The organism is Aeromicrobium changchenzhani, assembly GCF_057586615.1.
In genome coordinates, this window is the sequence record NZ_CM172480.1 from 339,110 (window position 1) to 396,780 (window position 57,671).

The following is a 57,671-nucleotide window of genomic DNA, read 5'->3' on the forward strand; positions in this document are numbered from 1 at the left end:
GAGGAACTCATCCCCCATGGGACCGGACGCCGTACGCGTCGGGGCAGTGAACGCTTGACCAACTGCCGGTGCACTGGCAACTGCGCCTGGCGTGCCCGTTTCTGCACCGACAACAATTGCAGCAGGAGCCTCATTGCCGGTCAGGACATCATTGATTGACTTGAAAAACGTTCCGGCCATTCGTTTACTGACCGAGGTCAGCATGCGCTGGCCAACTCCGCCGACCATTCCGCCAACGACTGCATCAGCCTCATAGGAGAGGTTGGTGGTGCCGTTGCCGTTGTCGACAAAGCGAACCGCGACATCGACGCCAATCGTTCCCGGCGCCCCCGAACCCTCGGCGCGCATCAGCAGCGACTCGTGCGGCTTGAGATCACTCAGGACGCACTCGCCCATGTAGGTGCCCTTGATCGAGGCAACTCCAGCGGTGACAGTCATCGCATAGGAGTTCTCGCCGGCTGCAACAAGCCGTTCGCAACCGGGAATCGTACGGACCAAAACCTGCGGATCGAGGATCGCGTTCCAGACCTGTTCGGCCGAGGCATCGAGCACAGTGTCGCCGGAAATTTTCATAGGTGTTTTCCTTTAGTGAGTTTCTTGCCGGCAGCAGATGCGTCTGCGGCGTGGCTGAGTCGGAGGTCATACAACTCGGACGGGGAGATCGGCATGCTGGTGATTGGGAAGCCTTCGGCGTCCTCGATCGCGGAGGCGAACACCGCCGCGGACGGGATCACACCGGCCTCACCAGCACCCTTGAGCCCGAGTGGATTGAGTGGTGAGGGAGTTTCTTGGTGATCAAGTTCGATCAGCTTGGGCACTTCGGTGACGTACGGCATGAGGAAATCCATGAACGAGGCGTTCAGCAACTGACCGTTCTCGTCGTACTCCATCTTTTCGTACAGCGCACCGCCGACACCTTGGGCGACGCCGCCATGAATCTGTCCATCGACGATCTGCGGATTGATCAGGGTGCCGCAGTCATGCACAACGGCATAGCGCAGGATTTTGATTTCTGCGGTCTCTGGATCGGTCTCGACGATGACGGCATGGATGCCACTGGCGAACGTGCATCGTGACGGCGAATAGAAATCCTTGCCTTCGAGTCCGGGTTCGTCATCCTCATCAACTGGCGGCTTGTTGGGGTCGCCGACAACGAACTGGGTCGCAGCCTTCGACGCCTCGTCGAAGGCATAACGCAGTGGATTCGATAGGACCGCAATTGTGCCGAGCGAGATCGAGCTGTCCGGCGCACCCTTAACGCTGATGATGCCGCCGGCGATCTCCAGATCCTCGACATTGGCCTCGAGCGCCTCGGCCGCGATGCGTAGTGCCTTGGCGCGCACATTGCGGGTGGCCAGCGCAATCGCTGAACCGCCCATGACCGCTGATCGCGAAGCAAAGGTGCCGACTGAATAAGGCATCCGCCGGGTGTCGCCGGTGACGACCTCGATATCGGACATCGGCACGCCGAGTTCATCGGCGACGATCTGCGCGAATGCGGTCTGATGGCCCTGGCCCTGAGTTGTTAGGCCGGTCGTGACCTTGACCTTGCCGCTGGTCTCGATGTGGACGTGGCCACCTTCATAGGGACCGACCCCGGTGCCCTCGACATAGCAGGCGATGCCGATGCCAACCGTGCGTCCTTCGGCGCGCGCCGAAGCACGGGTCTTCTCGAAATCGTCCCAGTCGATCAGCTTCTTGGCCTTCGCCATGAGCCCCTGGTAGTTGCCGGAGTCATAGGTCAGCGGACGCCCATCCTGAAACAGCAGTCCGCCTTGGTCATAGGGAAAGTCTTCGACCTGGATGAAGTTGTTCTCGCGGACCGCAGTGCGATCCTTGCCCAGATAGGCCGCGATTGCATCCATCGTGCGTTCCATCGCGAAGACACCTTGCGGCCGGCCAGCGCCGCGGTACGGCGTCACGATCACAGTGTTCGTGTAGAGGCTTTCGAAGATCACCGAATAGTTCGGTGGCTTATATGGCCCGAGCAACTGGGTCGACGTGATGATCGGGACGATCAGTCCGTATGGCGTGTAGGCACCGTTGTCATGCCAGAACTCGACCGCGAGGCCGGAGATCTTGCCGTCATCGTCGAAGCCGACCTCAATGTGGTGGGTCTGGGCGCGTTCGTGTGCGGAGGAAATGAAGTGTTCGCGACGGTCCTCGGTGAACTTGACCGGCCGACCCAAGATGCGGGCGGCCAGCGGCACAAGGAGTTCCTCCGGCCACGGGTGCATGATCTTCGCGCCGAAGCCACCGCCTACATCGGGGGTGATGACGTCGACTTGTTCCAGATCGAGTTCGAGTTTCGAGGCGACGGCGGCCCGAACGCCGGTCGAGGTCTGCGTCGAGGACCAAACCTGCATACGGGACGAATCCAGGTCCCAGCGCGCGACGGTGCCACGGCCTTCGAGCGGCGTCGAAGCGCTGCGTTCGACCTTCAGATCGAGCGTCAACGTGTGCGGCGCGGCCTTGATCGCCGCGGCGGCATTGCCAAATGACTGTTCCATGTGTCCGGCGATGTTGCCGGGGACATCCGCGTGGACGAGATTGTCGGCCTTGCGGGCGGCTTCGATGCCGACGACGGGCTTGAGCACTTCGTAGCGGACCCGGATGCGTTCGACTGCATCTTCGGCGATGTAACGATTCTCGGCCACAACGAAGGCGATTGCCTCGCCGACATGGTTGACCTCATCCTTGGCCAGGGCGTACTGGGTCCGGCCATGGGTAAGACTGGGATGGGGGATCAATAGCGGCAATGGATCGGCCATCGGACCGGCGAGATCGTCATAGGTGAAGACCGCATGGACACCCTCGATGTCAAGGACCGCTTCGACGTCGATGTCGAGGATGCGCGCGTGTGCGTGGGGACTGCGTAGCACTGCGGCCTCAAGCGCATCGGTCATTAGATCGTCGGAGTAACGGCCCTTGCCACGTAGGAAGCGGTCGTCTTCGACCCGGGCAACGCGCTCACCGAACATCCGAGTGGTCATGACTTGTCTCCGTCGATCGACGTGTCCTGCTTGACTGCCTTGACTGCGTCTTCCGAGGCTCCGACGGCATCGAGCACCGCATCGACGTCGGCTGAGCTGGCCTCGACCAAATCCAACGCGACCGTGGTGCCCGCTTCCGTGGAATCGCCACGCGTGATCTCGGCAGCGCGAATCACTGATTTTGTGATGTTCTGATAGCCGGTGCAGCGGCACAGGTTCCCCGCGATCATGTCGCGCGCCTGGTCCTCCGTTGGATCGGGATTTTCCTTGAGTCCAGCGGTGATCGTGGTGAGAAACCCGGGTGTGCAGAAGCCGCACTGCAGGCCGTGGCAGTCTTTGAAGGCCTGCTGGACCGGGCTGAGTGAGCCGTCAGAGTTGGTGAGTCCTTCGACGGTGGTCAGCTCATAATCGGCAGCCGACACAGCGAACATCAGACAGGCGCGCACAGGCTTGCCATCGACGAGAATCGTGCAGGCGCCACAGACTCCGTGCTCGCAACCGACGTGGGTGCCGGTCAGGCCGATGTCATGACGAAGCGCGTCGCTGAGTAGACGTCGTGGTGGAACATCAATGTCGTAGGCGACGGAGTTGATCCGCAGTCGTACATGTTGGGTTTCTTCGACGTGGGAGTTGCTGGTGGTCACGAATATGCTTCCTCATCTATCGGCGAGCGAGGGCGTCGATGTGCCCTTGGCGGACGACTCGTGCCGTCAGGGTTCGGGTGAGTTGAGCGCGATATTGCGCGCTGGCGTGAATGTCGGTTTCGGGGTCGAGCGCGGCCAATGCCAATTCGCCGGCATCCGCGAGCGCCTGGTCGGTGATTTCGCCGCCCGAAAATGCTGCGGTGAGGTCGACAACGGTCGGAACTTCACAGACCGACAGGTAGCTGGTCCGAACGCTGACTATTGCGCCCGATTCTTCGATTTTTACCTCGGTGGCAACTCCGCACAGGGCGTAGTCGCCGTGCCGGCGAGCTACCTCGTCATAGCCAATTCCGGTCAACGGTGTGAGCGCTGGGACAAATGCCTCAATGGCGATCTCGCCATGTTCGAGCGCCGATTGCATCGGGCCGACGAACAGTTCATCGGCGGGGATCGTCCGGCGGCCGGCGGCCGAGGCCGCAGTGACCGTCCCACCAAGCAGGACGAGCACTGCGGGCATCTCGGCTGACGCATCCGCGTGGACGATCGAGCCCACCGTCGTTCCGCGATTGCGGATCGTCGGATGGGCGACGTAGCCGAGTGCCTTGTGCAGCAGCGGTTGAATCCGCTGCGCTTCGGCATGTTCATGGAGTTCGGCATGGCGGACGGTGGCGCCGAAACGGACGCCCGCATCATCGGTAGTGATAAGTGACAACTCCTTGATCCCGTTGATATCGATCAACTCTGACACGGTCAGTAGCCGCATCGACAGCAACGGGATCAAACTCTGACCGCCGGCGAGAATCTTCGCCTCGGGCTCGGCCGCATACGCGGCCAGAGCCTCATCGAGGGAAGATGGTCGCCGGAAGGCAAATGGAGCAGGTTTCATGCAAGGTTCCTCGAGATCGTCGGTCCGCTTCCGAGGTCGTCTTCCTTGAACTTGACCAGGTGGTAGAGCACGACGAGCAAGATGGTGCCGAAGGCGATACCACTCAGCTCGAAGTCATTGGTGATCTTCAGCGTGACGTTGCCGATACCGGCGATGAGACCAGCTGCGAGCGGGATCATGTTGACCGGGTTGCCGAAGTCCACGTGGTTGTCGACCCAGATCTTGGCACCGATCAGACCGATCATGCCGTACAAGACGACGGTGATGCCGCCGAGGACGCCGCCGGGGATCGCCGCGATGATCACGCCGAACTTCGGACACAAACCGAGGATGATGGCGAATGCCGCGGCGAAGTAGTAGGCCGCCGTTGAGTAGATCCGCGTGGCCGACATGACACCGATGTTCTCGGCGTACGTTGTGGTCGGTGCAGCACCGAACAGGCTGGCGAACGCCGTGGCGACACCATCGGCACCGAGGGCGCGACCCATGTAAGGATCGAGGTCAGTGTTGGTCATGTCCGCGACTGCACGGACGTGGCCGGTGTTCTCAGCGATCAGCGCAATGACGCCGGGCAGAACCAGCAGGATGAAGGTCAGCGAGAAGCTCGGGCCGTGCACGGCGGAGACACCATCGGCAAGTTTGCCGCTCGGTAGGCCGAACCAGGACGCGTCGCCGAGACCGGCAAGATTGATGCGATCGTGCGGCAACGCCTTGCCACCACTGGTGGGTGTGACCGACGTGATCTGACCGAACACGGAATCGGCGAACCACGATGCGAGGTAACCGAAGACGAGCGCGAGTGCAACCGCGATACGGGACCAGAAGCCAGGCGCGAGGACGGCTACGAGTACGAGGAAGACCGTCGTGAGGATGGCAATCCACTGATCTTGTGGCCAGTAGATCGTCGCTACGACGGGCGCGAGGTTGAAGCCAATGAGCATGACCACGCCACCGGTGACGGCGGGCGGAAGCACCTTCTTGAGCATGCCTGCGCCAGCAAAATGCACGGCGACGCCGACTGCGGCTAGAACGAGGCCGGCGACGAGGATCGCGCCAGTGACCTGCGATGAGTCGCCGCCTTGGGCGCGGATCGCGCCGACGCTTGCAACGAAGGCGGCGCTGGTGCCGAGATAGCTGGGGACGTTGTTCTTGACGACCAGTAGGAAGAAGATCGTGCAGAGGCCCGAGAACAGGATCGCGAGGTTCGGATCTAGACCCATCACAATCGGGAAGACAAAAGTCGCACCGAACATCGCGACGACGTGCTGCGCGCCGATCCCTGCGGTACGGCCCCAACTCATACGTTCATGAGGTCCGACGGCCTCACCCGGGGGCGGCGTCTTTCCGTCATGTACAACTTTCCAACTGAACATTGTCGACATGCTGGTGTCTCCTCGGTGGTGAGAGTGCATCGGGCCGTCTTGTACCGATGGCCTGACTTTAGTGCGCTGGATCACATTCCCTCACTGGCGAGAATTGTCGAACTAATGCCAATAACACTGGCACTAGTTGGGCAGCGTTCAACGTGAGATGTGCTACGCGGCGCCGGACAAAATCCCAACCCCCCATTGCTGGGCGTCAGTTCTGCCGCCACGATCGCCGGGATCAGGGCTGCATTTGCCTGACTTGGAGTGCGACTGCGATGTTCAGCCGTAGGTGCGGATCGGCGGTGAATGGCCCCAGAATTCGTTCGAGCTTACTGATTCGATAGCGCATCGTGTTGTAGTGGAAGAACTGAATTCGGGACGCTTCGGCGACATTGAGATTGCAGTCGAGCAGCACCTGGAGGGTCGTACGCAGTTCGCTTGCTTCGCTCGTGTCGTCGGCGAGTTCGCCGAGCACGTCGCGGGCGAACGCCATCAATTCCGATTGATCTGGGATCAGTCCGATCAGTCGGTGGATACCCAGATCATCGAAATGGGTTGTGCTTCCACTGCCGTTGACCCGGCGACCGACCTCAGTTGCGCGGCGGGCTTGGGCGTATGCGCCGGGCAGATCATCCAATGATTCGACGAGTCTGCTCACCCCGACTGCGAAGGACCGGCGGCCGCCACCACGGTCGCCCGATACGCTCGTGATGAGCCGGCTCAAGGTCTTACGGATCACGGCTTGAGCATCCTCAAGCGATCCTTCGAAATTCTGCGGGACAGGTAGCAGCGTCACGACCTCAGCGGAGAAGTCGGCGGTCGGCACGGTTCGGTCGTGCGAATGGATGACTTGGCGCCACGCGGTGAAGAAGCGGCCCTGCCAATCGCGGCTGATCCGGCCGGGGACGGGACCCTCGTCGGCGGCGGGCGGATCGAGCTCGGCCGAGATCACAATCGCGGGGAGCCGCATGTCCCAACCCAAGCCGCCCGCGTGTTCGCGCACGAATTCGGCTTCGCCGGCGCGGCCGCTGAACACATCACGCAGGAAGTCGCCGCGATATTTGCTTTCGACGGCGCTGACTGCCTGTTGGCGGGTTATCAGTAGTGCTGCGACGGTGGCGGCGCGTTCAAGCGCATACATGTCATCGTCGGAGATTCGGCGGTCCGGATTGAAGCAGACCAGCCGGGCAAGATCGCTGCCGCCGGCAACGACGGGTTGCAATCGGACCTGACCGGCGCCGACGGAGAGTGGGAGCCGGCTCGCGCGTTCGACCCGGAAGCGGCCCTCGGGAGAGAACAATTCGGCGGCTTCGAGTCGTTCGCGCATGGCCTCGGTCAACGCTTCGGCCTGGATCCGTCCGTCGGTGGAAGTGAGGAGTACACCAACTGACATCACCCGGGCTACTTCTTCGGCGATGTGTTCTAGGTCGCCACCCTCCAAGACCAATCTGGCGAGGGCTTCGTGCAGTGCATCAATGCGTTCAAGCACATTCGCGTGTACTTCGTAGAGCCGGTCGTGCACCTGCTGTAGCAAGTCGTCGAAAGCAATTTCGGCAGGGAGTCCAAGGATCGGAAAATCCAGCCGGTTGGCCAGTTTGAGCACTTCGCTGGGGACCTCATCGAGATAACGACCGACCTTGATGCCGAGCGCGGTAGTCTCGCGCTCGTCGAGATCGCGGATCAGTTGGAGGAACTCAGCGCTATCGGTCGCCGAATCATCGTCGGCTGGTTTGAGTGGGTAGCCCGTCGTGACCAGCAACTCATGCGGTTTCACCCAGTCGACGACATCGGGGACTTCCATGACATTGAGTCGGGTGACGATTCGGTCGAGCCCGTTCTTTCCAGCCAAGATGGTCGTACCGGCTAGGCACTCGACTTGCAGGATCTCTCGCAGCGAAACGCGGTATACGCCGGGCATCAAACCTTGCACCTCTTTGGTCGGATCGTTGGCAACAGTTGCCCTCGCAGATCGTATCAGGGCGGGTTAGTGTCCAAGAACACAGTGATTTTCGAACACCGTTATTTCATTCCTGCGAGGACACGAAAGGCGTCATGACGACTCTCCGCACGTATGTCGCCGCCGCTGCGCCGGAATGGGTCCGCGATCGTCTCGCCGGCCCGGTGCAGGAATGTGTCGTCGTGCACACCGGTCGTCATGCCCTGTATGTCGCGGTGTCAGTTGGGGACGACATCAGATGTGTTGGTTTGCTGTCCGCGACCAGCTCGGTTGTTCCGTGCGGCCTTCGCACCACGGCAGCGGATCTTGACGCATTGACGGGTGGCCCAAGTCCGGTTCAGCCCGGTGACGTCCTGAACATCGGTGCTGGGTTGCTTCGACTTACGGCCGCCGATGTGGGTGTCGGCCGAATCGTAGATCTATCTGCACCGCAGCTTGATCCGGCGGCCGCCGACTCCATGTCGGCGCAGTTGCGTGCAGTCCTAGCTGATCGTTTGGTGGCCGTACGCAATGAACTTCCGACCGAGGCGCTCACGATGCTGGCCCACGCCGATCCGGCAGCCGTACCGCTGCTGCTCGGTCGTGGCAGCGGGCTCACGCCGGTTGGCGATGACGTCGTATGCGGCTGGCTTGCCACGATGTGGGCGGCTCGAGCCGATTCACGCGCGATCGCGACTGCTGCCGCCGAACTCTCCACCGCCGCGACGACGCTGTTGTCGGCCACGCTCCTTGACCGGGCAACCGACGGCGACGTTCTGCCCGAATTTCGCCATTTGCTCCTCACCCTGCGCAGCGGTGACACGAGCGATGAGGCTCTTGTCGTCGATGTGAATCGACTGCTCGCCATTGGACACACCTCGGGAGCGGGACTGCTGCTTGGCTGCCTGCTCGCCTTCGATCACCTCAACCCAAGGAGTCAAACACCATGACCAGCCCACCGACCCTGACCGGCGTGATTCACATCGAGATTCGCAAGGGCGCATATGCCGATTCGGTTGCGCTCCTGCAGGTGAGCAAGGACGTTGCTGCAAGCCCCGGTGTGCTCGCTGCGCAGGTTGCCATGGCCACACCGCTGAATCTTGGGTTGCTTGAGCAGATGGGATTTGTCATCCCCGAATCCTCGACCAATGACATGGTCGTCGCGCTGCGGGTTGAATCCGAGGAACAGATTCCAGCTGCATTGCAGGCGGTCGAAGCTGCCCTTGCGGCGACTTCGCGTCGCAGCGGCGGCGCGGAGGAAGTCATCGCGCCGCGGACCACCACCGCGGCTATGACCCGCATCGATACGTCGATGGCTTTGATCTCGGTGCCTGGTGAATATGCCGCGGCTGAAGCGATGGACGCGCTCGATCAGGGTCAGGACGTCATGATCTTCAGCGACAACGTTCCGCTCGATCAGGAGATCGCGCTCAAGCAGATCGCCGAAGAGCGCGGGCTGTTGGTCATGGGCCCCGACTGCGGGACCGCGATGGTTGGCGGCGTAGGTCTGGGCTTCGCCAATACCGGGCAACAGGGGTCGGTCGGCATCGTTGCCGCCTCTGGCACGGGTTGCCAACAACTCATGTGCCTACTCGACAATGCAGGGGTTGGCATCAGCGCCGCGCTCGGAGTCGGTGGCCGTGACCTCAGCGCCGAAGTCGGCGGTCGGTCAGCGAAGCAGGCCATGCGCCGGCTCGACGCGGATCCGTCCACCGAACTCATCGTCGTGGTGTCCAAGCCGCCGGCCGATGCCGTGGCTGCAGATCTTCGTGCCTTCGCCGAAAGTCTGTCGACCCCGGTGGAATTCGCGCTCCTGGGTGCCGGCCAGGCGGACCTGACCGCAGCAACTGAGGCGGTCCTCGTGACGCTCGGCACGACGGTCCCGACGTGGCCGACTTGGGGTACGCCGGTCAGCACGACGCCGCAGGGCTTCCTGCGCGGGCTATTCGTCGGCGGCACGCTGTGCGATGAGTCAATGCTGATCGCGTCGGAAACACTCGGCCCGATCCGCAGCAACATCCCGCTCGAGCCATCCCTAGCGCTGGATTCGACGATGACTGCTGCGGCCCACCTGATGATCGATTTCGGCGATGACTCACTCACCGTCGGACGCGCCCATCCGATGATCGATCCAACGATCCGACTCGAGCATCTGACCAGCGCTGCGGCGGACCCGGAAACTGCCGTCATACTCATGGACGTTGTCCTCGGGCATGGTTCGGAGTCCGATCCGGCCGCAGCACTCGCACCGGCGGTCGCCCAGGCGATCGCGACAGCAGGTGAAGCAGGCCGCGACCTCCCGGTCGTGATCGCCTGTGTCGGCACCGAAACCGACCCGCAAAATCTGACCCGTCAGGCCACCGCGCTCGCAGCGGCCGGCGCCGAGGTCTTCCTTTCCAACGCTCAGGCAGTACGCCGAGCAGTCAGCCTGATCGGAGGCGCACGATGACCAACAATCAACCGAGCGAAGCACCTGTGGGGATCGCCACCAGCGGCGCCGGCCTGTTTGCCGATGCGCTCGATGCTCAGGCCGTGCCGGTCAGTCGAGTCGACTGGCGCCCGCCGATGGAGGGCACTGGCAACGACATCGCCGCGGTCGCCCTCGACCCGCTACGGCATGCAGCGAATCAGCGGGCTGTGCAGGCCGTGCTCGACGTCCAGGCAATGCTTGTTGACGTTGCACCGGCAAGCGAACTTCTCGGGCTCCAAAAGGGTGAGTTCCTCCACGCCGGCCCGCCGCTGGAATGGGATCGTGCCTCGGGTCCGATGAAGGGCGCTTTGATGGGCGCCGCCGCACTCGAAGGGCTCGTGGACGACCCTGAGGACGCTGCCGCACTGTTCGCAACGGGTGACAACGTCAGCTTCAGCCCATGCCATCACCGCAGCACTGTTGGTCCGATGGCCGGCGTCGTTTCGTCTTCGATGTGGATGTATGTCCTCGAGGATCCCAATGACGGCCGGCGCGCATACTGCTCGCTCAACGAAGGCCTCGGCAAGGTTCTCCGCTACGGTGCCTACTCGCCGCCCGTGCTCGAAAAGTTGCGTTGGATGTCGGCGGTGCTTGGCCCGCTATTGGCCAAGACTGTGCGCGGTGCCGAACCGATTAATGCCACCGCGATCATCACGCAGATGTTGCAGATGGGCGATGAGGGGCACAACCGCAACCGTTCGGCCTCCCTGATGCTGTTGCGCGACTTCGCTCCAGCGATGGTTGAGACCGATGCCCCTTCAAGCGACGTTGCCGAGGTGCTGCGTTTCATCGGCGGCAACGAGCACTTCTTCCTCAATGTCGGTATGCCGGCCTGCAAGCTCGCGATGGATGCAGCCCGTGACATCGAGGGCTCCTCGATGGTTGTGGCGATGGCCCGCAATGGCACGGATTTTGGTATCCAGACCGCCGGCACCGGGGACGACTGGTTCACTGGACCAGCGCTGGTGCCTGATGGCCTCTTCCTTGGCGGTTACGGTCCCGAGGATGCCAACCCCGACATCGGCGACTCGGCGATCACCGAAACTGCCGGTATCGGCGGCTTCGCGATGGCGACCGCACCGGCAATCGTGCGGTTCGTCGGCGGCTCGGTGAAGGATGCCCTAGCGACCTCCCGGCGGATGCGCGAGATCACGCTGGCGCCGAATCCACGCTGGCCAATCCCGGTGCTGGACTTTGCCGGTGCCGCGACCGGAATCGATGTCAGTCAGGTGTGCCGGACCGGAATCCTGCCGCAGATCAACACCGGCATGGCCGGCAAGGTCGCCGGCACCGGTCAGGTCGGCGCCGGACTCGTGACGCCACCGGCGGAAATTTTCCCCGCCGCGCTGGCCGAACTCGCCAAGCGTCGTCGTGACCGCCAAACCACGTCCCGCTGACGAGTCACTCACGTGCGCTGACGAGTCACGTACGTGACTCCTCAGCGCACGTGAGTGACTCCTCGGCGTGGGGCTAGTGAGGGATCACATTGGAGAGCGGTTCTCCGGTGACGAGTCGTCGCGCCTGCGCCTGGATCAGCGCGTTGATTCGCGATCGCATCGCGGTGCTGCCGCCGCCGACATGGGGCGTGATGAGTACGCCCGGCGCCGACCAGAGCCGATGGCCGGTCGGCAATGGCTCCGGATCGGTGACGTCGAGTGCCGCCATGATCCGGCCGTTCTCAGCCAGCAACGCTTCGGTGTCGACCACGGGACCACGGGACAGGTTCACCAGCAGCGCATCATCATGCATACGGGCTAAAAAGTCACGGTCGACCAGATGCAGTGTGTCGTTTGTGAGTGGCATCAGCAACACGATGACATCGGCCTTGGGCACCAGCGTTGGCAACTCGGTGACGGCGTGGATGCCGTCACGGGCGGTGCGTGCGACCCGGATGATGTCGACTTCGAAACCGGCGAGGCGGCGTTCGAGTGCCTGGCCGATGTTGCCGTAGCCGATGATCATGACCGTTCGATCGGCCAGCGATGTGTGGTTCAGAACCTGATCCCACTTGCCGCGGTCCTGGCTGTGAATGAAACTGGGTAATCCGCGTAACGACGCGAGGATGAGCGCAACTCCGAGCTCGGAGGTTGCCGCATCGTGGACGCTGCGGGCATTGCACAACGTGACACCGGCTGGAACCAATGTGATGATGCCGTCGACCCCAGCGGACTGAGTCTGAATCGTCTGAAGCCCCGGCATATGGGCGATGGCTGTGGCGAAGTCCATTCGATCGCTGTACTGCGGAACCCACATGGCAGTCGCGGTTATGTGCTCCCATGGGTCGCCCTCGAGCCACTTCACATACGTGACGCCGTCGACCGGCTCGAATGCGGAAGGATCGAAGGGGATCGTCACTTGAATTGTCGCCGCGGCCGTCATACTGCCAACGTATCGCGGCGGCCGCGATAGGTTGGCTGTTGTGACCGGCATGCTCAAGGAACTAGGGTTCCTCGTCGTTCTCGGACTGCTTATCGTGTCGTTGATTGCCTTGTGGGTCACCGAGCAGCGGCTCCGCCGGGTGCGCCGTGAGGCTGAGAAGTTGCGCGCGGAGCTCGCCAACCACCGGCGCATTCCGGCATCGTCAAGATGGCTGCGCCGACGGCACGGTCACAATCTTCTTCTCCGACATTGAGAGCTCGACCGCGACGAATGAGCGGATCGGCGACAAAGCTTGAGTGGGGCTGCTCGCCAAGCACGACAGCATCGTCCGTGCTGAAGTGGAGAAGGCCGCCGGACACATCGTGAAGTACCAAGGCGACGGCTTTATGATCGTCTTCCGCGACGCCGACTTGGCGGTGGCAGCGGCACTCGGCAGCCAACGAATTATCGGCGCTGGGCGTGGCCGCCGGTTGCAGCGCAACCCGATCCGGGTGCGCATCGGTATGCATACCGGCACCGTGATCGCGAAGGATGGCGACTACTTCGGGCGCAATGTCGCGATGGCGGCGCGGGTTGCGGCAGTGGCTGATGGTGGCGAGATACTCGTGTCCAACGACGTACGCGAACGGCTCGACGAAGGCATCGAATTGGCCGAGGCGGGGGTGTTCGAACTCAAAGGACTCGACGGTGAACACCGACTGTGGCGGGTTGAGTCCGACTAGGCCTGAGGTCAGTAATGACGGGTGGAGCGGACGGCTGGATTTGAACCAACGTCTTCGACCTGGAAGGTCGCTATTCTGCAATTGAACTACGTCCGCATGAGACGCGGACGCCTCAAGGGTCCACACTATTGCATCATGCGTTAGTTTTTGACACGTGCTTCTATCTGATCGTGACATCCTCGCCGAGATCGACGCCGCCCGCGTGCAGCTCGACCCCTTCGCCCGGGACATGATCCAGCCGTCGAGCATTGACGTGCGGCTGGACAAGTTCTTCCGGGTCTTCGACAACCACAAATATCCGCACATCGATCCGGCCGCAGATCAGCCGGACCTGACGCGTCCGGTCGAGGTCAGCGGTGACGAGACGTTCATCCTGCATCCGGGTGAATTCGTGCTCGGTTCCACCTATGAACAGGTGACGCTGCCCGATGATGTCGCGGCGCGGCTGGAAGGCAAATCTTCGCTCGGCCGGCTTGGCTTGCTGACTCACTCGACGGCGGGCTTCATCGATCCGGGCTTCTCCGGCCATGTCACGCTGGAACTCGCCAACGTTGCAACCCTGCCGATTAAGCTTTATCCGGGTATGAAGATCGGCCAGCTCTGCTTCTTCCGGCTCTCGTCACCAGCTGAGAATCCTTATGGCTCGGCCAAATACGGTTCGCGCTATCAAGGTCAGCGCGGTCCGACGGCTTCGCGTTCATTCGCCAATTTTCATCGCACCGAGATCTGAGCACAACCCAGCTTGGGCGGTGGATCAGCAACGTAATGCCGTGTTGGGCGGTGGCTGAGCAACCCAACGCGGCCGCAATTACGTTGCTCAGGCACCGCCCTCAGTTAATGTGGAAGATGCCGTGGGCGCCGCGCTCAGCATCAACCATCACATGTGACACGAAGGGGTAGTTGCCCTTCTGCGGGAATGTCATTTCGACGAACCCGCCTTGGGCTGGGGCGAGCGCCAAGGCTTGTGACGCGCCGCTGCCGGGCTTCAACACATACCTGCCCTCGGCATATACCGTGTCGAACTGGCTGCCGATGACGTGGAATGACGTGGCGCGGTTCGGGCCAGCGTCCAATACCCACACGCGGACTCGTTCGCCAACCTTCGCCGTTAATGGACGGAAATTATATTGATTGACATAGCCGTTGAACACGACTGCATCGGGCTTTTCCGCCTTGATTTTGTCGACATCGACTGTGCCGCCCTCTGACCCCAGATAGAACTCCGACTGGATCAGCACGTAGCTGTGATCAACTTTCGGAAGATCGGGCGGTTCGATGATGACGGCGCCAAACATGCCGTTGGCGATATGGGCCGACATCGGCATGCTCGCGCAGTGATACATCCAAATTCCGGCTTTGGTCGCGGTGAATCGATAGACGAGTGACTTCCCGGGCGCGATCGTGCGCATCGGCTTGTCTGGTGCCAGCGAACCAGCGTGGAAGTCGATCGAATGGCCGATCGTGCCGTCATTGACGAGGGTGATCTCGAAGACGTCGCCAATGCGGCCGTGCAAGATCGGACCGGGCGCCGAGCCGCCGAACATCCACAACCGCTGTGTCACCCCCGGCGCGACAGCACGCTTGGTCTCGCTGACGCGGAACGTATGGCGATGGATGCGCGCGGGCGGTACTGGACGCAACACCGGGCTGTGGGCGGTGAAACTCTTTGGCGGTTTGGCCATGAAGTCGAGGTTGGCCGCGGCGCTGCCCGCACCGTCTGCCGAATGCTTCGTGCCCGGCATATCGCTCATGTTGTGGCTGTTGGCGCGGGCGCTGGCACCGGTCACCACGATCTTGAACACCATGCCCATTTGCCGGTGACCAACGACCGAGCACCAGCCATCGATGCTGCCACCGACAACGCCGACGTCGAGCGTCGTGGACTGGCCGGGTGACAATCGGCCGCTGTTTGCACCGCTCGCCAACACGAGGTCATGGACGGTCTTGTTGTCAGTGTTTTTCACCGCGATTACGAGCCGGTTGCCGGCGGGCACGCTGACCTTGGCGGGATGAAAACGCATATTTTTGGCAGTTACCGCGACACGGGTCACCTTTCCAGTGGGAGTGACCGCGGCCGCGGCGTCCTTCGCAGTCTGGAGATTCGGTGCCGCCGGGTTCGGCGCGGCGCTCGGCCGTACCGCAATGCCAGCAGAAACGGCAACGAGGACGAGTGCAAGGCCCGTGGCGACCATGCCAGCCCGTTGGCCCTTCGGCGGCACGACCGCAGCTATTCGCGGCTGCCGGATGCCCGCACTGATCATCTTCTTTGAGCTGATTTTGGCCTGCCGCGATGCCAGCATCGCGCGGGTCATGAGCGGGAGGTATGCGGCTAGAGTCGCAACGACCACGCTGGCGGCCAGCAGACGCACAATGTGAGGGGCAGGAAATGCGCACACGAGCAGGCCAGCATTGACTGCGGTGACCCGAAAGGCTGCGGCGCGTTCGAGCTCTTTGCTGGCCGCCCGCACTGCCGACGGTCCGCCACCGAGTGCCATGGGAATCAGATAGGTCATCGCACCGAGTAGCACCTGTGCGCCTACGGCGACTGCGATGAGCGGCGTGAACCAGGCCAGTCGTTGGCCAGCAGCGAGCCAGGTCGAGGCAGTGGCCAAGGCAACCGCGATGGCGATGAGGCAGCCAAAGAACCAGACCAACCCAGCCATGACCGACCAGGTTGAGTAAGACGCAGGCGTCTTGTTGCGTGCGGTCGACAGGAACGGTCGGGCCACCAGCGTGAGCCCGGCAAGGTAGCCGATGATTCCGGCCACCGCGACGAGTCGTGAGCCGATCAGCGCGCCACCGGTGATCAGTGCGATCGAGGCTAGGAAGATCGGTAGGGCGCGGCGGGTTGCCAATTCGGCATTGTCCACGATCTTGGTCCGCAGCATGGTCGGCCAGAAGGTGACTTGAGTGCCGATAATCGTCAGGCCCATCCAGCCCAACAAGTTGATCGAGGTGTGGGCGAGCAGGAATTGGTCGTGCAGCGGATCGCCCAGGCCATAAGCGAGCGCGGCGCCGAAGCCTGCGCCGATCGGGAGCAGAGCGGCTGCGGCAATGTAATAACGCACAGTTGCGGCAAATCGGTCCGGTAATGCGCGATGCATCAGCAGCGCGAATGCGGCACCGTGCCACAGTGCAGCAATCCCGACGGCCGTTGCGCCGGCGACCGTGAGTGGCCACAGATCGGTGAGAACGCCGGTGACGACCGCAATCACACCAGCATTGAGCACCATGAGACGAATTGATTGATTGCGCAAATTCGCAGCGCTCGGTGCGGTTTTGAGCAGCGCATCGGCGAAATAGCGGCTCCAGACGAAGATCGAATGGCTGAGTGCACCGAGCAGAAACAGGTGAATCATGAGCCAACGCGGGGTATCTAACCACGGCTCGGTCATGATCGCTATGGCCAGCGCACCGAGCCACAGGATTGCCGGCAGATCACGGAGTGGCTGGAAGCCGCGGGTCACAGTCTGGTCTCGGGGGTGCTAATGCCAAGTCCACTGGAACTGGGCGGAACGGGTGATGAATTCGTGGGCGTCCGCGCGGACGCTATTGGCTTTGCGAACACCGCTGACCAGATTGCAGTGACAATGAACAGCAGGAGCGCGGTGGCGTTGAGGATTCCACCAAGTTGCCAAGCAGTATGACTGCCATGGGCGTCACCCAGCCACAGCCGAATCAATAGCGAGATATGCAGTAAGCCGACCGGAATGATCAACGCCGGGTGGTAGGGGAGCGGCACGCGCAGCACTGCGGGCAGGATCACCGGCGCGTGCGCCATGATCATCGAGATGGTGAAGCCGAGGAACACTGCGTGAATGACAGCGTCATACCGGACACCTGTCGTTGCCGGCCCGCCCACGATCCAGATAACTGCCGCCACGACAAGCCAGAAATACCCCGTCAACAGACAACCGGCTATATAACGTGGCAGCCCGGTCGACGTGAGGGTGTGGCGGGCGACGTCATGGATGATGAGCCACGCGACCATGGCGAGCAAGGCCAGCCCGAGGAGCGGGTAGCCCACTTCGGGCCAGAGCAAACTGGCGCAAACGCCGAGCACGAAGAATGCGCTGAGCGACAACAAATCTCGACCGGCGCGGGCCCCCATGGCCAGCCGGGCCAGTTCGAGCCGTTCGCCGCAGATGGTGAATATGACGAAGCCAGCTAGCCACGGGATGAGTAGCTCAATGGGGGTGCCACCAACCCACATGATGCAGGCGCACGCACCGAATACGGCGCCGAATGCCTGGATGAGCACGGCATCATCGCGCTGCCGGCGCCACAGTGGAATGTAGAGCGCAACGAAGCCCAGCATGCCAGCCAGTTGCACGGTCTTGCCAACCGCTAGAGGTGCTGGCGACATCAGCAGCAATCCGCTTGCGCCCAGCAATGCGGGTGCGGCGAAACCCAATGACTTGCGGAGGGCAACTGCGCGTTCTAAGCAGATCAGGGTGCCCACGAAACCGAACACCATCAGCATGCCGTGCACGTCCGGCAGGCGCTCGGTTACGATCGGTGCGCCGACACCGAGCAGGATCAGGGCCGCGTCGAGGCCCGCAAGCAACGCGATAATCCCGGGGACAAGAAAGACCGCACGCCGTAGTACTGGCGGGGCGGTACCGGTCAACTTAATTATCACGGTTATCAGTGTATTAATTAGTCTGGCCTTGTTTAATCCACTGGCCACCGGAGCGCTGAAACTCGGGCCGCGCAGTGAATGGAACGACGCATGAGGGAGCTATTCGTCGCCGATGCCGCGCGCCGCCAACGCCTCTCCCATCGCGTGCGCATGCGCAACGGTGCGGATTGCCATCGGCGCGAGTTGGGCACGCGGGCTGCGCTCAAGACCCCGGGCTTTAGCCGCTTCTCTAGTTTCGCCGAGGATCTCGAAGATGCGCGGGATCGCGCCGATCATCAAAGCAAACGACAGCGCCACTTTGTCGGGATTCACACCGAGTCGGCGGAATGGGCCGAGCCCCCGGGCGATCGCGTCGAGCATTGAATCGGTCGGAGTTGTGGCCGTGACGACGGTCGCGGCGATGACGAGGGCGACGGTTGTGGCGGCAATTTCGACCGCCATCGGCCAGCCGCGTTGCCACCATTGGAACGCGGCGAGGATCGCGATGAGGATTAGCACCGGCCGCAAGCTGCGGAGCAGCGTGCCGGGCTTGATCCGGGCGTATGTGGCCAAGGCAAGTGCAACGGCGACGGCGCCGAGTGGCAGCCAAGGCCCGCTGAGCGCGACGACCACGATTCCGAACGCGAACATCAATGCCAGTTTGATACCGGCCGGCGTGCGGTGGATCAGGGTATGACCCGGTTGATGGATACCTAGCGGGAGAGATTTTTTCACCGGATTGACTTCACGATAGGGCGACCAGTTCACGGTAGGCGGCGACGGCTTCGGTGGGGGCGCCGTCGAAAGCGATCGCACCGTTGTCGATGACGAGGGCGCGATCGCACCGTGTGGCGAGTTCTAAGTCGTGGGTCACCAGCAATAGTTGCTGGGGCAGGCCAAAGAGCCGTTCGGCGATCGTGTTGGCGTTGCGCAGATCCAGGAGTGTGGTCGGTTCATCCGCGATAATGATTGCCGGCTCGGTGGCCAGGACACCGGCGAGTGCAAGCAACTGTTGCTGCCCACCGGACAATGCATGGACGCTGGCCGAGGCGCGGTGGCCGAGATTGAAGGTGTCAAGGACTTCATGAGCGCGCCGCTCACGAGCAGCTTTGTCCGGCACCGAGCGCCGCAGGGAGAGGCACACGTCCTCAAGCACGGTCGGCATGACGAGTTGCGCAGCCGGCTGGGTGAACACGAAGCCAACGCGGCGGCGTACGGCCGCGCCCTTGTCGGCCACATCGAGACCATCGACGATAACTCGCCCAGATGCTGGCGTGACCAGCCCATTGACGAGCCGTGCGAGTGTGGACTTGCCCGAGCCGTTGGGCCCAATCAGCGCGATCCGATGCTCGGTCAGCGTGGCACTGATGTTGTGCAGGATCGTGACGTCACCGTCAGCGGCCGGAGCCGTAACGGTGACCGCGTCGATCTCGATGTGAGCCACAAAAGCAGACTAGCGATGCTTGGCGATCAGTGCGGGGAAGGCCCGGTGGACCGCCGCCGCGATGATTGCCGCAACCGCGAGCTTGACCAAGTCGGCGGGTATGTAGACCGCCGCCGCCTTCAAGGTCGAGCCATAGGGTGTGTCGGCATACAGGGCGATGCCGAACGCTCCGACGACCCAGTCGAACAGCTCTGCAACGACGCCGCCAGCGAACACAATGCCGACCGTAATCGCAGCATTTCCGCGGTGCAGCAGGGAGACGATCAGGCCGATGATCGCCGCCGCAAATGGAAACGCGATCAGATAGCCGGCGGTTGGCCCGCTGAATGGGGCGAGACCGCCGGTGCCACCGGCGAACACGGGTAACCCAGCGGCACCAACTGCGAGATAGAGCAGCGCTGCCAAGAAGCCGCGCCGGGCGCCGAGGACAGCCCCGGCCAAGAAGATGGCGAACATCTGCAGGGTGATCGGGACGCCATTGGCGCCGAACGGTAGTGCGGCCGCAACCGAGCAAACTGCGATGAATGCGGCGAAGGTCGCGATCAGGGCGAGGTCGACTGTCGTGCTGCTGGCCGACCGGGGGGTTTTGTTCAGAGTCGTGTTCATGGTGATCGCTTCCGCGGTCGAGGCCAGCCGACGGCCGAAGCCGTAACTGAACGATGGTCAGGTGAACGGTGTTCAGGTTAGCCGATAGGATGGAAACTAGGATCAGGGCGGTCGCCCAAAAAGTCTGGAGAGTGCAATGCGCAATCGTCGCAGCGACGTCGTCGAACGGGCAATCAAGGTCTTGGACGACTATGGCCTCGGCGACCTATCGATGCGCCGGATCGCCGGCGATCTTGGCGTTCAGCCCAGCGCGCTCTATCACCATTTCGTCAGCAAGCAGGAGCTGCTGGCGGCGGTCGCCGATGAAATTCTGTCGCGCGCAATATGGCCCGGAGACGAGACTCTCGACTGGGATGTGCGGCTTGCCACCAACGCCCGTGTGCTCCGTGATGCGATGCTGGCCTATCGCGATGGGGCTGAACTGATCGCGACCGTTCATGCCTTCGGCATCGGCGGGCAGGTCCCGTACGCTCGGCTGCTCACGACGCTTGAGCGGGCTGGCTTCGACGCGGTCTTCGCTCCGGTCGCGGCGGCGACGCTGCTGCACTTCGTATTTGGCCACGTGCTCGACGAACAAACGCATCTTCAAGCCGGCAGCGTCGGCGTGATTGATGACGATCCGCGCACGGATCAGGATGCCTCGTTCGCATTGGGACTCAGCATCATTCTCGACGGCATACGGGCAAAAACACTCAGCACCCGCTGATCACCAGCTCGTGCTGAGCGGTCGCCCTTCCTCATAACCGGCACTGCTCTGGACGCCGACTGTCGCCCGGGCAGCGAATTCGCCGATCGTTCGGGCGCCGGCGTAGGTTGCACTGGAGCGGACACCGGCAGTGATGGCATCGACCAGGTCCTCAACGCCGGGACGCTCCGGGTCAAGGTACATTCGCGATGAGCTGATGCCCTCCTCGAACAGGCCCATGCGTGCACGTTCGAAACCGGCCGCATCGCGGGTCCGATTGGACACCGCGCGGGAGGATGCCATCCCAAAAGATTCCTTGTAGGCGCGTCCATCGGAGCCGAACTTGAGATCGCCGGGGCTCTCATACGTGCCGGCAAACCACGAGCCGATCATGACGCTGGCGGCACCGGCTGCCAAGGCGAGCGCGACGTCACGGGGATAACGCACACCGCCATCGGCCCACACGGTGGCACCGAGTCGAGTTGCCTCGGCAGCGCACTCGAGCACGGCAGAGAACTGTGGCCGGCCAACGCCAGTCATCATGCGAGTAGTGCACATGGCGCCTGGGCCGACGCCGACCTTGATGATGTCAGCGCCCGCGGCGACAAGATCGGTGACCCCACCAGCCGAAACGACGTTGCCCGCGGCAATCGGGATATGGCGACCGGTGGCGGCGTGCGCATCACGTACGGCGGCCACGATCGGCAACGCGTCGAGCATCTTGCCCTGATGACCATGCGCGGTATCGACGACCAGAACGTCGACACCGAGGTCGACCAGGAACTCGGCCTTGCCCTTGACGTCACCGTTGATACCGATCGCGGCGCCAACAACGAGGTGTCCTTCGGCGTCGACTGCGGGCTGGTAGATCGTCGAACGGAGGGCGCCCTTGCGGGTGATGACGCCGAGAAGTGTGCCGTCGCGCATGACCGGCGCGAAGTCGAGATGTTTGGCGGCAAGCTGTTGAAACAATCGCTTCGCGAGCGTTGCTCGATCAATATCGTCAGAACCAGCATCGAGGGTCTGAACCTCGGTGCTCATAACTTCGTGGACCTGAGCGAACCGGTCGACCTCGGTGCCATCATGCTCGGTGATGATGCCGACTGGCAGGTCATTATCGACGACCAACAAGGCGCGATGGGCACGCTTGGACAGCAGGCTCATCGCCTCACCGATCGTGCTGTTCGGCTCGACGGTGACCGGGGTGTCATACACAGTGTGTGCGCGCTTGACTCGGACAAATGTGCTCGCGACGACGTCGAGCGGGATGTCCTGAGGGATGATCGCGATGCCGCCGCGGCGCGCGATTGTCTCCGCCATACGGCGGCCGGAGATGGCCGTCATGTTCGAGACGACAAGCGGGATCGTGGTGCCGACCCCATCGGGAGTCGTCAAGTCGACATCGAACCGTGACGTGACATCAGAACGGCTCGGCACCATGAAGACATCGTTGTAGGTCAGGTCGTATGGCGGCTGCAGATCATTCAGAAACTTCACCCGCCCAGCCTAGCCCGAGGATCAGACGATCGAGACGTCCATCGAATCGGTGAACGTGACGGCCCGGTCGATGAGCGTGACCTGGCCACGCGGCCGGTTCTAGCGAAAGTCGAGCAGCATCGTGTCGGGTGGTTCGGGTTCGACCGGAAGGCCTTCCTTGTCGACCTGAGCGCGCAGGCAATGAGTTTGGTGTCGCAACCGAAGGCTTCCTGATCGGGCGCCGTAATCAACAAAGAGCTCACGGACCCGGCCGAGGTCGGTTTCGGTCGTGGCCGGCGCCATCGTGGCCCGCGCGAACTTCATCAGCCCATCGAGATCCAGCTGCTCCCAACTACCGAACTCATTTCGTTCGGGCTCGCCGAATAATCCCGATGCGCTCAGGGTGTCGACTCGTTCAGTTGTGTCGGTGCGTTCGCCGATGATTTCGCGCATCTTGCGAAGCCATGGGATCGAGTCGTCATAGGTCTGTGCGACCGTCGACAACAGCCCACCGGTGCGCAGCACCCGTGCGAAGTCGGCGAGCGCGGACGTTGGGCGCCGAATGTCGGGGGCGACGATCACATCGAAGGAATCGGAGGTGAAGGGCAACCGCGGCCCCTCGGCTTGGACATAGGAAATGTCCGAGTGTCGAACGCCGCTCAGTTGTTCAGCGACGACAACAACCTCGTGACCTTGATCGGCGAGTTGGAACGCCAACGGATTGTCACCGAGGTGAAGAACGCAGGCAAGTTGACCGCCGACAAGCCACTTGGCGGTGCGATCTGCATACGGAAGGTTCATTGCCTCAAGGCTACCGGCAGCACCGTGATTGCGACCGATACGCTGCAGGCGTGTCAAGTGATCCGTTCATCGCCGCCGCCGAACTCGAAGGCGTTCCATCTGCATACGCCGCCACCCGCGACGGTTTCGACTCAATCTTGCGTGACCGTGGATTGCGTAAAAGTACGCCCGACGACACCGCTGAGTCGCTGCTGCGCGGCGCGGTGGCCACGGCCGCGATCGAGGGCAGTGAGTACGACGCCGAGCAACTCCGCTCCGGCGAGGGCGATCCGACCGCACGGGCCGCGGTCCTGTTGTCGACCGAACTGCTTGGGCTCGTGCCGGTGTGGAATCGCACGCCATTGCAAGCGATCGCGCGTATCCATGCCCTGGCGGCCGCCGGCTCGGTGCCCGATGCTGATCTTGGTCGGCCGGCCAATCCCGACGGCGTCGAGCGACTCGCGTTGCTCAGCCAACTGGTCGGCGAACCCACCAAGGCCCCCGGACTCGTTGTGGCAGCCCTCGTACACGCTGAAATCGCTTCTGCAGGAGTGTTCGTTTCTCACAACGGCGTCGTTGCCCGAGCCGTCGAGCGTCTCGTACTGGTCGCCAAGGGCGTCGACCCCGCGTCGCTCACCGTCCCCGAGGCTGGCCATGCCGTTGAAGCCGAGGGTTATGCGCATGCGCTGGCCGCATATGGACGCGGCGACGCCAATGGTCTGCACCAATGGCTGATGTACGCGTCACAGGCCTTCGCGCGTGGCGCGGAAGCCTCACCGCTGGCGCGCTGAGAGCGCTTCAACCCTCATCAGGATCGGGTGGCACCGGCAGCCGATCCGTGGCGACGAGGCCGAAATCGGAACGCAATCCAGACTTAGCCAACAGCCGTTGCAGCAGTGGGCTTTGGGTTGACCAATAGGTGAAAACCTCGACCAGCCCGAACTGGTTCGTCAACTCCGCCTCGAGCGCGCGCTCGTCGACGCCGTTGCGTACGACGTGGTATTCGACAAGGTCAGACGGTTCGCTCTCAGAGTAGGTACCTTTCGCGCGCCGAACTCGGGTCGCAAGACCACGGCGGAAGTTGCCTTGGCCGATCCGCCAGGTGAAATAGGCGCCCCGACTCGCGATGTGGGTCGTCGTCGTGCGCCGAGAGTAATACATCGGATCCTGGACCGAGTAGAACCAGCCGCCGGGACGGACCAAAACGCTCAAGCGGCGAACGAAATTCACGTAGTCGGGGATGTGGTGCAGCAGAGAGGCGCACACCACGGCGTCATAACGATCCGTGTTCGTGAAGACGTCCTCGCCGCTATGGTCGAAAAATATCTCGACGTCGTCACGGTCGGCGTATTTGGCGGTCAGCATCGTCGCGCTGGCTTCGCTGGCTTCGGTGACGGTAACCCGCGCACCCGCGGCGAGTAGAAAATCGGTGAATGTTCCGTGTCCGGCACCGATCTCGAGGACGTGGCATATCCCTTGACGTTCCACTGTCGCCTTGACCAGTGAGTGCAGACGCGATTCAATCATCGAACGCAATTGCGGGTGCCGTAGGTGCGGTGATCCCTTGACGTAGTCGTGACCCACGCCATGGGCAGTGTTCTGCGAATCGATCACTTTGTGGGGCTGCTCAGCCATGCTCGACTCCTCTCGATGTTCAGACCTTACCGGCTGGCGTGCTGACTGAAGTAGGCTGAGGTCGTGCATAGGCGAAGAATTTGATGATCGGCGAGGAGCATCGGGGGTCCCGACCCGTTGGCGCCCCGGCAACGATCGTCATCGACGCGATGAGTGCAGATTTCGGCGGCATCCGTACGTATGTCGAGCAGTTGCTTGGCCGATGGGCGGAAGTATTTCCTGATGACCGATTGCACGTCCTCGTTCCGGTTGGGTCGACGGTGTCCATCGGACCGCACATCCGCCACGAAGTGCGGGTGTTGCCGCCCACGATGGTGGGTCGACCATTTGCACAGACGTTGCTGATCCGTCGGCTGGTGAAGCGGATCAACGCGGATGCTGTCCTCGCTACGATGCCGGCCACGACATTGTGGCATCCGCGTTGCCCGCTGATCGTCGTCGTCCACGACCTCAGACACGAGTTGCGGCCCGACCAGTTCGATCGGCTACGGCGGGTGTTGCGTTACGTGTCCTACCGGCGCAGTTATCGGTTGGCCGATCGGTTTATCGCGGTTTCGGCTAGAACTCTCGACGATCTTCATGCCTGCCATCCGGAGTTGCGGAATAAACCGGCCGCAGTGGTCCACCATGGTGCCGATCACGTGCTTGTTTGGGGCACACCATCACGGCAGGGACCGGCGGTGACATTCGCCCATCACAGCAACAAGAACCCAAATCTGGTGATCGATGGTTGGGCGGAGTTAGCGCAGCGCGACGGCGCGGCCCCGCCACTCGTCATCGTGGGATTGTCGGCCGCGTTACGGGAGACGCTTCGGCAGATTGTGGTCGGCCGCGGTCTTGACGATGTAGTGGAACTCGCACCATTCGTGTCCGAAGATCGCTTCCGGTCGATCTTCGCGGCGGCAAACATGATTGTGTTCCCGTCCGACTTCGAAGGTTTCGGGCTCCCAATTGTCGAAGGAATGATTCTCGGTAAGCCCGTCGTCATCGGACCTGACAAGGCTGCAGTTGAAGTTTCGGGTGGCCACAGCGAGGTAATGGCGGACTGGACTCCGGCGGCGCTCGCCAACGCCGTGGAGCGTGCTGCTGCGATGTCGTCAGAACAATTAGCGCTGGCCGAGGCACGGGGACTGGAATTTTCTTGGACTAACTCAGTGCGACAGACACGAGATGCGCTGCTCGCCGATGAGGGTCCGGCACGGCCGTTCAGGCGGTCAGGCCGCCGTCAGCCACGATGACCTGTCCGGTGATGTAGTTATTCTCGGGGGCAGTCAAAAACTGCACTATCCGCGCGATGTCGGCTGGTTCGCCGAGACGTCCTGCTGGTGTGCGACGAATAATCTGCTGAAGTTGTGCCTCATCAAGACCGTGTGACATCTCAGTCCGAAGGTAGCCTGGCGCTACCGAATTGACGGTGATACCGCGCGAACCCAGCTCGCGTGCCAGGGCGCGTGTCATCCCGTCCATTGCCGCCTTGGTGGCGCTGTATACCGCGAGTCCGCGATAGCCGGACAGACCGACGATTGACGAGATATTTACGATGCTTCCACTGCCGCGAGCTAGCATGCGTCGCGACACCAATCGACTCATCTGCAAGGTGCCCTTGAGATTCAGGTCGATGACAATGTCGATGTCGTCATCGGTTGCGAGGCTCAGAATGCCATCGCGAGCGACACCAGCATTGTTGACGAGTACGTCGATGGTCTGCCAGCGCTCGACCACATCCTTGACGAAGCCCGAAGTCTGATCGCGGTTGCTCAAGTCCACTTCATGGAAGAGGAATCGACCAGCTAATGCCGGATCATTCTCCCAGCGTTCAATTGCAGGGGTACGTGAACGGGCGCAGGTAGCCACGCGGTCGCCTGAGTCGAGATATGCCTGGACAATGCCGGCACCGAGACCTCGGCTACCACCGGTCACGATTACATTGCGGACCAGCTGCTCGGTCATGCCTTCGCACCTCTCAAGAGTTTGTTGCCGATCGTATTCATACTGTCGACGAAACGAATATTGCGTGGTCGCGATGCCGGTGGAAAATCGGCGCACGCCTTGCGGATCTCAGTTTCGATGGCATCGGTGTCGTGGCCCGCTGCGGCGACGATCTCAACCGCGACGATACTGCCAACCATGGCATTTGGTCGTCCGAACACGCGGACTAGGTCGACCCCAGCCACGCTACCGATGCGATCTTCAATCGGCAATGGATGCACTTTGACTCCACCGACATTGATCACCTCGGAGCTGCGCCCGCGGAACTCGATACGGTCCTCCACGATCTCGACGAGATCGCCCGTTGCGCGCCATGCGCTGGCGTCGATTGGCTGCTTGCCATAGTAGCCAAGCATGGAAGCTTTCGACTTGACCCATAACTCGCCGTCGACGACTTTGAAAACGACGTCGCCGCCTTCGTCCATCAGACTGACGGGCAGACCTGCCACGCCATCGCGTACGGTCACGGTTTGCCCTAATTCTGTGGCACCATAAATTTGCGACACCCGTGTGTCAGGAAACCGGTCGGAAATTCTTTGTAGCAGTGCGGATGGCACTGCCTCGCCACTCAGGGTTATTTGTTTAAGGGGCGGCACCGGGCCGCCATCACTTTGTAATTCGGCCAGCAGAAAGCGCCAGAAGGTTGGTGTGCCGCTGGCGTGGGTGACATCCCAGCGTCGCATGGCGGCGAGGCCGTCGCGTGGCTGAAATGTGTCCGCCGCGATGAGCGTTGCTTGGGCGGCCAAGATATGGATCATGATCTGCAATCCACCAAATTGATTCAGGCCATAAGCGAGAAGCCATCTCTGATCGCGCGCTGGCATGATCCGGTCGGTGACCGAAAGCACGCGGTCCCACCGGTGCCGCGCGGCCTGCGGGCTGCCACTTGTCCCGGTTGTCAACACCATGAGCTGCGCATCAGGTCGAGCAATTTTTGGAACCTGTGCACCGTTATCCTGCGTCAGCTCGGTGGGATTGATTATCCCAGCCCCTAGGAGGCTCGAGCGGGTCGTGACAAGGTGCTCATGCTGGAATTCGGATCGGAAGGCGTCGATTGCCTCGTCGGTAGCCGCGATCGGATAAATGCATGATTCTGACCCTGCGAGTGATGCTCCCGCCAAAAGCGTGACGACCGATGCCGGCTCGTTGTCGAGAATAGCGAAACGGTCGATGCCGCGTGCGGTTAAGTTTGCCGCAACCACCTCGGCATTCTTCAGGAGTTCCGCAAATGTTGTGGTGCCGCGGGAGGTGATGACTGCTTCTTGCTCAGCGCACTGTGCGGCCGCGATCCGCAGTAGTTCGATCACGCTGCGGGCGATGTATCGGCGCCGTAGAAGTCGAGTATTTGACCAACCGTTTGGGCCATGATGCCGGCACTGAATGGATCACTGCCAAGATCATCTTCGAGCATTGATGAGAGTTCCGCGGTCTCGAGTGAATCCAAGCCGAGGCCCTTGGCGTAAAGCGATGTTTGGGGATTCACGTCGGTTTCTTTGTTAGCCCTGACCAAGAATCGGTTAATCGTTTCTGTGGCCAAACCCCGAGAGCTTTCGGTGCTCATATGTGCTCCAATTAGTAGGAATAATGCGACACTCAACCCAACGATGCGCGCGTCGAAAGGTTATCGGGGTCGTTGTGGCTAGGCGGGCTTGTATGCAGACAGTATTCCGTACCCGAGAGTTCCATCCCGCCAAAAACCTTCGAGGATATCGAGCGACGCTTCGAACGTGGCGAGACCGTCGGGTCCTAGAATTTCAACGACACCTGTGTGTCGTTCGACAGCAGTGGCTCGCCACCGATCGAACGTTGGCAGGGTCTCGGCCGTGATATCGGTGACCTTGTCGACAACAAGCCCAACGTCCTTGGCATTCGCCACGTAGGTGTCGAGTTGATCCATCCGGGCCGCGCCGAACGCGCCGCGGAGCACAGCGAAATCTGCGCGACGGTCACGTAGTTCCGCGAAAGGAATCTCACGCCGCCGGATAATGTCACACAAAACCATCCGCCCGCCTGGCTTCAGAACTCGCGCGCACTCGGACAGCAAGGCGTGCCGATCTGGCATCAGGTGGGATGACTCAAGGACCCACACTCGCTCAAAACTCGCATCAGGGAGACCGTTTGCGGTCCCGTCACGCTGTTCAAAGGTCGCCGCTTTGACGCCGGCCTGAGCTGCCCGTTCCGTCGCAGCAACGACACCGATCCCACTTGTCGTGATGCCAAGTACCTCGACACCAAATTCGGTTGCCAGCCGAACCGCTGGCGCGCCCGATCCGCAGCCGACATCGAGGACTCGTTGTCCTGGCTCAAATCGCGCGGCACGGATCATGAGCGAGGTGAGTTCACTGGTCGCCTGCTCGAGCGGCTCGTCGCCGGAGTTGAACACGCCATAGTGGAGCTCGTCGCCCAGCAGCAATCCCCAGGCTTCCGTTACCCGGTCATAATGAGCGGCCGGATCGTATTCCTCGTGAGTCATAGTTTTCCTGCCGTCAGTGTCAATTCGATGCCGGATGTGGCCTTCCATCGTGTCGGCAAGCCAGCCAAACGGGTCACAGCCTAGCACCGGAATTCGCGTGGTTGGGGTGTTTATTTGCCGATTGTGGCGAGCTTGCGCTCGAGGACCGGGCGAACGGCCCGAGCGACCGCTTCGACGCCCTTCACCCGCGGATGGAAATAGGTGCCGTCGCCATTGGTCACGTTCATCGCGTTGACCCAGGCGTCGTCGGGACTCGCACACGCATCGTGGCCTTTCGACCGTGAGCGCATGAACACGACCATGCTGTTGGTGGCTTTCGCCGCCGAACTCATCGTGTCGGCGAGTTTGCCTTCAACCATTGCGGCGGCATGCAGGTCCGACGGTGCAATGGCCACCGTGCTGCAGGCGCCTGAGTCCGGCATAAGCCGAAGATAGGTGACCAATACAACCAGCGCGTCAGGCGCTCGCGAATGGACCTGGTCGAGCACTTCGACGATGTTGTTGTGGATAGTCCCAAGCGACAAGGGGAGTTGACGCAATGTCGATCGGCATGCCGCGGCGGTGTTCGCCGGAGGGATGTAGCAGGACGAAAATAATAATGGGATGAACTGTTCATCGTTGCCGCCGATGCTGATGGTCACGATGTCAGCTTTCTTGGTGACAGATTCGATCTGGGCGGGAACTTCCTGATTATCCAGTGTTCTAGAACTACTCAGGACTCCTGCGGTCGTGGCGCCGATACAACTTCGATCGACAAAATGGCCGATGCGGAGCTCCTTGGCGAGCAACGAAGGCCAGTTGCGATCTGATCGTTGACATGGCCCGCTTGAGCGACCGATGCCAGCACCGGCGACCGCCGAATCACCGAGTGCGACATACCGAGCCGTGCTTGCGGTTTCCGTCACATCGGTGCTGCCGCAGGAAGCCACGAAGCTGGTACACAGCGCCGCCGCAACTAGAATCATCGCGCCACGAAGTCTTGCCATTTTCATGGCCCAAGGATAGCGATTCCATTAGGTCACGAAAGACACACGGCAAGCGTTGGACGTGCCAGCTTCGTTTGGCCCTGCGACGTCGGCCATGTGGGTATCATGAAAACCGTTCGCGCGGGGTAGCTGCAGAGGTCGATTTGGACAGAGGTTTGGCATGAGACGTGTACCGCCGACCGTGATGGTTGAGCCGCTCCGGTGACGGTCAATCGCACTGCGCTGATCACGGGCGTCGCTGGACAAGACGGTATGTATCTGGCGCGCTTGCTGCGGTCGAAGGGCTGGCATGTGGTTGGGACGGTGCGCCCAGGCATTTCGTCGATTGCGCGGATGGCCCCATATTTGAGTGATGTCGAGATCGTCGATCACGAGTTGACCGATGCACTGCGGTTCGACGACTTGCTGAGTCGATTCGCGCCTGAAGCGGTCTATAACCTTGCCGCGTTCAGTTCGGTCGGTCGAAGCTGGGACGATCCGGGACTCGTCACCCGGACAAATGCTCTCGCTGTGGAAGACATGTTGCAGAGTCTGCTGCGCTATCGGGACAAGACCGCGCGTGAGATCCGCTTCTTTCAGGCGTCAACGGCCGAGGTGTTCGGCGGGGAGGTCGACGGTGCACTTGATGAAAACACACCACATCGGCCACGTACGCCGTACGCAATTGCGAAAAGCGCCGCCCACCACTTTGTGGTCGCCTATCGGGAGAAGTACGACCTGTTTGCGTGCAACGGAATTCTTTTCAATCATGAAAGCCCATTCCGGGGACAACAGTTCATCGCCGGCAAGATCACTCGTGCCGCGGCCGAGATCGCCCAAGGTGGTCACGCTGAGATCGCTTTGGGCAACATTGACATCGAACGCGACTGGGGGGCTGCTGCCGACTACGTCGACGCGATGGCGCGGGCGCTCGACCACGGTCGGGCCGATGATTACGTAATAGCCACCGGTACGAGTCACACTCTCCGGCAGATGCTGGTCGCCGCATTCGATGCGGTCGGAATGGCGGATCCCATGCAATATGTTGCGCTTGACTCGCACCTGTGGAGCTCAACGCAGGCGTCGGCGCTCCGCGGTGATGCCGCCAAGGCCCGTCGACAGCTCGGCTGGGCGGCGACAACATCATTTGAGGCCCTGATTGCCACCATGGTTGGGATCGACCGTCGAAGGATCGTTTCGGGACTCGATGAATCCGCTGACTATCTGGGCTGAACCTGAACCGGTTCGGACACCATGGAATACGCACACTTGCTACGAAACTGCCAATCGATCGCAACAATGAAGACTTTCGACACGCGTTGGCAGGGCAACACAGCAGCACGGTTATTGCAACATATACTCTCGTGAAGTCCCGAACATGCCAGAGCCGAAACCCGAACGAGGATTCTGAGTGGAACTACGTCAACTACTTCGTACGTTGGGGCGCCGGTGGAAGTTTGTCGTAATCGTGTTCCTTCTAGGGCTGCTGACTGCAGGCGTCTTGACCTCGTTCATTGCGCCGACTTACAAATCTACTGCGCGGATCTATGTGACGACGACGAGTTCTTCCACGCTGGACCCTTATTCCATGGGTATTTATTCGGCCCAACGGGTCTCATCGTATGCGGACCTCGCTACGGATCCAGCTGTTCTGCAGCGCGTGATCAAGAAGGTCGGTCTCGACGTCACTACAGCCGATTTGGCGTCGCGGATCACGACCGAGGCCGTGCCGAATACAGTCATCCTTCAGGTGACTGTGTCCGATGAAGATCCCCAAGTTGCCCGCAGTATTGCGCATGCCGAATCCGCAGCAATCGTAGATCTTGTCGCCACTCTCGAAACACCGAAAAACACGGTCCGAGGTGAGACCCCCAAGGCTCCGATCGCCGCACAATTGGCGGGCGACCCATCCTTCGACGCCAATCCAGTCGCCCCTAACTTGGCGCTGAATCTCATTGTTGGTGCAATCCTTGGCATGTTGATCGGATTTGCTGGCGCTGTGCTGCGTGACATGTTGGACACATCGGTGAAATCTGCGGAGGACCTAGTTGAGGTGACGAACGCGGCGTTAATGGCGATCATCCCATTTGATTCTTCGGTACCAAAGCATCCGTTGATTAGCGACGATGAAGGCTCGCGGGAACGGGTTGAAGCGTTTGGTGTGCTGCGGACCAATTTGCAGTTCGTCGATCTGGACTCAGACCGCCAGATGCTAGTGATCTCCAGCGCCGTGCCCGATGAAGGGAAAACCGTAACCGCCACCAATTTGGCGATAGCGCTCGCACAAACTGGCCGTCGTGTGCTGATTCTCGATTGTGATTTCCGCAAACCGCGGGTCGCCCGCATTCTCGGACTCGAGAACGCAGTGGGTCTGCTCACGGTTCTGGTTGGTCGGGCCTCGCTGAAGGATTGCATTCAGCAGCATGAAAGCGGTGTTGATTTCCTCGCCACCGGCCCGTTGCCGCCCAATCCTGCCGAAGTGCTCGAGACGCAGTCAATGCGGGACGTTCTTGCCACTGTTCGCGAGGACTACGACATCGTCATCATCGACGCCCCGCCGTTGCTTCCGGTCGCCGATCCATCGATCATCGCGCCAATGACGGACGGGGTGCTCATGGTGACTCGCTACGGCAAGACCAGCAAGGAACTCGTTCAGCAGGCGGCCGATCGCCTTGAGGGCGTAGGAGCGCGAATAGTTGGCGTCGTCCTCAACATGTCGCCCCGCCGTACAGTTTTCGGTTACGGCTACGGTTACGGCTATGGCTACGGTGAATCGGCTGGGGATGGCCGCGCCGATCGTTTATCACCGGCATCGCGACGCGCAGTTCGGCCCGAAGGCAATCGCCGTGGGCCATCAGGGCGAAAGCGGTGAGCTTTCCAATCGCGCGAGTGGACGGACGCGACACAGTTCGGGCAGCCTGACCGGCCGTGTGTGGATGAGAATGGTCATGAACCGGAGCAGAGTAAGCGCGGCATGCGCTGGAATTGCTTCAGTAGGCGTGCTTGTGCCGCTCGTAATGCTGGGTACCCAGTCGGTGATATTCGCAGGCGCAGCCGTGGGTATAGCGATCGTCATTGCATGCTTGGTATGTCTCGATTTAACCCGAACCGGCACGTTACTCGTGCTGCTGGCAATGTTTCTTGCGCCGCTCAATGATCTTCGATTGGGTTCGTCGTATGTAACTTTATCCGATGTGGTCTTTGTCGTTGGGTTCGCGATTCTGACGCCTACGATCCTCGCCAACAAAATCGAGATGCCCTGGTTGTTCCTGCTCGGCTTGGGGTTGTTGTTCACGATGGGTGTTATCGCTAGCGTGGGGAGTCCCATACCGGTTGTCAGTGGCAATCAGGTGGCTCGACTTCTGGTGGGTGCTTTCGCACTACCGGTGTTCTTCATGGTTTGGCAGCCCAGTTCAGAGTGGGTGACACGATTCGCGGCCGCATACATTATCGGGACCGTGTTCAGCGTGGGCTACGGCCTTGTACAAGGTCCAGTTGCCGGCGACGCCCGATATATCGGGTTCACCTATCACCCAAATTATCTCGGCCTTTCCTGTCTCCTAGCGGCGAGCCTCGTGCCCTACGTTGTCGCCAAGGTCGCGACTCGGTGGGTGTGGCTGTTCTGGGGCGCGGGTCTTGTGTGTGCCTACGGAGTGTGGATCAGCGGCAGTCGTGCCGCGTTGGTGGTGCTGATTATGTTGGCTCTCATCTACCCATTCGTTGAAAATTCGGTCAAAGCTGGCGGTGCGGTTCTGTTCGGATTGGCAGGGGTCCTGATGTTCTCCGGCCAACTGCTGAACGACGACGGCAACAGCGCACTGGGGCGGCTACTCGGCAACGGAACCGCCACCGGATCGGACACGGAACGTTCACAGATATTTACCACCGCGATCAAGCAGTTCCAACACCATCCATTGCTCGGTAACGGCTTCGATGGTGGCATTGGGTCGCATAATATTTACCTCCAGGTGGCAGTCGCGGTCGGTGTCTTCGGGCTGCTCGGCTACCTGCTGATTCTCTGGAGCGCGCTTCGGCCGCTCTTCTGGCCCGGAATAGGGCACCGGTTGGCCTATCCAGTGCTCGCATATGTGGCAATCGGCCCGCTAACCAATACTTTGTGGGATCGTCTCATCTGGGCAGTCCTCGCGTTGTCCATTGCAGTCAACGTGAACAGACCTCAAAATATGGTGACGGCGCAGAGAAATTTTGAGTGTGAGCCTAGTGCCGCCCTCTCCGAGATAAGGAACCCAGCATGATTCGCAGCATCCCCTTGGCCGCACGACGGGTCCGACAAACTGTGTCGGGATTCGACAATGGCGCCGCACTTCTGCTGGCAATGGCGCGACAGAGTGTGACCGGCCGGCCCGAAGAGTTGGTGTTCGAAATCGGTTCAGGTGGTCAGATCACCGTGCCGAACAAGCCAGGAGCTAGAGTTCCGGTTTATGAAATTTTCGTCGAGGACGAGTACCGCCTCGCCTGGTTCGCTGCCGACCTCGGCGAGTCGCCAGTAGCGCTGGACATCGGTGCGCATGTGGGCTGCTTTTCGGTGGCCTTCGCGCGCCAACATCCGGGTGGGCGCGTGGATGCCTACGAAGCATCACCGTCGACTGCCGCGTACCTTCAGCGCAATATCGTTGACAACGGACTTGAATCCCGGATACATGGCAACAATCTCGCGGTCCAAGCCGTCGCGGGGGTTCTCGAACTCGCGGACAACGGAGCTGCCAGTGGGCATAACGGCGTACTTCATCTGACGACGGACTCGACGAAGGTGTCGGTCCGAAGCGTCTCGATGGCCGACGCATTGCAGGTCAGCGGGCGGTCCGCCGACATTGTGAAAATCGACACTGAGGGTGGCGAATACGACATGGTGCTCGGGTCCGATCCCGAGGACTGGCGCGAGGTCCGTCGGGTCGTGCTGGAGTATCACGATCTGCCAGGCCATTCCTGGGAGGAACTCGAGGAATTTTTCACCAGCGCTGGCTTAACTCTCGTTCATCGCGAGAAGTTCTTGCCGCGCCTGGGTATGGCTTGGTTGTCGAGAGACCCAATTGCCGGATGACTCGCCTTCCGAATCGACTTCAACCGGCATGGCCGCTGGTCAAACGTCTGCACCGATTGGCGGCATTGCTGACCGGTCTGGTTACCCGACGGACCTCTCGTCTTGTTGGCGCGCAGGCGCTGCCTCGACGGGCGACGTACTCGTCGGCGCAGACCGCCGCGCTCGAACCCGATGTTGTGGTTGTTCACGAGCGGGGCGAGACCGAGCACATTCGTCGAGAACTCGCAGTGGGGGAGCCCGCGCGCCATTGGATCTTTGAAGCGGCGCAGACATTTGACGTCTTGCCGAGGTATTCGATTGAGATTGCACATGGTGTCGTGGTTGGCGATTATGGTGCAAACCTCACACCTAATGGCACTCTCGATTATGAGACCAGCAACTATTTCGGCATTTCGAATTGGCGTGAACACCCGATCTATTTGCGCCGCAAACTCCCGCCGATTGAATCCATTGACGGCACTCTTGTGGCGTTGGCAACTCGGGGTGGAAGCGACAATTATTACCACTTCTTACTCGATGTCCTGCCTCGGTTCGGCGTCTTCGAGGACACAATGCCCGGACGACACATCGATGCGTTGTATGTGCCGTCGGGCGCGACGTGGCAGCGCGATCTGCTGGATTTAGTGGGCCTGGGCGGGCATCGGATAATCGAGACCCGAAAACATCGGGCTGTGAGCGCCGATCATCTTGTTGTGCCTTGCCTGCCGAATCCGAAGGAAGTCGCGCCGCGCGCGACGGTTGACTGGCTGCGTTCGCGGCTGCCGGCTCACGATATTGGGGGGCTGCCCCAACGCATCTATGTGACTAGAGGGACTGCCCCCAACACTCGACGGCTCGTCCAAGAGGAAGCGACTTGGGCGATGTTGGAACGGCGTGGCTTCGTGCGGATCGACCCCGGGGGGATGTCGGTACGTGACCAAATCGATCATTTTGCCGCTGCCGACCTAATCGTCGCTCCGCACGGGGCGGCCCTGACCAACCTCGTGTTCGCACGACCAGGCGTGCGTGTTCTGGAGTTGTTTCCGGCCAGCTTCGTCAAGGCTTGCTTCTGGGCGATCACCGACAGCATCCCGGACGCACGCTACGCCTATGTGGTGGCCGGCGATGTTAGCAAGCATGGACCGGAGCGGACGATGAATCGGATTCAGGCCGACATCGATCTCAGCCCGGCGGTGGTATCCGATGCGATTGATCGGCTACTTGAACGATGAGTTTGATCATACGAAATTGCGCACGTTCGGTGCATCGGACGTGCAATGATGCTGTCGGCGGCCGAGGGCGAAATTTCTCCTGCCGCCGCTCGAATGCCTAGGAGATATGCGTGACATCTGACGATTTTGTCCCTAATACAACGCTCAAGCGATTGTACCCGGAGGCCGCCGCAGGTGGTTTTTCGCGCAAGGACGGGCAGATTGAGTTCTACACGCGGATCAACGCGCTCGTGTCCGATGAAAGCCGGGTCCTTGATCTGGGGGCAGGGCGCGGGCACTGGGCGGTCGATCCGATGCCACGTATGTCGAAACAACTGCGTTGGCTGAGGGGCCGTGTCGCTGAAGTCGTCGGCACCGACGTCGATCCAGTCGTGCTCACTAACCCCTCTCTGGATACGGCCCACGTCGTCGAGGTCGGTGCGCCGCTCCCATTCGAGGAGGCCTCGTTTGATGTCGTGATCGCCGATTACGTGCTGGAACATGTCAATCGTGAGGACGCGCCTAAATTGGCAGCGGACATCATGCGAGTGCTTAAACCAGGCGGTTGGCTCGCTGCGCGCACACCGAACAAATGGGGCATGATCGCGATCGGTGCGAGGACCATCCCCGAACGGCTTCATGTGCGGATTCTCAATCGGTTGCAGCCCGGCCGCAAGGAAGAAGACATGTTCCCGACACGCTACGAGATGAACACAAAAGCGGATCTGCGCCGATTGTTCGCACCGCATTCGGTGTTCCTTTATGGGCATACAAGCGAACCGCAGTATTTCGGACGCTCCGCAGCCGCATGGCGGATCGGTACGGTCATCGACTACCTCACACCGCCGCGGCTGGCCGCTACGTTGATGATCTTCGTCCAGAAGGATGCGTAGCAATGGCGCCATCGGTCGGTTATTGCACAATTCTGTCGAGCAACTATTTGCCGAAAGCGCTCGCGCTTGCGGAGAGTTTGCGGCACCACGAGAACGGTGCGTCGCTGACGATCCTCTTTACCGATTGCGCGAGCGATTACGACCTTCCCGAATTATCGGGGGTGACCTGCCGCAGTACAGCTTCGTTGGGTTTGACCGAACGTGAGGTTTTGGACTTCGCGATGGGCTATGACCTAGTTGAGTTCGCGACGGCGGTAAAGCCGCTTTTGTTGAAAGCGCTCCTGGACGACACCGAACAAGTCTTCTATCTGGACCCGGACACCTATCTGACGTCGCCGATGGTCGAACTGGCAGGCGCGCTCGCCGCATCAGAAGGCGGCATCCTACTGACACCGCACTTCCTGCTGCCGACGCCGACTGAACGCGGCATCAATGAAGGTCACATGTTGACGGTGGGGGTGTATAACCTCGGTTTCTGTGGTGTCGATCGACGCGCTCGCGAGTTCTTGGACTGGTGGTGGGACCACCTGAAAGTCGAGTGCCTTTATGATCCGCTGGCAGGCTTGTTCGTCGATCAGAAATGGATGGACATCGGCAGTACCCTGTTTCGGTCCGCCGCGCTTCGGCACTCGGGTTACAACATTGGGGTGGCCAATCTGCCCGAGCGTCCGCTTGCACGGGACGACGATGGCTATCTCAACTCGGCGAACGGTGAACGGATCAGGCTATTCCATTTCCATGCCTTTGATTCGAGTACTCCGGAACGGCTGTCGGTCCGATTCGAGCACGGCGACGACCGCGTGCTCGGTGATCCTGAGGCAATTCGGGCACTCTGCCGTGAGTATGCCGATCGAGTGGTTGCGTTCGAACAGAAACTTCCGCCGGCTCGTCCCTACCCCTACGCGACTGATACGACCGGGCGTCGCATTTCTCGACAACTGCGCCGCGCGTATCGAGTCGAACTGACGTCGCATCGAGTGCCGTCGCCGTTTGTGGCAGCCGAGGCCGACGACTACCGACGTTGGCGCCGGCGGGCATGGCGCACGGTTTCGCGCAGTATTCTCGGCGACTCGGCGAAAGGCGTACGGGTCATTCTGCCCGAGGAATACGATCGCATGCGTAAGAAATTTCCCAACGCCATTGAACGCGTTAAATCACGCGTTTCTGGTGGCGTAGGTATGTGGCGATAAACCACCACACTGACTGGATAAGGAGGACGTGAATGAAACAAGCACTCAGGTATATCAAGCACATTCTGCGACGGATCCGATACTTTTCGCCGCTTGGTGCTGACGAGGGGAACTTTCGACGCCTACAACGGTCCGGTCGTGTGTCCTACGGACAAGGTGCATATGGAATTCCGCGTATTTTGACCTATATGCTCGATTCGACCGGGCTACGAGTGGGCAATTATTCCTCGGTCGGCGGGACGATCATGCTCGGTGGACGGCACCCGTCCCGGATGGTGACGACGTACCCACATCGCATCAATATGGGCATGGCGGGTGCGGGCGAGGATGGCATTCCGCTGCATAGCGAGGACACCATCATCGGGTCGGACTGTTGGGTCTGCGCCGAGTCGCTCGTGCTCACCGGACTCACGATCGGCGATGGCGCAATAGTCGCTGCTGGTGCAGTGGTCACCAAGAACGTACCGCCCTACGCCATTGTCGGCGGCAATCCGGCCAAGCTGATCAGGTATCGACACACCGAGGAACAACGCGCGGCATTGCTCGAGATCGCCTGGTGGAACTGGCCCGAGGATGAAGTTCGTGAGGCCGTTCCCTATCTTGCCAGTGAGGATATCGATGCCTTCATCGCATTCGCTCGAGCGAAGCAGAAGCGTCATATTGATTCCGCGAAGCTGTAGCGACTGGTGACCGTCAAGGAGCATTCAAGTCGGCGCCGGCTCGGCGTCACCACAATTGATCAGGCGATCTCGGGTGCATCGAATGTCTTAATTGCGGTGCTTGCCGCCCGACTGCTCGATATTGGTTCCTTCGGACTGTTCGGGATCGCCTTCTTAGTCTATGTTCTGATTCAGGGCAGCGCCCGCGCCTTGGTTGGTGAACCGTTGCTCCTGGATCCAGTTGAGGCCGAACAGCATCCCGGTGACGCGATCGGCAGTGCCTGTCTGCTCGGGCTTGGGCTGGGGCTCCTCGTCCTGGTGGGCGGCATCGTGGCAGGGTTGTGGGACCGGCGCTTAAGCGAGGCATTGTTCGCGCTTGCGTTGTTCGTTCCGCTCCTTGTGTTGCAAGATCTAGGCCGCTATTTAGCTTTCGCAACCCGTCGGCCCAGCTACGCGTTGACCCTTGACGTCAGTTGGCTCACCCTTCAGCTGGCTGCCGTTGCCGTGCTCATCGTGACCGACTCCCACCAGCTTTGGCAGTTCATCGTCGCGTGGGCCGGATCGGGCGCTCTGTCGGGACTATTGATCTTTTGGCAGCACCGGGGTTCTCAACCACGCCCGTCACTCTCGTGGTTGGTCAAGAACTGGTCCTATTCATGGCGCTATCTGGTTTCCTACACATCGACGCAAGGCAGCGGTTTGGCCGCCGCAATTGCGTTGCGCGCAATTGCAGGTGGAAAGGCGCTGGGTGCGGTTCAGGGCGCATTGTTGCTGCAGCGGCCATTCATGACATTCCAGGTCGCGGTGATTGCTAGCGGGGTTGGTGAAGTTGCTCGGAATGCCACTGATCGGCTGTTCGTGCGCTCGATGGTAGCTCGACTGACCACGCTGACAACCGCTGTTGCGCTACTCAACGGGGCCGTGTTGTTGCTGCTGCCCGATCAAGTCGGGCGTGCGATATTGGGCGCGACCTGGTCCGAGGCAGAGAAGTTGCTGTGGCCAGCGGCTGCGCAAATCCTTCTGATCGGCTTGATGACCGGATTTCGTACCGGGCTGCTTGGTATGCGGGCAATTCACAAGGCGGTCGTGATTGATGTGGTGACCACGTTCATTGCATTGGTGTTGTCGGTGGCAGGTGCTTTCGTGGGCGGTGCAGAGCCAGCGATGTGGGGAGTCGCGATCAGCCAAGCAATTGGCGTGCTGATGTGGGCGACGGTGTTCTGGAACCACTCCGACAAGGTCACGGTCGTGTCGGCCGATATCGGTCCCGATGGTGCGAACTGCGCAAGTTAGTGTTGATCCCGTGGTTGAGCAGTCGACCCCGCGCCGAGCGGGCCTGAGCGTTTGAAGAAGCCCAAAGTGGGCGGGAGAGAGCGGACAGGTTCGGCCGGATTTCCTCGGTAGAACGTAAGCTCCTCAGTCAATTTGGTATTGACGACGGAGCCGGCCGAGACGATCGAACGAGGCGGCACGGCAGTTCCGCTCAACAAGGTGCAGCCCGACATCACCGCTGAACGCTCACCAACGACCACGGGCGTCGTCTCGAATCGATCTCTGACGAGGTTCAGGTTGTGGGTCAGGATTGTGGATCGGAAACCCGCAAAGGAGGCATAATCGTCGATCGTGACGCGGTCGGAACAGTCGATGTCGTGCGCCACGGTTACGACGGCGTATCTCCCCATGATCAACGCGGGATAACGATGTGGCGAGTGTTTAAAAATATCAGTGGACAGTAGCCATCCAGTGATCCAGTTCCGCGAGCCTATGCTGGCACCTTCGTCTAGCCGCAATTCTTCGAGATCCTTGATGATGTTGAGCGGACCGATCACTGCGCCCGGCCCCATTGATACCTTGCGAACGAGGATGATGCTGCGGCCCAGATGAGCAGTCGGATGGATGTCCCAACCGAAGAACAGTTTGCCCAGACGTCGCTTGAACGATGACGGCAATACCATCTGTAGAAATGCCCAAGCTAGTCGCATGTGCGCCTCCGTTTGTCGAACGCGGAGAACCGCGCCATCCTAGTGCCGGCTCATTTGCCCGATTTGCGCCAGTATGCACCGAAGTCGTCGATTGCGATGATCTCGTCGGTGATGTTGTGTTTGCGGCGGTAATCGTGGATTGCCTGACCGGCTTGCGACGCATGGCTGCCGAAGTCGTCGATGATGCAGAAGCCGCCGTCTGAAAGTTTCGGGTACAGAACCTCAATAGCTTGGATCGTCGATTCGTACATGTCGCCATCGAGCCGGATCAGCGCCAACTCGCCAAGCGGAGCGACCGGCAACGTGTCCTTGAACCAGCCAACGAGGAACTCGACCTGACCGTCGAGCACGTCGTAGCGACGGAAGTTGTTCTTTACCGTCTCCAAACCGACCGCGAGTCCCGTCTGCGTATGTAGTTCATCGCCAGTGTCAGCCGGGTAGCGTGCCGCATCGGGCGCGGGCAGGCCCTCGAAGGAATCGGCGACCCAGACCTTGCGGCTCGTGTCACCCCAAGCGTTGAGGTTGGCCTTCATGAAGATTGTGGCACCACCGCGCCATACCCCGGTTTCGATGAGGTCGCCGGGTATCTCGTCGGTCATGATCGAGGCGATGCAGTCCTGAATGTTGGTCATGCGCTTGAGTCCGATCATCGACTCGGCGCGCGAAGGCCAATCCAGACCTGATTCACGGGCGACCGCGTCATAGGGCTTCTTGTAGGTGATCTCCAGATCGAGCTTTCCAGCAGCGGTGGCGACAAGGTTGGCCGCGCGCTTCTTGACCGACTTGGCGCCCTGCATTCGGATGCCACCGAGGATTGAGTCGTTGTCTTCGGCAAGCGCGCCAGTCAGGCTTCGTTTCATGAGATCGAGATACATCGTACGGAGGTCAGAGGCTATCGGCTCATTCACAGACACTCGAGGAGGTTATCAGTTCGGACGACGGTGCATATCCAATTCGTGCGCTTTCAGGGCAGCTTTCGAATGCGAATGAGCCCACGCAGAGTGGCGGCGCCGCTCAATGAAGAGGGGCGCCGCCGGGCCCAACAGTCGCACAGTTACCAAGCGTGCCTTCGTCGATGTCGATCGGGGCCACTGTGATCCATTACGGAGTGGTTGTCCCGAGAACGACTGCCCTTTGAGACGGGAGATCGCCGCGTGGGTACTGGAATGTTGGGCTGCTGTGAAGTTATTAACTCCTTTGTACCCCGGCCCGCCGAGAAGCAACAGGTGTACTGAGCCGTAACTTCTTGCGCCCGGATTCACATGCTGCGGTGACGGGCTTTCTTGCGTACCAGAAGGCCGACCGTGATCGCTGCGATGCTGCCAGCGATGACCGATACGGCCGCAATCTGGCCGGCTCGTGAACTGAGGCCGAGGCGCGGGCGTAGCGCGACCGGTCGAGCGAAGACCAGGACCGGCCATTCCTTCTCAGCGGCGGCCTTGCGAAGTGCCTTGTCGGGATTGACCGCGAACGGATGTCCGACCACTTCGAGCATCGGCAGATCGGTCTCGGAGTCTGAATAGGCATACGAATCGAGCAAGTCGTAGCCGCGTTCCTTGGCGAGCGCGACGATCGCTCTGGCCTTGTTTCCCGCGTATGCATAGAACTCGACGTCGCCGGTATAGCGGCCATTCTCTTCGGCAAGCTTTGTCGCGATGACGTGGTCGACGCCGAGCATCGCGCCGATCGGCTCGGCTACTTCGGTGCCTGAGGCCGACACGATGATGATTGCCCGCCCGGCCGCTCGGTGCTGCTCGAATAGGTTGATCGCCTCGTCGTATACGAGTGGATCGATGATGGCGTGCAGAGTTTCGGCGACCGCCTGGCGTACGATCTCGACATCCCAGCCTTTGACCATCTGGGTGAGGTATGAGCGCATCTTTTCGAGTTGGTCATGATCGGCGCCACTCACCGCGAAGACGAACTGTGCGTAGGCGCTGCGAAGCACGGCGCGGCGGCTCAGGAGGCCGCCCTCGAAGAATGGTTTGCTGAATGCCAATGTGCTCGACTTCGCGATGATGGTCTTGTCGAGATCGAAGAAGGCCGCGGATCGGTGGGTGCTGCTCACGGGCCCAGCGTAGCGGGATATCCACAGGTGGCGGTACCGGCGCACATGTCCACAGGTTCAAAGTTCGGCATTGTGTGGGACATCCGTCGCTTGTGACGATCACGCTATGGATGAACAGATAATGCCGCTCGTAGTGACTGGCGACGACCACCTGCTCGAGGAATCGCTGAGGCTTTGCGCGGCAGTTGGTGTGACCCCGGTGGTCGCCGCCGACGTTGCTGCCGCACGGCGCTCGTGGACGGTGGCACCGGCGATTGTGGTCTGTGCCGACCTGGCCGAATCATTGGCTGAATCGGAGCCATCGCGCCGTGATGGGGTCGTTGTTGTCGGGCATGCTGTTGAAGCGCTCTGGGCGCCGGCGGTTGCGCTCGGTGCCGAATGCGTATGCGCGCTACCGACTGATCAAGCGGCGGTCATCGAGATCCTCGCTGGCGCACTCGAGGGCCGTGGCGAGGCATGCGTGGTGAGTGTTGTCGGCGGCTGCGGGGGAGCCGGCACGACAACACTCGCTGCCGCGTTGGCGCTCGCGGGTGCGCGCCGTGAGCTCGCGACTCTCCTGATCGATGCCGATCCGCTCGGCGGGGGTACCGATCTTGTCCTCGGGCACGAAGCGGTTGCTGGGATGCGATGGCATGATCTCGACCTGACTCAAGGTCGGGTCGGCGCCGAATCACTGCGGCAAGTGTTGCCGGCTCGTGGTGGGGTGTCGTCGTTGTCCTGGGATCAGCGGCCGTCGCTCGAGTTGCCGGCCTCGGCGCTTCGATCGGTCCTGACAGCGGCGGCGCGTGCATACGATCTGGTCGTCGTCGATGTCCCACGTTGTTTCGATGCCGCGACGACCGAGGTGCTCGCGCGGTCGCTGTTGACCGTTCTTGTGGTGCCCGAGGAGGTCCATGCGCTGAGCGCCGCCGGTCGGGTGTTGAAGCGACTCAACCGGCATACCGGCAAGGTCGCGCTGGTGACCCGTGCACGGTCGGGTGGGCTCGAGCCGACGATTGTTGGCGAAACCCTCGGCCTTCCGGTTCTGGGCCGGTTGCGGCATGACCGGCGGATTGTGTCCGCACTCAACTCTGGTGACGGCCCGGGGCGGTCGCGGTCCTATCGATCGACGTGCGCCGGCATTCTTGACATGTTAGGGCTAAGCGCATGATGCCGGCAGCGCTCCTCGAGCGCGTGCAGCGACGGCTGTCCGTGGATGGCCAAGAGGCGACGGCACAGAGCGTAGCTGCGGCGCTTCGCGCGGAGAATCAACTGTGTGGGGATGGCACCGTTCTGGCATTGGTGGATCAGTTGCGCCGCGACACGATCGGTGCTGGGCCGTTGGACGCGCTGTTGTCCCAGACCGGTGTCACCGACGTTCTGGTCAACGGGCCACACGACGTCTACCTCGACCGCGGCAACGGTATCGAGCGCACTGGCGTGACATTTGCCGATGATGAAGCCGTACGCCGCCTGGCCCAACGGCTTGCCGCTCAGGGCGGCCGCCGGCTCGACGATGCCAGCCCATTTGTCGACGTTCGATTGCCCGACGGGACGCGCTTTCACGCAGTGCTCGCACCGGTAGCCAGGCCCGGCACGATCCTGTCGTTGCGCGTTCCGGCCCGTCATACGTTTACGCTCAAGGAGTTGCAATCATCGGGCACGGTGACCGCCCAAGGCGCTCGATGCCTCGAACTGGTCATCGCGTCGCGGGCAGCGTTCCTGATTTCCGGTGGCACCGGCTCGGGCAAGACGACGCTGCTTGCCGCGATGCTGTCGCTCGTTGCGCCGACCGAGCGGCTCGTGATCGTGGAGGATGCGACGGAGTTGCGGCCGCAACATCCGCATGTTGTCGGGCTGGAGGCCCGGCCAGCCAATATTGAGGGGGCTGGCGCAATTGGGCTGCGCGATCTTGTGCGCCAGTCGCTCCGTATGCGGCCCGATCGCGTGATTGTTGGCGAGGTTCGCGGCGCCGAGGTCGTCGACCTATTGGCCGCGCTCAACACCGGTCATGAGGGCGGCTGCGGCACTCTGCACGCCAACTCTGCGGCCGACGTTCCGGCGCGACTGGAGGCGCTCGGGATGACGGCGGGACTGTCACGAGAAGCGGTCCACAGCCAGGTCGCTGCTGCGCTCGACATTGTTATACAGCTGGGTGGGTCGACTGACGGACAGCGGGAGTTGCGCCAGTTCGCGGTGCTGGAGCGCGCGGCTGGCGGGCTGGTCGAAGCAGTGCCAGCCCTGACTTTCCACGCTGGCGCGGTCACCGAGGGGCCGGCGTTCGACCGGTTCGATTCGATTCTCCGGCGCGCCGACGGTGCAGGATGACATGGCTTGCGGCGGGCTGTCTCATGGTCGCACTCGCCGTGGCCCGACCATCGCCGCGGCGAATGGTCGCGGTGCGGTTCATGCTGCCGGCGACCTTGCCAGCTGTGTCAGGGATTCGACGGGCCGTGATTCCTGCCTTGTTGATTGCAGGCATCGGTGTGGTTCTGCTGGTCGGCGGTTCGGTTCCACACGTCGTCGTCGGCGTCACTGCGGTGGGAGTGATCACTGTTGTGATCCGGCTCCGATTGAGATCTCGCGCGGTGACGATCCGCAAGCGTCGTGCTGGTGAGATTGCCGAAGTCATTGATGCGCTTGCTGCCGAACTTGGCGCCGGTGTGCTGCCTGCACGCGCCTTGGTTCACCTCGCCGAGGACACCCCGTCGCTTGGCTCGGTGGCCGCGACCAGCCGGCTGGGCGGCGACATCCCGTACGCCCTTCGGTCCGTGTCGAGCCTGCCAGGTGCGGAGGTGCTCAGCGACCTGGCTTCGGCGTGGGAGGTGTCCGAGCGATCCGGTGCCCCGATGGCCAAGGTGCTCGATCGACTGGCCGATCGAATGCGCGATGAACGCGACCTTCGTCGTGAAATCGATGCCGGGTTAGGGCCGGCGCGATCGACGGCCCGCATCATGGCGGTCCTGCCGGTATTTGGGCTTGCCATGGGAGCTGGGGCCGGCGCGAATCCGCTACAGACATTGACTTCCACGGTTTTCGGTTCGCTGTGCCTTGCCGCGGGCTCGGCATTGGCATGCGTGGGTATCAGCTGGGTCGATGCCATCGCAGCCCGCGCCGGCCGGGAATGAACTGATGATCTCGGCGCTGTGTGTTGCGGTGGCCGCATTTTTGGCGATCCGCCCGTCGTCGCTTCGACGCTGTAGGCGGATCTTTTCGGTCGCCACCAAGAAGCAGCGAACGAATCCACCGCCGACGCTGATCGCGATGGCATTGGCGGTAGTTGTGGGTGTGACGTTCTTGGGGCTTCCGACCGGGTTGCTTGTCGGTGGCGTCGCGGCACCATTTGTGGGACGACTCGTGGCGGGGCTTGAATCAGCGACCGTACGCCGACGCCGACTGTTGCTGCTCAATCAGTTGCCGGGCGCGGTTGATCTGCTCATTGCGGCTCTCGATGCTGGCCGGCCGCCCGGCTCTGCTTTCGCCATGGTGGGCCGCGCGAGCGCCGATCCGGTCGGCGCCGAGTTCGCTGCGATTGCCCGACGATTATCGGTCTCCGGTGATGATGCGGCGGTATGGGACACGGTGCGTGCCGACGCGGCCCTCGCGCCCCTGGGACGCAGTTTCGCGCGTGCGGGCCGATCCGGCATGCCGGTTGGCAAGATCCTCGAACGACTCGCTGATGAACTCCGTCGGGAACGCCGTGCGAGCAGCCAGGAACGGGCCCGAAGCATTGCCGTCTCAACTGCCGCCCCGTTGGGCCTGTGCTTTTTGCCGGCGTTCTTCTTGATCGGCATTGTCCCGACGATCTACGGGACTTTCATGTCACTGCACTGGTGACTTATCCCCAAGTGAACATTTCGCCATGGCTATCCCCAGATCGCAATATGGCATCGCAAATCAGCTCGTCTCGTCGCCACATTCATGAGTGAAACATTCGCCAACGCAAAGGAGCAAGACGATGAAGAAATTCCTCATCCGTACGAGTGAGCGAGGCATGACTACCGCCGAGTATGCGGTCGGAACGGTCGGTGCCTGTTCAATCGGAGGTGTTCTGGTCAAGGTAGCTCAATCGGACTGGTTCGGTGACCTTATCAAGGGCGTCCTAGAGAAAATCCCGTCGATTCTGCCGTTCTAATCAGTCGCGGCCGGGACGGATCGCCGTCCCGGCCGGACACGGAAGGAGCATCATGACCAAGAATTTCCCGTTGTGGCGCCGCCACGAACGCGGTGCGACCACGGCCGAATACAGCGTCGGGACAATTGGGGCCTCGCTGATGGCGTTCTGGCTGTTCCGAATTGGTGGACGGCTCGGTGACCCGAATCCGTCCTGGTACGAAAACTTCATCCACGACCTCCTGGCGAAAGCGTTCTCGGTCCCGCATCTTTTTGGCGGCAGCAGTGACTGGATGTGGCGGTGGCTGATGTGAAGCGCTCCGAACGCGGGATGGTCACCGCCGAGCTGGCCGCGATCTTGCCGCTCGGCGTCGCCTTCGGCTTCCTGCTGCTGTGGATTGTCTCGCTGGGCGTGACCCAGGTTCGTCTCGTTGACACTGCACGCGAAGGCGCCCGAATGGTAGCCCGTGGGGATTCGATCACGACCGCTGTCAAGGTTGCCCGACGCGATGCCCCGGCGGGCACCAAGATTCACGCCACCACGAAAAAAGGTGTCGTCACGGTGACGGTGACGGTGCGTTCGGCGATTCCGGTTCCATTGTTTTCCCATGTCGGCAGCCGCACGCTTACGGCTACCGCTGTCGCCGCGGACGAGACACCGTGAACCGCGAACGCGGATCAGTCACAATTCACGCGATCGTGGTCGGTTCTGTCCTCGCGCTGCTGGCCGGGATCGCGGCGCAAGGAACGATGTTGTTCACGCTGCGCCACGAGGTGACGAAGGCCGCGGATCTGGCTGCGCTTGCCGCAACTGCTGCCTCGGTGGCTGGCGACGATGGTTGTTCAGCAGCGCGCGAGATTGCTCGTCGTAATCATGCCCGAGTCGTGACGTGCCGGATGGATTTCGATGTTGCAACGCTGACCACGCGTTCGGAGAGCACAGCTTTATGGGGGCAGCGGTTCGCGTTCGACAGCAAAGCGCGCGCCGCTCCGGTCGACTATTTGACGGAGTGATCTAACAAAGCGTCGAGCAAGATGATTGCCGCTGATTTGTCGAGTGGTTCGTTGCCATTGCCGCATTTGGGTGAGTGCACGCAGGAGGGACAACCACCGCTGCATTCGCAGGCCACGATGGCATCACGTGTGACACGGAGCCATTGAGCGGCCAGGTCGTAACCGCGTTCGGCAAATCCGGCGCCACCGGGATAACCGTCATAGACAAACACGGTCAACCTGCCGGTGTCTGGATGCAGCGCGGTCGAAACTCCGCCAATGTCCCAGCGATCACATGTTGCCAGTAGCGGCAACATCCCGATTGCGGCATGCTCGGCGGCATGCGCGGCGCCTGGAATGTCTGCCTCGGTCAGTACCGCGGCCACGGACTCCGATTGCAGCGTCCACCAGACCGCCTTGGTCTGCAGCGATCGCGACGGTAGGTCGAGCAACTCTTCGCCGAGGACTTCGCCCGAACCCTTGCGACGCTTCAGGAACGACACGACTTGGTTGGCGACCTCGACCGAACCGAAGGAGATTGTGGCCGGACCCCACTCCTTACTGCGTTCGTTGGCAACGATTGAAATCTCGGTCAGCGATCGCGCCATTGTGGAGTAGTCGGGTTGGTCGAGGTGTACGGCGGCGATGCCTTCGTCGACATCATATTCGTCCACGACATGCGTCTCGCCCTGATGCACATACACGGCGCCCGTATGCACGGTTGAGTCGGCGGATCCGGCATCGACGGTGCCCAGGAGTCGACCGGTTGCGCCGTCGACGATCTGCACCGGCGAACCGCCGCTTGATCGGATGTCGGCGAGATTGCTTGCGCGTTCGCGTTTGGTCCAGAACCAGCCGGCGGCTCGTTTGCGCAGCCAGCCGGCCTCGGTCAGCGCGTTGACGCCAGCCTCGGCGCGCGGCCCGAACAGGGCGAAATCGGTTTCAGTCAACGGGAGTTCTTGCGCTGCGGCGGCGAGATGTGGCCCAAGGACATACGGATTGTCGGGATCGAAGACCGTCGCCTCGACAGGAGCGCCCAGCAGCGCCTCGGGGTGGTGGACTAGATAGGTGTCGAGCGGATCGTCGCGGGCCACCATGACGCCGAGCGAGGGCTGCCCCTCCCGACCGGCGCGGCCGAACTGCTGTTGAAGCCCGGCGCGCGTGCCTGGATAGCCGACCGAAATGACGGCGTCCAAACCGGCAATGTCGATCCCGAGCTCTAATGCATTTGTGCTGGCCAACCCCAGGAGTTCTCCGCTTCGTAATTGGCGTTCGAGTTCGCGTCGATCTTCCGGTAGGTAGCCGCCGCGATAGGTGGCGACCCGTGACACGAGGTCGGGGTCGATCTCACGGAGTCGCCGCTGAGCGCCCATTGAAACAGTTTCAGCGCCACGCCGCGATCGCACGAAAGCCAAGGTCCGGACGCCGCCGACGACGAGGTCGGTCAGAATTTCGGCGGCCTCGGTCGTGGCGGGGCGTCGGATGGTGGGCTGATCGGTCCCACTCGTCGAATCGCGGCCAGGCAACAGTGGCGGCTCCCACAGTGCAATCGACCGTGGTCCGTGCGGCGACGCGTCGTTGGTGACTGCGCGGACGTCGAGGCCGGTAATTCGTCGGGCTGACACATCGGGTTCGGCGATTGTCGCCGAAGCGAGGATGAAGGTCGGCTCGGCGCCATAATGTGCAGCGATCCGCCGAAGCCGGCGAATGATTTGCGCGAGATGCGCTCCGAATACACCGCGGTAGTGGTGACATTCGTCGATCACGACGTAGTTGAGCCCGGACACGAAACGTGACCAACGGGCATGCGCTGGCAGGATTGAATGATGCAGGGTGTCGGGATTGGTGAGGATGTAGTTGGCGTGATCGCGCGCCCATACTCGTTCCTCACGTGAGTTGTCGCCGTCGACGGTTGCGCCGCGAATGAGGTGCTGGGCGACCGACAACCCGAGTAGTTGATCGGCAGCGAGCGCCTTGGTGGGGGACAGATACAAGACCGTTGGTGCGCGGAAGCCGCGAAGTGGACTGCCGCCTCGCCCAGCGGCAAGTGCGGTGAGCGCCGGTGCCTGATAGGCGAAAGACTTGCCTGATGCGGTGCCAGTCGCAATGACGACATGTTCGCCGTGATGAGCTAATTCGGCGGCCTCAGCCTGGTGGCTCCACAGGTGAGTTACACCCTGCGCGACATACATATCCTTGACCTGCGGATCGATCCAATCGGGCCACGGCGCGTAGACCGCATCGCGTGCGGCGATGTGCTCGAGATGGGTCATCCGATCAACATGGCGCGCAACAGCATCGATCGGATTCATGACAAAAGTCTTACAGATCCGAAAGCGGATTGAGATCCCGCACGATCATGGTTCAATATTCGACAGGGAGGCACGTATGGATCTGTCGTTGAACACTCGGGCTGAAGGCCCGTTCCAGGTGGTTGAAGTCGGCGGCGAGGTCGATGTCTACACCGCGCCGAAATTGCGCGAAGCGATTGTGTCGACGATCGACGCGGGGAACGTTCGGCTGATTATTGACGTCGAAAAGGTTGATTTTCTCGATTCAACCGGCCTTGGTGTGCTTGTCGGATCACTCAAGCGCGTCCGCGCTGAGGGCGGATCGCTCGATGTCGTCTGCACCCAGGAACGCATCTTGAAGATATTTGCCATCACCGGTCTGGACAAGGTGTTCGGTCTCCATACCTCGATCGAGGCGGCCGTGTCATCCCACGAGTGACTCCCATCATGTCGCCCGAGCAGTTGACCATGTAATCTGCGTCACGCGGGCCGGAAGTCTGGCCCGCACCATGCTGTGGCTGACCTCTGGAGGATTTAGATGGCGAATGCGACACTCGTTGCGGCTGCTGGGGACTTGGATCTCTCGAACGACAACACGATCATTGTTGCGGCAGTTGCCGGGATCGGCGTTTTGGCGCTGATCATGGCGGCCGTGTTCAGAGCCGAGGTACTCAAAGCCGCCGAAGGCACCGAAAAAATGCAGGAAATTGGCCGCGCGGTCCAGGAGGGCGCCTCGGCCTATCTACAGCGCCAGTTTAAGACGTTGGCGGTTTTCGCTGTTCTCGCATTCGCACTGCTGTTCGTGCTGCCGGGCTCAACCGAAATCAGGGTAGGACGCTCGATCTTCTTTGCCCTCGGTGCCGGCTTCTCCGCAATGATCGGCTATCTCGGTATGTCGTTGGCAACGCGCGCGAACATTCGTGTCGCTGCCGCCGCGCAGAACGAGGGCCGCGAACGCGCCATGCGCATCGCGTTCCGTACCGGTGGAACGGTGGGGATGCTGACGGTGGGCCTTGGTCTGATCGGCGCCGCCGCAGTCGTTCTGATCTATCAGGGCGATGCGCCCCGTGTCCTTGAAGGCTTCGGCTTCGGTGCCGCGCTGCTCGCCATGTTCATGCGTGTCGGCGGCGGCATCTTCACAAAAGCTGCCGATGTTGGTGCCGACTTGGTCGGCAAGGTCGAGCAGAACATTCCTGAAGACGATCCGCGCAATGCGGCGACGATCGCGGACAACGTTGGCGACAACGTCGGCGACTGCGCCGGAATGGCGGCCGACCTGTTCGAGTCCTATGCGGTGACCCTCGTTGCTGCGCTGATCCTCGGCTCGGTTGCCTTCGGTGAGAAGGGTCTAGTTCTTCCGCTCATCATCCCCGCGATCGGCACATTGACGGCGATCCTCGGCGTCTACATCATGAAGCCTCGGGCAACCGAGAATGGCCTCGCGACGATCAACCGTACGTTCTATATCTCGGCGGCAGTCTCGGCAGTTGTCACCTCGGCCGTCTCCTGGTTCTACCTTCCCGCGTCATTTGACAAGCTGAACGCCGGCGCTGGCGACAGCGGTATCGGATCGTTGCTCAGTGGGCTCGACAGTGCATTCCAGCAGGCCACCGGACAGGCCCTCGGCCTTCCGCTGCAGTCCGGCACGCCGGACGGCGATCCGCGCCTCATCGCAATCATTGCGGTGTTGATCGGCATTGTGCTTGCCGCCGTTATTTTGGCCCTCACCGGCTACTTCACCGGCACCGAAACGCGGCCGGTCAAGGATGTCGGCAAGACATCCCTCACCGGTGCCGCAACAGTTATTCTTGCTGGCCTCTCGGTCGGCTTCGAGTCGGCGGTCTACACGGCGCTCGTCATCGCTGCGGCGGTGTTCGGCGCCTTCCTGCTCGGCTCGGGTTCGATTATTGTGTCGCTGTTTGCGGTCGCGCTGGCGGGCTGTGGCCTGCTGACGACGGTCGGTGTCATCGTCGCAATGGACACCTTCGGTCCGGTCAGCGATAACGCTCAGGGCATCGCCGAAATGTCTGGCGATGTCGATGAGAAAGGCGCGCAGATCCTTACTGAACTCGACGCGGTCGGCAATACGACCAAGGCGATCACCAAGGGCATCGCGATCGCGACGGCAGTACTCGCCGCAACCGCATTATTTGGCGCATTCACCGATGGCATCGCTGGTGCGGTTCGCGACATCAAGTTCGACGAGAAGTTGCCGATCAGCGACTTCCTGTCGATCCTCGGTGTGTTCAATATCGCTGATCCGTCAAACTTGGTCGGATTGATCATCGGCGCGGCTGTGGTGTTCTTGTTCTCGGGTCTGGCGATCAGCGCAGTCGGTCGTGCCGCGGGCGCGGTCGTCTACGAAGTACGCCGTCAGTTCCGCGACATCCCCGGCATCATGGAAGGCACCGGTCGTCCTGAATATGGCAAGGTCGTCGACATCTGTACGCGCGATTCGTTGCGCGAACTGGCGACGCCGGGCATCCTCGCGGTGTTTGCACCAATTGCGGTGGGCTTTGGCCTCGGTGTCGGTGCCCTGGGCGCCTATCTAGCGGGCGCGATTGCCACCGGAACGCTCATGGCAGTATTCCTCGCGAATGCTGGCGGCGCCTGGGACAACGCCAAGAAACTTGTCGAGGACGGCAACCATGGCGGCAAGGGTTCACCGGCTCACGAGGCCACGATCATCGGCGATACGGTCGGCGATCCGTTCAAAGACACTGCCGGTCCGGCCATCAACCCGCTGCTCAAGGTCATGAACTTGGTGGCGTTGTTGATCGTGCCGCTGATCATCCAGTACAGCTATGGTCAGGACGCGAATGCAGCGCTTCGCTACTCGATTGCGATCGTCGCAGCGTTGATCATTACGATCTCGGTCTACATCTCGAAGCGTCGTCCGATCGCAATCGAAGCGGACATGCCCGACGCTCCGGCAACGGCCACGGAGGTTAACGCCTAAACCCCAACCGCCGAGTGGCGCAAATCTGGTCGCGAGTGGCGCAGATTCGGGCAAAATTCCTCCGGGAAACCCCGAATCTGCGCCACTCGCGGTTGGGGGAGGTGCGAGACTTTGCCTATGTTGACCCCTGATCTCACCGCACGACTGCGCGAAGCGCTCACCGCCGCCGATTTCACCGTGGATGCGGTTGCCGCGCTGATCGGTGACGGCGCCCAGCGGGCCTTGATGCGCAATCAATCGACCCCCGCTCGTCGTCGTACGCTCGACGGTTCGCCGCTCTCAACTCTCACGCGGCTGTTCTCGCTCCAAGCGCCGGTATCTCGCGCCGAGGCCGATCGGGCACTTCCCGGTCTCGTCGATGCGATGAGTGTTGCCGGTATGTTGGAAGGTTCGGTCGGTGAGGTAAACGCGCGCGTCGACATACGGCCCTATGGCGATGAAGATCACGACTGGTGGATTGTGTGTGACTTGACGCCCGGACTCGACGGGATGGGTAGGTCGGTCGACACCGAACATGTGCTGGGCATCAGCGAAGCCTCTAGCTCATTGGCGCAACTGACGATTCGCGAAGACATCGGCTCGGCGCTCGATCTCGGCACCGGATGTGGCGTCCAAGCGCTTCACTTGGCAAGTCACGCCAAACGGGTTGTTGCCACCGATGTCAATCCGCGCGCCCTCCGAATGGCGCGATTGACGGCCGCGCTGAACGGCGTCGATATCGAGGTCAGGGATGGCAGTCTATTCGCGCCGGCCCAAGGCGAAACCTTTGATCTGATCGCCACGAATCCGCCGTTCGTGGTGTCGCCAGCGACCGGAACTCGGCTGATCTATCGCGATTCCGGGCTCCCCGGCGATGAGGTCGTACGCCGAGTGGTGACGCAGGCCCCGGATCATCTCAACGACGGTGGCTGGTGCCAGGTGCTTGCGAATTGGATCCATCGTGCCGGTGAGCCTTGGCAGGATCGAATCGCCGGCTGGCTCGAACCGAGCGGAGTCGATGCGTGGGTCCTACAACGTGAAGTCGCCGACCTGCCGACATACGTTGAGATGTGGCTGGCTGACGCGGGCCTGCAGGATGCGCCCGATTATGTTCAGCGCTACGACACATGGCTTTCGTGGTTCGACGATCAGGGGATCGAGGGGATCGGTTTCGGTTGGTTGAGTCTGCACAAAGCTCATCGAGACATGCCAGCGCTGCGCATTGAGGAATGGCCCTATGAGATTGAGCAGCCGCTCGGCCCGCACATTGCCGCGTGGGGTGAGCGTATGAGTGCGCTTGACGGGCTCAGCGACGTCGCGCTACTCGACTCTCGGCCGATCCATGCTGCCGATGTCATCCAGGAGACGGTCGGACCCGTCGGTGCGGAGGATCCCGAACACATCGTCGCTCGGCTGCAGCGCGGTGTGCGCAGAGCCCGGCCGGTCGACACAATCGAAGCGGGACTCCTCGGCGCGTGCGACGGTGATTTGAGCGTCGGCCAGATCCTCGACGCCCTCGCCACGCTGCTAGATCACGACGAAACCGAGTTGCGCGCTGACTACCTTCCGAAGGTGCGAAGTCTAATCGACGAAGGCTTCCTCACCCCCCAACCCTGACGAGTCACTCACGTGCGCCGACGAGTCACTCACGTGCGCCGAGGAGTCACTCACGTGCGCCGAGGAGTCACTCACCGACGTAAGCGGGTGACCCCGTGACCCCCGCCCTGTTTTCGCGTCCTTGACATCAGGAGATACCGTTTGGCTCGTCGCAGTTAGCAGCGGCATCCCAGGAAAGGTATCCAGTTGACCACCCTTGTCATAGTCGAGTCACCCAACAAGGTCCGTAGTATTGCGGGCTATCTCGGTGAAGGCTTTGTCGTGGACGCGTCGATCGGACACATCCGCGACCTTCCGAAAGGCGCCGATCAGGTGCCGGCCAAATATAAGGGAACCTCCTGGGCACGCCTTGGCGTCAACACCGAGGACAACTTCGAACCCATCTATGTGGTGTCGTCGGAGAAGAAGGCGCAGATCGCCAAGCTCAAAAAGCTGCTGAAGGATGCCGACGAACTCGTACTCGCAACCGATGAGGACCGCGAAGGCGAAGCAATTGCCTGGCACCTGTTCGATGAGCTGAAGCCCAAAGTCCCGGTCAAGCGCATCGTTTTCAACGAGATCACCAAAGAAGCGATCCAGTATGCGATCGCCAACCCGCGCGATATCGACATGGATCTCGTTGACGCTCAGGAAACGCGCCGTATTCTCGACCGCCTCTATGGCTATGAGGTGAGCCCGGTCCTGTGGAAGAAGGTCATGAGCGGCCTCTCCGCTGGCCGGGTGCAGTCGGTCGCGACGCGATTGGTCGTTGAGCGTGAGCGTGAGCGCATTGCTTTCAATCTGGCGTCGTATTGGGATCTTGAAGCGACGTTCGATGCCGGTCCTGGCAAGGATCCGCAAACATTTCCGGCCAAGGTCCATTCGATCGATGGCGCCCGCATCGCTTCGGGCAAGGATTTCGACAATCAGGGCCACATGGTCACCGACAAGGCAATCCATCTCGACGAGGCCCGTGCCGGTGCGCTTGCCGATAATTTGCGCGATCAGCCGTTCACGGTTCGTTCAGTCGAGTCGAAGCCTTACACCCGTAAGCCCTATGCACCGTTCCGCACGACGACGCTTCAGCAGGACGCCTCGCGCAAGTTTGGTTATGGCGCCGCCCGCACAATGCAGATCGCGCAACGGCTGTATGAAAACGGCTTCATCACTTATATGCGTACGGACTCGACGACGTTGTCGCAAACCGCATTGACTGCGGCCCGGGCCCAGGTCAAAGAGCAGTACGGCATCGAGTATTTGCCGGACGCGCCTCGGGTTTATGCCTCGAAGGTCAAAAACGCGCAAGAGGCCCACGAGGCGATTCGACCGGCTGGCGAACGCTTCCAGACCCCGTCGAAGAGTGGTCTGTCGGGCGATGAGTTCAAGCTCTACGATCTCATCTACAAGCGGACGATCGCGTCGCAAATGAAGGACGCCAAGGGCAATTCGGTCTCGATCCGCATCGGCGCGCAGGCGGCAAGCGGCGAGGACGTTGTGTTCACCAGCAGCGGCCGCACGATCACATTTTATGGCTTCTTGAAGGCCTACGTCGAAGCCCAGGATCAGCCGGACGCCGACAGCGCGGAGCAGCAGACCAAGCTCCCGAATGTCAGCGAGGGTGACACGGTCACAGTCGCCGAACTCGGTTCGGCCGCGCACGAAACCCGGCCGCCGTCGCGTTTCACCGAAGCCAGCCTGATTAAGGAGCTCGAAGAGCGTGAGATCGGTCGGCCGTCGACGTATGCGTCGATCGTCAACACGATCCAAAACCGCGGCTATGTATATAAGAAGGGCACCGCGCTCGTACCGGCGTGGATCGCGTTCTCGGTCATACGCTTGATGGAGCAGCATTTCGGCCGCTTGATCGAATACAACTTCACCGCCGAGCTCGAGGGTGTTCTGGATGATGTCGCTGGCGGGCGGGAGGCGCGCGTCAATGTCCTGCAGGGCTTCTGGACCGGCGAAGGCGCGCACGACACGGGCCTTAAGCGGCTGGTTGAGGGCCTGGGCGACATTGACGCCCGCGGTCTGTCGACATTCCCGCTCGGCGAGGGCATCAACGTACGCGTCGGTCGTTATGGCCCGTATGTCGAAGGCCCCCCGTATTCGAAGAACGAGGACGGCACCGAAAAGCCGACCCGCGCCAACATCCCCGAAGAACTCCCGCCCGATGAGCTCACGCTCGACAAGGCCAAGGAACTCCTCGCGACACCCGCCGGCCTTGAGATCGAGCTTGGTAATCACCCGGACACCGGGCTACGCGTCGTTGCAAAGAATGGTCGTTTCGGTCCGTATGTAACCGAGGCGCTGCCCGAGGACGCTAAGAAGGCCGACAAGCCGCGCACCGCGAGTTTGTTCAAGGACATGTCCATCGACACGATGACCCTCGAGCAGGCGGTTGAACTGTTGAGGCTGCCGCGTGTCGTTGGTGCTGATGCCGAGGGCGTTGAGATCACCGCCCAAAATGGGCGTTACGGCCCCTATCTCAAAAAGGGCACCGACTCGCGCTCGCTGGACACCGAGAAGCAGTTGTTGACGCTGACGCTCGCCGAGGCCCTTGAGATTTATTCCAAACCGAAACAGTTCGGCCGACGCGCTGCTGCTGCCCCGCTTAAGGAGCTCGGTCCTGACCCAGTCAGCGGTCAG

54 protein-coding genes and 1 tRNA gene (2 of these 55 running past the window's edge) are annotated in these 57,671 nt (G+C 61.4%); 30 read left to right on the forward strand and 25 right to left on the reverse strand.

All coding sequences use genetic code 11. The features are described from left to right. From AC2YB9_RS01795 to AC2YB9_RS01820, 6 genes are all read right to left on the reverse strand, one after another. On the reverse strand, positions 1–573 hold the 5' portion of the coding sequence (locus AC2YB9_RS01795) for an SRPBCC family protein (protein ID WP_487267046.1). It extends 78 nt beyond the left edge of the window; the window shows 573 of its 651 coding nt (coding positions 1–573); the start codon lies at positions 571–573; its stop codon lies beyond the left edge, outside the window. Further along, on the reverse strand, positions 570–2,993 hold the full coding sequence (gene cutA / locus AC2YB9_RS01800) for an aerobic carbon-monoxide dehydrogenase large subunit (protein WP_487267047.1): 2,424 nt from the start codon (positions 2,991–2,993) through the stop codon (positions 570–572). The genes AC2YB9_RS01795 and cutA overlap by 4 nt, the downstream gene beginning before the upstream one ends. Then, a complete protein-coding gene (locus tag AC2YB9_RS01805) occupies positions 2,990–3,637 on the reverse strand; it encodes a (2Fe-2S)-binding protein (protein ID WP_487267048.1) in 648 nt (215 codons plus the stop codon). Before AC2YB9_RS01805 ends, cutA begins: the two co-directional genes overlap by 4 nt. Positions 3,638–3,653: 16 nt before the next feature. After that, positions 3,654–4,523, reverse strand: coding sequence for an FAD binding domain-containing protein (locus tag AC2YB9_RS01810; RefSeq protein WP_487267049.1), 870 nt, complete (start codon positions 4,521–4,523; stop codon positions 3,654–3,656). Further along, a complete protein-coding gene (locus AC2YB9_RS01815) occupies positions 4,520–5,824 on the reverse strand; it encodes a uracil-xanthine permease family protein (protein WP_487267050.1) in 1,305 nt (434 codons plus the stop codon). Before AC2YB9_RS01815 ends, AC2YB9_RS01810 begins: the two co-directional genes overlap by 4 nt. Positions 5,825–6,128: 304 nt before the next feature. After that, positions 6,129–7,808 carry a PucR family transcriptional regulator gene (locus AC2YB9_RS01820; protein WP_487267051.1) on the reverse strand — a complete coding sequence of 560 codons (1,680 nt, stop codon included), beginning with the start codon at positions 7,806–7,808 and terminating at the stop codon, positions 6,129–6,131. A gap of 134 nt (positions 7,809–7,942) precedes the next feature. On the opposite strand from AC2YB9_RS01820, the gene AC2YB9_RS01825 reads away from it, so the two are divergent. Genes AC2YB9_RS01825 through AC2YB9_RS01835 form a run of 3 tightly spaced genes read left to right on the forward strand, consistent with a single transcriptional unit; the run spans position 7,943 to position 11,693 of the window. Next, positions 7,943–8,776: an oxamate carbamoyltransferase subunit AllH family protein gene (locus AC2YB9_RS01825; RefSeq protein WP_487267052.1), complete on the forward strand. Its 834-nt coding sequence runs from the start codon at positions 7,943–7,945 to the stop codon at positions 8,774–8,776. Then, positions 8,773–10,275 (forward strand): AllF/FdrA family protein, encoded by a 1,503-nt coding sequence (locus AC2YB9_RS01830; RefSeq protein WP_487267053.1) that lies wholly within the window; start codon positions 8,773–8,775, stop codon positions 10,273–10,275. Before AC2YB9_RS01825 ends, AC2YB9_RS01830 begins: the two co-directional genes overlap by 4 nt. Continuing rightward, a complete protein-coding gene (locus AC2YB9_RS01835) occupies positions 10,272–11,693 on the forward strand; it encodes a YlbE family protein (RefSeq protein WP_487267054.1) in 1,422 nt (473 codons plus the stop codon). The genes AC2YB9_RS01830 and AC2YB9_RS01835 overlap by 4 nt, the downstream gene beginning before the upstream one ends. A 73-nt stretch (positions 11,694–11,766) precedes the next feature. Here the strand turns inward: AC2YB9_RS01835 and AC2YB9_RS01840 are convergent, their stop codons facing one another. Further along, positions 11,767–12,675 carry a 2-hydroxyacid dehydrogenase gene (locus AC2YB9_RS01840; protein ID WP_487267055.1) on the reverse strand — a complete coding sequence of 303 codons (909 nt, stop codon included), beginning with the start codon at positions 12,673–12,675 and terminating at the stop codon, positions 11,767–11,769. Positions 12,676–12,715: 40 nt separating this feature from the next. Here AC2YB9_RS01840 and AC2YB9_RS01845 point away from each other — a divergent pair, with 40 nt between their 5' ends. Next, entirely contained in the window at positions 12,716–12,928 is a 213-nt protein-coding gene (locus tag AC2YB9_RS01845; protein ID WP_487267056.1) for a hypothetical protein, read from the forward strand. Positions 12,929–12,971: 43 nt separating this feature from the next. After that, a complete protein-coding gene (locus AC2YB9_RS01850) occupies positions 12,972–13,397 on the forward strand; it encodes an adenylate/guanylate cyclase domain-containing protein (RefSeq protein WP_487267057.1) in 426 nt (141 codons plus the stop codon). A gap of 22 nt (positions 13,398–13,419) precedes the next feature. Here AC2YB9_RS01850 and AC2YB9_RS01855 read toward each other — a convergent pair. After that, positions 13,420–13,493: transfer RNA gene (locus AC2YB9_RS01855), tRNA-Gly, on the reverse strand. Between the two features lie 58 nt (positions 13,494–13,551). Here AC2YB9_RS01855 and dcd point away from each other — a divergent pair. Further along, entirely contained in the window at positions 13,552–14,127 is a 576-nt protein-coding gene (dcd, locus tag AC2YB9_RS01860; protein ID WP_487267058.1) for a dCTP deaminase, read from the forward strand. Between the two features lie 100 nt (positions 14,128–14,227). Here dcd and AC2YB9_RS01865 read toward each other — a convergent pair whose 3' ends face one another. The 5 genes from AC2YB9_RS01865 to AC2YB9_RS01885 form a co-directional block, all read right to left on the reverse strand. Continuing rightward, the gene (locus AC2YB9_RS01865; RefSeq protein ID WP_487267059.1) at positions 14,228–16,864 is read right to left on the reverse strand and encodes a multicopper oxidase domain-containing protein; all 2,637 of its coding nucleotides are present in this window, start codon (positions 16,862–16,864) and stop codon (positions 14,228–14,230) included. After that, entirely contained in the window at positions 16,861–18,039 is a 1,179-nt protein-coding gene (locus tag AC2YB9_RS01870) for a hypothetical protein (RefSeq protein WP_487267060.1), read from the reverse strand. Before AC2YB9_RS01870 ends, AC2YB9_RS01865 begins: the two co-directional genes overlap by 4 nt. Before the next feature lie 99 nt (positions 18,040–18,138). Next, positions 18,139–18,753 (reverse strand): energy-coupling factor transporter transmembrane component T family protein, encoded by a 615-nt coding sequence (locus tag AC2YB9_RS01875; protein ID WP_487267061.1) that lies wholly within the window; start codon positions 18,751–18,753, stop codon positions 18,139–18,141. Between the two features lie 10 nt (positions 18,754–18,763). Beyond that, a complete protein-coding gene (locus AC2YB9_RS01880; RefSeq protein ID WP_487267062.1) occupies positions 18,764–19,462 on the reverse strand; it encodes an energy-coupling factor ABC transporter ATP-binding protein in 699 nt (232 codons plus the stop codon). A gap of 9 nt (positions 19,463–19,471) precedes the next feature. Continuing rightward, positions 19,472–20,068, reverse strand: coding sequence for a biotin transporter BioY (locus AC2YB9_RS01885; protein WP_487267063.1), 597 nt, complete (start codon positions 20,066–20,068; stop codon positions 19,472–19,474). A 136-nt stretch (positions 20,069–20,204) separates the two neighbouring features. Here AC2YB9_RS01885 and AC2YB9_RS01890 point away from each other — a divergent pair, with 136 nt between their 5' ends. Beyond that, positions 20,205–20,774, forward strand: coding sequence for a TetR/AcrR family transcriptional regulator C-terminal domain-containing protein (locus tag AC2YB9_RS01890; protein ID WP_487267064.1), 570 nt, complete (start codon positions 20,205–20,207; stop codon positions 20,772–20,774). On the opposite strand, the gene AC2YB9_RS01895 is transcribed toward AC2YB9_RS01890, so the two are convergent. Together AC2YB9_RS01895 and AC2YB9_RS01900 are read right to left on the reverse strand one after the other, a co-directional pair. Next, positions 20,775–22,250 carry a GuaB1 family IMP dehydrogenase-related protein gene (locus tag AC2YB9_RS01895; protein ID WP_487267065.1) on the reverse strand — a complete coding sequence of 492 codons (1,476 nt, stop codon included), beginning with the start codon at positions 22,248–22,250 and terminating at the stop codon, positions 20,775–20,777. It lies immediately after the preceding gene. Between the two features lie 99 nt (positions 22,251–22,349). Beyond that, the gene (locus tag AC2YB9_RS01900; protein ID WP_487267066.1) at positions 22,350–23,030 is read right to left on the reverse strand and encodes a class I SAM-dependent methyltransferase; all 681 of its coding nucleotides are present in this window, start codon (positions 23,028–23,030) and stop codon (positions 22,350–22,352) included. Positions 23,031–23,080: 50 nt separating this feature from the next. Between AC2YB9_RS01900 and AC2YB9_RS01905 the strand changes: the two genes are divergently transcribed. Continuing rightward, positions 23,081–23,800, forward strand: coding sequence for a Fic family protein (locus AC2YB9_RS01905; RefSeq protein ID WP_487267067.1), 720 nt, complete (start codon positions 23,081–23,083; stop codon positions 23,798–23,800). 7 nt (positions 23,801–23,807) lie between these two features. Here AC2YB9_RS01905 and AC2YB9_RS01910 read toward each other — a convergent pair whose 3' ends face one another. Beyond that, on the reverse strand, positions 23,808–24,644 hold the full coding sequence (locus AC2YB9_RS01910) for a class I SAM-dependent methyltransferase (RefSeq protein ID WP_487267068.1): 837 nt from the start codon (positions 24,642–24,644) through the stop codon (positions 23,808–23,810). 83 nt (positions 24,645–24,727) lie between these two features. Between AC2YB9_RS01910 and AC2YB9_RS01915 the strand changes: the two genes are divergently transcribed. After that, complete coding sequence (locus AC2YB9_RS01915; protein ID WP_487268554.1) at positions 24,728–25,882, forward strand: glycosyltransferase; 1,155 nt, start codon at positions 24,728–24,730, stop codon at positions 25,880–25,882. Here the strand turns inward: AC2YB9_RS01915 and fabG are convergent. From fabG to AC2YB9_RS01940, 5 genes are all read right to left on the reverse strand, one after another. Then, a complete protein-coding gene (gene fabG, locus AC2YB9_RS01920) occupies positions 25,851–26,594 on the reverse strand; it encodes a 3-oxoacyl-ACP reductase FabG (RefSeq protein WP_487267069.1) in 744 nt (247 codons plus the stop codon). The two genes, AC2YB9_RS01915 and fabG, sit on opposite strands and share 32 nt — an antisense overlap. Continuing rightward, positions 26,591–27,940: a class I adenylate-forming enzyme family protein gene (locus AC2YB9_RS01925; protein WP_487267070.1), complete on the reverse strand. Its 1,350-nt coding sequence runs from the start codon at positions 27,938–27,940 to the stop codon at positions 26,591–26,593. Before AC2YB9_RS01925 ends, fabG begins: the two co-directional genes overlap by 4 nt. Next, a complete protein-coding gene (locus AC2YB9_RS01930; RefSeq protein WP_487267071.1) occupies positions 27,937–28,194 on the reverse strand; it encodes a phosphopantetheine-binding protein in 258 nt (85 codons plus the stop codon). The genes AC2YB9_RS01925 and AC2YB9_RS01930 overlap by 4 nt, the downstream gene beginning before the upstream one ends. Positions 28,195–28,272: 78 nt before the next feature. After that, a complete protein-coding gene (locus tag AC2YB9_RS01935; protein ID WP_487267072.1) occupies positions 28,273–29,106 on the reverse strand; it encodes an SAM-dependent methyltransferase in 834 nt (277 codons plus the stop codon). 110 nt (positions 29,107–29,216) lie between these two features. After that, complete coding sequence (locus AC2YB9_RS01940) at positions 29,217–30,098, reverse strand: SGNH/GDSL hydrolase family protein (protein ID WP_487267073.1); 882 nt, start codon at positions 30,096–30,098, stop codon at positions 29,217–29,219. Between the two features lie 195 nt (positions 30,099–30,293). Between AC2YB9_RS01940 and AC2YB9_RS01945 the strand changes: the two genes are divergently transcribed. The 9 genes from AC2YB9_RS01945 (at position 30,294) to AC2YB9_RS01985 (ending at position 40,358) form a co-directional block, all read left to right on the forward strand. Next, complete coding sequence (locus tag AC2YB9_RS01945; protein ID WP_487267074.1) at positions 30,294–31,304, forward strand: GDP-mannose 4,6-dehydratase; 1,011 nt, start codon at positions 30,294–30,296, stop codon at positions 31,302–31,304. Between the two features lie 178 nt (positions 31,305–31,482). Beyond that, a complete protein-coding gene (locus AC2YB9_RS01950) occupies positions 31,483–32,943 on the forward strand; it encodes a tyrosine-protein kinase domain-containing protein (RefSeq protein ID WP_487267075.1) in 1,461 nt (486 codons plus the stop codon). Further along, a complete protein-coding gene (locus tag AC2YB9_RS01955) occupies positions 32,831–34,327 on the forward strand; it encodes an O-antigen ligase family protein (RefSeq protein WP_487267076.1) in 1,497 nt (498 codons plus the stop codon). The genes AC2YB9_RS01950 and AC2YB9_RS01955 overlap by 113 nt, the downstream gene beginning before the upstream one ends. Beyond that, positions 34,324–35,133, forward strand: a complete 810-nt coding sequence (locus AC2YB9_RS01960) for an FkbM family methyltransferase (protein ID WP_487267077.1) — start codon at positions 34,324–34,326, stop codon at positions 35,131–35,133. The genes AC2YB9_RS01955 and AC2YB9_RS01960 overlap by 4 nt, the downstream gene beginning before the upstream one ends. Next, positions 35,130–36,344, forward strand: coding sequence for a glycosyltransferase family 61 protein (locus tag AC2YB9_RS01965; protein WP_487267078.1), 1,215 nt, complete (start codon positions 35,130–35,132; stop codon positions 36,342–36,344). Before AC2YB9_RS01960 ends, AC2YB9_RS01965 begins: the two co-directional genes overlap by 4 nt. Before the next feature lie 110 nt (positions 36,345–36,454). After that, a complete protein-coding gene (locus tag AC2YB9_RS01970) occupies positions 36,455–37,216 on the forward strand; it encodes a class I SAM-dependent methyltransferase (protein ID WP_487267079.1) in 762 nt (253 codons plus the stop codon). A gap of 2 nt (positions 37,217–37,218) precedes the next feature. Continuing rightward, positions 37,219–38,406 carry a glycosyltransferase family protein gene (locus tag AC2YB9_RS01975; protein WP_487267080.1) on the forward strand — a complete coding sequence of 396 codons (1,188 nt, stop codon included), beginning with the start codon at positions 37,219–37,221 and terminating at the stop codon, positions 38,404–38,406. A 32-nt stretch (positions 38,407–38,438) separates the two neighbouring features. Continuing rightward, positions 38,439–39,086 (forward strand): CatB-related O-acetyltransferase, encoded by a 648-nt coding sequence (locus tag AC2YB9_RS01980; protein ID WP_487267081.1) that lies wholly within the window; start codon positions 38,439–38,441, stop codon positions 39,084–39,086. Positions 39,087–39,092: 6 nt separating this feature from the next. Continuing rightward, positions 39,093–40,358, forward strand: a complete 1,266-nt coding sequence (locus AC2YB9_RS01985) for an MATE family efflux transporter (protein ID WP_487267082.1) — start codon at positions 39,093–39,095, stop codon at positions 40,356–40,358. Here the strand turns inward: AC2YB9_RS01985 and AC2YB9_RS01990 are convergent. From AC2YB9_RS01990 to AC2YB9_RS02000, 3 genes are all read right to left on the reverse strand, one after another. After that, positions 40,355–41,047 (reverse strand): acyltransferase, encoded by a 693-nt coding sequence (locus AC2YB9_RS01990; RefSeq protein WP_487267083.1) that lies wholly within the window; start codon positions 41,045–41,047, stop codon positions 40,355–40,357. The two genes, AC2YB9_RS01985 and AC2YB9_RS01990, sit on opposite strands and share 4 nt — an antisense overlap. Positions 41,048–41,097: 50 nt before the next feature. Beyond that, entirely contained in the window at positions 41,098–41,961 is an 864-nt protein-coding gene (locus AC2YB9_RS01995; protein WP_487267084.1) for a TylF/MycF/NovP-related O-methyltransferase, read from the reverse strand. A 344-nt stretch (positions 41,962–42,305) separates the two neighbouring features. Beyond that, positions 42,306–43,115 carry an HAD family hydrolase gene (locus AC2YB9_RS02000; RefSeq protein WP_487267085.1) on the reverse strand — a complete coding sequence of 270 codons (810 nt, stop codon included), beginning with the start codon at positions 43,113–43,115 and terminating at the stop codon, positions 42,306–42,308. A gap of 106 nt (positions 43,116–43,221) precedes the next feature. Between AC2YB9_RS02000 and ssd the strand changes: the two genes are divergently transcribed. The 8 genes from ssd (at position 43,222) to AC2YB9_RS02040 (ending at position 48,221) form a co-directional block, all read left to right on the forward strand. Next, entirely contained in the window at positions 43,222–44,265 is a 1,044-nt protein-coding gene (gene ssd, locus AC2YB9_RS02005; protein ID WP_487267086.1) for a septum site-determining protein Ssd, read from the forward strand. Beyond that, on the forward strand, positions 44,262–45,422 hold the full coding sequence (locus AC2YB9_RS02010; RefSeq protein ID WP_487267087.1) for a TadA family conjugal transfer-associated ATPase: 1,161 nt from the start codon (positions 44,262–44,264) through the stop codon (positions 45,420–45,422). The genes ssd and AC2YB9_RS02010 overlap by 4 nt, the downstream gene beginning before the upstream one ends. After that, complete coding sequence (locus tag AC2YB9_RS02015) at positions 45,419–46,222, forward strand: type II secretion system F family protein (RefSeq protein ID WP_487267088.1); 804 nt, start codon at positions 45,419–45,421, stop codon at positions 46,220–46,222. The genes AC2YB9_RS02010 and AC2YB9_RS02015 overlap by 4 nt, the downstream gene beginning before the upstream one ends. Beyond that, positions 46,191–46,931, forward strand: coding sequence for a type II secretion system F family protein (locus tag AC2YB9_RS02020; protein WP_487267089.1), 741 nt, complete (start codon positions 46,191–46,193; stop codon positions 46,929–46,931). The genes AC2YB9_RS02015 and AC2YB9_RS02020 overlap by 32 nt, the downstream gene beginning before the upstream one ends. Positions 46,932–47,052: 121 nt before the next feature. Then, positions 47,053–47,229: a DUF4244 domain-containing protein gene (locus AC2YB9_RS02025; protein WP_487267090.1), complete on the forward strand. Its 177-nt coding sequence runs from the start codon at positions 47,053–47,055 to the stop codon at positions 47,227–47,229. A 52-nt stretch (positions 47,230–47,281) separates the two neighbouring features. Continuing rightward, positions 47,282–47,521, forward strand: coding sequence for a hypothetical protein (locus AC2YB9_RS02030; RefSeq protein ID WP_487267091.1), 240 nt, complete (start codon positions 47,282–47,284; stop codon positions 47,519–47,521). Beyond that, on the forward strand, positions 47,509–47,871 hold the full coding sequence (locus AC2YB9_RS02035; RefSeq protein WP_487267092.1) for a TadE family type IV pilus minor pilin: 363 nt from the start codon (positions 47,509–47,511) through the stop codon (positions 47,869–47,871). Before AC2YB9_RS02030 ends, AC2YB9_RS02035 begins: the two co-directional genes overlap by 13 nt. Continuing rightward, the gene (locus tag AC2YB9_RS02040; protein WP_487267093.1) at positions 47,868–48,221 is read left to right on the forward strand and encodes an Rv3654c family TadE-like protein; all 354 of its coding nucleotides are present in this window, start codon (positions 47,868–47,870) and stop codon (positions 48,219–48,221) included. The genes AC2YB9_RS02035 and AC2YB9_RS02040 overlap by 4 nt, the downstream gene beginning before the upstream one ends. On the opposite strand, the gene AC2YB9_RS02045 is transcribed toward AC2YB9_RS02040, so the two are convergent. Beyond that, positions 48,206–50,512, reverse strand: a complete 2,307-nt coding sequence (locus tag AC2YB9_RS02045; protein WP_487267094.1) for a DEAD/DEAH box helicase — start codon at positions 50,510–50,512, stop codon at positions 48,206–48,208. The genes AC2YB9_RS02040 and AC2YB9_RS02045 overlap by 16 nt on opposite strands. Positions 50,513–50,588: 76 nt before the next feature. Here AC2YB9_RS02045 and AC2YB9_RS02050 point away from each other — a divergent pair, with 76 nt between their 5' ends. The 4 genes from AC2YB9_RS02050 to topA all read left to right on the forward strand — a co-directional run. Next, positions 50,589–50,930, forward strand: a complete 342-nt coding sequence (locus tag AC2YB9_RS02050; protein WP_487267095.1) for an STAS domain-containing protein — start codon at positions 50,589–50,591, stop codon at positions 50,928–50,930. A gap of 99 nt (positions 50,931–51,029) precedes the next feature. After that, the gene (locus AC2YB9_RS02055) at positions 51,030–53,450 is read left to right on the forward strand and encodes a sodium-translocating pyrophosphatase (protein WP_487267096.1); all 2,421 of its coding nucleotides are present in this window, start codon (positions 51,030–51,032) and stop codon (positions 53,448–53,450) included. A 117-nt stretch (positions 53,451–53,567) separates the two neighbouring features. Continuing rightward, a complete protein-coding gene (locus AC2YB9_RS02060; protein WP_487267097.1) occupies positions 53,568–55,046 on the forward strand; it encodes a DUF7059 domain-containing protein in 1,479 nt (492 codons plus the stop codon). A 186-nt stretch (positions 55,047–55,232) separates the two neighbouring features. Then, positions 55,233–57,671, forward strand: the 5' portion of a protein-coding gene (topA, locus tag AC2YB9_RS02065) for a type I DNA topoisomerase (RefSeq protein WP_487267098.1). Its footprint extends 306 nt past the window's final position; the window shows 2,439 of its 2,745 coding nt (coding positions 1–2,439); the start codon lies at positions 55,233–55,235; its stop codon lies beyond the right edge, outside the window.

Excerpts from the sequence above, each read along its gene's own strand:
- cutA (WP_487267047.1), bottom strand. The coding sequence starts at position 2,993 with ATGACCACTCGGATGTTCGGTGAGCGCGTTGCCCGGGTCGAAGACGAC.
- AC2YB9_RS01810 (WP_487267049.1), bottom strand. The coding sequence starts at position 4,523 with ATGAAACCTGCTCCATTTGCCTTCCGGCGACCATCTTCCCTCGATGAG.
- AC2YB9_RS01815 (WP_487267050.1), bottom strand. The coding sequence starts at position 5,824 with ATGAGTTGGGGCCGTACCGCAGGGATCGGCGCGCAGCACGTCGTCGCG.
- AC2YB9_RS01820 (WP_487267051.1), bottom strand. The coding sequence starts at position 7,808 with ATGCCCGGCGTATACCGCGTTTCGCTGCGAGAGATCCTGCAAGTCGAG.
- AC2YB9_RS01825 (WP_487267052.1), top strand. The coding sequence starts at position 7,943 with ATGACGACTCTCCGCACGTATGTCGCCGCCGCTGCGCCGGAATGGGTC.
- AC2YB9_RS01830 (WP_487267053.1), top strand. The coding sequence starts at position 8,773 with ATGACCAGCCCACCGACCCTGACCGGCGTGATTCACATCGAGATTCGC.
- AC2YB9_RS01835 (WP_487267054.1), top strand. The coding sequence starts at position 10,272 with ATGACCAACAATCAACCGAGCGAAGCACCTGTGGGGATCGCCACCAGC.
- AC2YB9_RS01840 (WP_487267055.1), bottom strand. The coding sequence starts at position 12,675 with ATGACGGCCGCGGCGACAATTCAAGTGACGATCCCCTTCGATCCTTCC.
- AC2YB9_RS01885 (WP_487267063.1), bottom strand. The coding sequence starts at position 20,068 with ATGAACACGACTCTGAACAAAACCCCCCGGTCGGCCAGCAGCACGACA.
- AC2YB9_RS01890 (WP_487267064.1), top strand. The coding sequence starts at position 20,205 with ATGCGCAATCGTCGCAGCGACGTCGTCGAACGGGCAATCAAGGTCTTG.
- AC2YB9_RS01900 (WP_487267066.1), bottom strand. The coding sequence starts at position 23,030 with ATGAACCTTCCGTATGCAGATCGCACCGCCAAGTGGCTTGTCGGCGGT.
- AC2YB9_RS01910 (WP_487267068.1), bottom strand. The coding sequence starts at position 24,644 with ATGGCTGAGCAGCCCCACAAAGTGATCGATTCGCAGAACACTGCCCAT.
- AC2YB9_RS01915 (WP_487268554.1), top strand. The coding sequence starts at position 24,728 with ATGATCGGCGAGGAGCATCGGGGGTCCCGACCCGTTGGCGCCCCGGCA.
- fabG (WP_487267069.1), bottom strand. The coding sequence starts at position 26,594 with ATGACCGAGCAGCTGGTCCGCAATGTAATCGTGACCGGTGGTAGCCGA.
- AC2YB9_RS01930 (WP_487267071.1), bottom strand. The coding sequence starts at position 28,194 with ATGAGCACCGAAAGCTCTCGGGGTTTGGCCACAGAAACGATTAACCGA.
- AC2YB9_RS01935 (WP_487267072.1), bottom strand. The coding sequence starts at position 29,106 with ATGACTCACGAGGAATACGATCCGGCCGCTCATTATGACCGGGTAACG.
- AC2YB9_RS01940 (WP_487267073.1), bottom strand. The coding sequence starts at position 30,098 with ATGAAAATGGCAAGACTTCGTGGCGCGATGATTCTAGTTGCGGCGGCG.
- AC2YB9_RS01955 (WP_487267076.1), top strand. The coding sequence starts at position 32,831 with ATGGCTACGGTGAATCGGCTGGGGATGGCCGCGCCGATCGTTTATCAC.
- AC2YB9_RS01960 (WP_487267077.1), top strand. The coding sequence starts at position 34,324 with ATGATTCGCAGCATCCCCTTGGCCGCACGACGGGTCCGACAAACTGTG.
- AC2YB9_RS01965 (WP_487267078.1), top strand. The coding sequence starts at position 35,130 with ATGACTCGCCTTCCGAATCGACTTCAACCGGCATGGCCGCTGGTCAAA.
- AC2YB9_RS01975 (WP_487267080.1), top strand. The coding sequence starts at position 37,219 with ATGGCGCCATCGGTCGGTTATTGCACAATTCTGTCGAGCAACTATTTG.
- AC2YB9_RS01980 (WP_487267081.1), top strand. The coding sequence starts at position 38,439 with ATGAAACAAGCACTCAGGTATATCAAGCACATTCTGCGACGGATCCGA.
- AC2YB9_RS01990 (WP_487267083.1), bottom strand. The coding sequence starts at position 41,047 with ATGCGACTAGCTTGGGCATTTCTACAGATGGTATTGCCGTCATCGTTC.
- ssd (WP_487267086.1), top strand. The coding sequence starts at position 43,222 with ATGGATGAACAGATAATGCCGCTCGTAGTGACTGGCGACGACCACCTG.
- AC2YB9_RS02010 (WP_487267087.1), top strand. The coding sequence starts at position 44,262 with ATGATGCCGGCAGCGCTCCTCGAGCGCGTGCAGCGACGGCTGTCCGTG.
- AC2YB9_RS02015 (WP_487267088.1), top strand. The coding sequence starts at position 45,419 with ATGACATGGCTTGCGGCGGGCTGTCTCATGGTCGCACTCGCCGTGGCC.
- AC2YB9_RS02020 (WP_487267089.1), top strand. The coding sequence starts at position 46,191 with ATGCCATCGCAGCCCGCGCCGGCCGGGAATGAACTGATGATCTCGGCG.
- AC2YB9_RS02025 (WP_487267090.1), top strand. The coding sequence starts at position 47,053 with ATGAAGAAATTCCTCATCCGTACGAGTGAGCGAGGCATGACTACCGCC.
- AC2YB9_RS02030 (WP_487267091.1), top strand. The coding sequence starts at position 47,282 with ATGACCAAGAATTTCCCGTTGTGGCGCCGCCACGAACGCGGTGCGACC.
- AC2YB9_RS02045 (WP_487267094.1), bottom strand. The coding sequence starts at position 50,512 with ATGAATCCGATCGATGCTGTTGCGCGCCATGTTGATCGGATGACCCAT.
- AC2YB9_RS02050 (WP_487267095.1), top strand. The coding sequence starts at position 50,589 with ATGGATCTGTCGTTGAACACTCGGGCTGAAGGCCCGTTCCAGGTGGTT.
- AC2YB9_RS02055 (WP_487267096.1), top strand. The coding sequence starts at position 51,030 with ATGGCGAATGCGACACTCGTTGCGGCTGCTGGGGACTTGGATCTCTCG.
- AC2YB9_RS02060 (WP_487267097.1), top strand. The coding sequence starts at position 53,568 with ATGTTGACCCCTGATCTCACCGCACGACTGCGCGAAGCGCTCACCGCC.